Annotated in this window: 36 protein-coding genes and 2 pseudogenes; 32 read left to right on the top strand and 6 right to left on the bottom strand. The window is 64.2% G+C overall.

Annotated elements, in window-relative coordinates; translation table 11 throughout:
• Window positions 1-18: 18 nt before the first annotated feature.
• The 4 genes from J7367_RS17235 to J7367_RS17220 are packed head-to-tail and all read right to left on the bottom strand — an operon-like array spanning window position 19 to window position 5093.
• Window positions 19-1047 (bottom strand): ATP-binding protein, encoded by a 1029-nt coding sequence (locus J7367_RS17235; RefSeq protein WP_057663537.1) that lies wholly within the window; start codon window positions 1045-1047, stop codon window positions 19-21.
• Between the two features lie 34 nt (window positions 1048-1081).
• Window positions 1082-2101 (bottom strand): hypothetical protein, encoded by a 1020-nt coding sequence (locus tag J7367_RS17230; RefSeq protein WP_057663532.1) that lies wholly within the window; start codon window positions 2099-2101, stop codon window positions 1082-1084.
• Window positions 2101-4863, bottom strand: coding sequence for a DUF499 domain-containing protein (locus tag J7367_RS17225; protein ID WP_057663529.1), 2763 nt, complete (start codon window positions 4861-4863; stop codon window positions 2101-2103). Before J7367_RS17225 ends, J7367_RS17230 begins: the two co-directional genes overlap by 1 nt.
• Window positions 4863-5093, bottom strand: a complete 231-nt coding sequence (locus J7367_RS17220; protein ID WP_057663544.1) for a helix-turn-helix domain-containing protein — start codon at window positions 5091-5093, stop codon at window positions 4863-4865. Before J7367_RS17220 ends, J7367_RS17225 begins: the two co-directional genes overlap by 1 nt.
• Before the next feature lie 591 nt (window positions 5094-5684).
• On the opposite strand from J7367_RS17220, the gene J7367_RS17215 reads away from it, so the two are divergent.
• The 4 genes and pseudogenes from J7367_RS17215 to J7367_RS17200 all read left to right on the top strand — a co-directional run bounded on the left by J7367_RS17215 (window position 5685) and on the right by J7367_RS17200 (window position 10009).
• A complete protein-coding gene (locus tag J7367_RS17215; RefSeq protein ID WP_057663528.1) occupies window positions 5685-6512 on the top strand; it encodes a DUF932 domain-containing protein in 828 nt (275 codons plus the stop codon).
• A gap of 81 nt (window positions 6513-6593) precedes the next feature.
• Entirely contained in the window at window positions 6594-8678 is a 2085-nt protein-coding gene (locus J7367_RS17210; RefSeq protein ID WP_057663525.1) for a ParB/RepB/Spo0J family partition protein, read from the top strand.
• Between the two features lie 60 nt (window positions 8679-8738).
• A pseudogene (locus J7367_RS17205) lies at window positions 8739-8923 on the top strand (hypothetical protein).
• 771 nt (window positions 8924-9694) lie between these two features.
• Window positions 9695-10009, top strand: a complete 315-nt coding sequence (locus J7367_RS17200; protein ID WP_057663522.1) for a DUF736 domain-containing protein — start codon at window positions 9695-9697, stop codon at window positions 10007-10009.
• A 397-nt stretch (window positions 10010-10406) separates the two neighbouring features.
• Here the strand turns inward: J7367_RS17200 and J7367_RS17195 are convergent, their stop codons facing one another.
• On the bottom strand, window positions 10407-11258 hold the full coding sequence (locus J7367_RS17195) for a DUF2971 domain-containing protein (RefSeq protein WP_176214962.1): 852 nt from the start codon (window positions 11256-11258) through the stop codon (window positions 10407-10409).
• Window positions 11259-11537: 279 nt separating this feature from the next.
• On the opposite strand from J7367_RS17195, the pseudogene J7367_RS17190 reads away from it, so the two are divergent.
• The 8 genes and pseudogenes from J7367_RS17190 to J7367_RS17155 all read left to right on the top strand — a co-directional run bounded on the left by J7367_RS17190 (window position 11538) and on the right by J7367_RS17155 (window position 18344).
• Window positions 11538-12292: pseudogene (locus J7367_RS17190) on the top strand (DUF2285 domain-containing protein).
• Between the two features lie 75 nt (window positions 12293-12367).
• On the top strand, window positions 12368-12649 hold the full coding sequence (locus J7367_RS17185) for a helix-turn-helix domain-containing protein (protein ID WP_014995090.1): 282 nt from the start codon (window positions 12368-12370) through the stop codon (window positions 12647-12649).
• Window positions 12650-12675: 26 nt separating this feature from the next.
• Window positions 12676-13524 (top strand): replication initiator protein A, encoded by an 849-nt coding sequence (locus J7367_RS17180; protein ID WP_057663541.1) that lies wholly within the window; start codon window positions 12676-12678, stop codon window positions 13522-13524.
• A 289-nt stretch (window positions 13525-13813) separates the two neighbouring features.
• A complete protein-coding gene (parA, locus tag J7367_RS17175) occupies window positions 13814-14452 on the top strand; it encodes a ParA family partition ATPase (protein WP_057663516.1) in 639 nt (212 codons plus the stop codon).
• On the top strand, window positions 14449-14736 hold the full coding sequence (locus J7367_RS17170) for a hypothetical protein (protein WP_057663513.1): 288 nt from the start codon (window positions 14449-14451) through the stop codon (window positions 14734-14736). The genes parA and J7367_RS17170 overlap by 4 nt, the downstream gene beginning before the upstream one ends.
• A complete protein-coding gene (locus tag J7367_RS17165; protein WP_057663510.1) occupies window positions 14733-15278 on the top strand; it encodes a DUF2840 domain-containing protein in 546 nt (181 codons plus the stop codon). Before J7367_RS17170 ends, J7367_RS17165 begins: the two co-directional genes overlap by 4 nt.
• Complete coding sequence (locus J7367_RS17160; protein WP_057663507.1) at window positions 15275-15874, top strand: S26 family signal peptidase; 600 nt, start codon at window positions 15275-15277, stop codon at window positions 15872-15874. Before J7367_RS17165 ends, J7367_RS17160 begins: the two co-directional genes overlap by 4 nt.
• A gap of 460 nt (window positions 15875-16334) precedes the next feature.
• Window positions 16335-18344, top strand: a complete 2010-nt coding sequence (locus tag J7367_RS17155) for a relaxase/mobilization nuclease and DUF3363 domain-containing protein (RefSeq protein ID WP_057663505.1) — start codon at window positions 16335-16337, stop codon at window positions 18342-18344.
• A 2-nt stretch (window positions 18345-18346) separates the two neighbouring features.
• On the opposite strand, the gene J7367_RS17150 is transcribed toward J7367_RS17155, so the two are convergent.
• A complete protein-coding gene (locus J7367_RS17150; protein WP_057663504.1) occupies window positions 18347-18964 on the bottom strand; it encodes a TetR/AcrR family transcriptional regulator in 618 nt (205 codons plus the stop codon).
• 101 nt (window positions 18965-19065) lie between these two features.
• Here J7367_RS17150 and J7367_RS17145 point away from each other — a divergent pair, with 101 nt between their 5' ends.
• The 20 genes from J7367_RS17145 to J7367_RS17050 all read left to right on the top strand — a co-directional run bounded on the left by J7367_RS17145 (window position 19066) and on the right by J7367_RS17050 (window position 45591).
• Window positions 19066-20538, top strand: a complete 1473-nt coding sequence (locus J7367_RS17145; protein ID WP_209028957.1) for an MFS transporter — start codon at window positions 19066-19068, stop codon at window positions 20536-20538.
• A 10-nt stretch (window positions 20539-20548) separates the two neighbouring features.
• Window positions 20549-21493: a LysR substrate-binding domain-containing protein gene (locus tag J7367_RS17140; RefSeq protein ID WP_057663497.1), complete on the top strand. Its 945-nt coding sequence runs from the start codon at window positions 20549-20551 to the stop codon at window positions 21491-21493.
• Entirely contained in the window at window positions 21490-21753 is a 264-nt protein-coding gene (locus J7367_RS17135; protein ID WP_057663494.1) for an EexN family lipoprotein, read from the top strand. Before J7367_RS17140 ends, J7367_RS17135 begins: the two co-directional genes overlap by 4 nt.
• Window positions 21754-21983: 230 nt before the next feature.
• Window positions 21984-23996, top strand: a complete 2013-nt coding sequence (locus tag J7367_RS17130; protein WP_057663491.1) for a conjugal transfer protein TraG — start codon at window positions 21984-21986, stop codon at window positions 23994-23996.
• Window positions 23993-24469, top strand: a complete 477-nt coding sequence (locus J7367_RS17125; RefSeq protein WP_057663488.1) for a ribbon-helix-helix protein, CopG family — start codon at window positions 23993-23995, stop codon at window positions 24467-24469. Before J7367_RS17130 ends, J7367_RS17125 begins: the two co-directional genes overlap by 4 nt.
• The gene (gene trbB, locus J7367_RS17120; protein ID WP_057663485.1) at window positions 24466-25533 is read left to right on the top strand and encodes a P-type conjugative transfer ATPase TrbB; all 1068 of its coding nucleotides are present in this window, start codon (window positions 24466-24468) and stop codon (window positions 25531-25533) included. The genes J7367_RS17125 and trbB overlap by 4 nt, the downstream gene beginning before the upstream one ends.
• Window positions 25530-25922: a TrbC/VirB2 family protein gene (locus J7367_RS17115; protein ID WP_057663482.1), complete on the top strand. Its 393-nt coding sequence runs from the start codon at window positions 25530-25532 to the stop codon at window positions 25920-25922. Before trbB ends, J7367_RS17115 begins: the two co-directional genes overlap by 4 nt.
• A complete protein-coding gene (locus J7367_RS17110; protein WP_057663478.1) occupies window positions 25919-26191 on the top strand; it encodes a VirB3 family type IV secretion system protein in 273 nt (90 codons plus the stop codon). Before J7367_RS17115 ends, J7367_RS17110 begins: the two co-directional genes overlap by 4 nt.
• 10 nt (window positions 26192-26201) lie before the next feature.
• Window positions 26202-28694, top strand: a complete 2493-nt coding sequence (gene trbE, locus J7367_RS17105) for a conjugal transfer protein TrbE (RefSeq protein WP_057663474.1) — start codon at window positions 26202-26204, stop codon at window positions 28692-28694.
• Window positions 28691-29428 (top strand): P-type conjugative transfer protein TrbJ, encoded by a 738-nt coding sequence (trbJ, locus tag J7367_RS17100; RefSeq protein WP_057663470.1) that lies wholly within the window; start codon window positions 28691-28693, stop codon window positions 29426-29428. Before trbE ends, trbJ begins: the two co-directional genes overlap by 4 nt.
• Window positions 29429-29440: 12 nt before the next feature.
• Window positions 29441-29746, top strand: a complete 306-nt coding sequence (locus tag J7367_RS17095) for a hypothetical protein (RefSeq protein WP_057663466.1) — start codon at window positions 29441-29443, stop codon at window positions 29744-29746.
• On the top strand, window positions 29743-31107 hold the full coding sequence (gene trbL, locus J7367_RS17090; protein ID WP_057663464.1) for a P-type conjugative transfer protein TrbL: 1365 nt from the start codon (window positions 29743-29745) through the stop codon (window positions 31105-31107). The genes J7367_RS17095 and trbL overlap by 4 nt, the downstream gene beginning before the upstream one ends.
• A gap of 30 nt (window positions 31108-31137) precedes the next feature.
• The gene (gene trbF, locus J7367_RS17085; protein WP_057663461.1) at window positions 31138-31842 is read left to right on the top strand and encodes a conjugal transfer protein TrbF; all 705 of its coding nucleotides are present in this window, start codon (window positions 31138-31140) and stop codon (window positions 31840-31842) included.
• Complete coding sequence (gene trbG, locus J7367_RS17080) at window positions 31839-32831, top strand: P-type conjugative transfer protein TrbG (protein ID WP_057663456.1); 993 nt, start codon at window positions 31839-31841, stop codon at window positions 32829-32831. The genes trbF and trbG overlap by 4 nt, the downstream gene beginning before the upstream one ends.
• 2 nt (window positions 32832-32833) lie before the next feature.
• Entirely contained in the window at window positions 32834-34102 is a 1269-nt protein-coding gene (locus tag J7367_RS17075; protein WP_057663453.1) for a TrbI/VirB10 family protein, read from the top strand.
• On the top strand, window positions 34099-34344 hold the full coding sequence (locus J7367_RS17070) for a DUF2274 domain-containing protein (RefSeq protein WP_057663450.1): 246 nt from the start codon (window positions 34099-34101) through the stop codon (window positions 34342-34344). The genes J7367_RS17075 and J7367_RS17070 overlap by 4 nt, the downstream gene beginning before the upstream one ends.
• 313 nt (window positions 34345-34657) lie before the next feature.
• A complete protein-coding gene (locus J7367_RS17065) occupies window positions 34658-35656 on the top strand; it encodes a nucleoside hydrolase (protein ID WP_042676284.1) in 999 nt (332 codons plus the stop codon).
• Window positions 35657-36380: 724 nt separating this feature from the next.
• Complete coding sequence (locus J7367_RS17060; protein ID WP_057663540.1) at window positions 36381-41282, top strand: alpha-2-macroglobulin; 4902 nt, start codon at window positions 36381-36383, stop codon at window positions 41280-41282.
• A 226-nt stretch (window positions 41283-41508) separates the two neighbouring features.
• Window positions 41509-44496, top strand: coding sequence for a TonB-dependent receptor (locus J7367_RS17055; protein WP_057663447.1), 2988 nt, complete (start codon window positions 41509-41511; stop codon window positions 44494-44496).
• 147 nt (window positions 44497-44643) lie between these two features.
• A complete protein-coding gene (locus tag J7367_RS17050) occupies window positions 44644-45591 on the top strand; it encodes a glycerophosphodiester phosphodiesterase family protein (RefSeq protein ID WP_007962234.1) in 948 nt (315 codons plus the stop codon).
• The last annotated feature ends 190 nt before the right edge of the window (window positions 45592-45781 follow it).

The raw sequence follows: 45781 nt of genomic DNA, 5'->3' as shown, positions 1-45781 counted from the left end.
GCATTGATCAGACCATCCTTAGCGGTTCGTCCCCTCTTCAGTCACATCGCCAGCGGCTTTTGGATGTTTTTTTGCGGCTGGCTTCAGGCGGCCTTTCCATTGCTCCAGCTTCAGCTTGGTAATTTGTTGGGCGTTATCCGTTTTCATGTCGAGCACGGCACGGCGAACGACGCCCAAGCAAAATTCTTCAGTCTCTGCAAAATTCAGCCCCAGTAGATGCTTTGCCAATGTTTCAGGTTCGTAGCCGAATTTCACACTGCATCGCTCGCCAATGGAGGCGATGTATTGCGCCAGTTGCTCACGGGTCGGGGTTGCCAACTCAATGCGCAACTGGAAGCGCCGCCAGACGGCCCTGTCCAAAAGCTCTGGATGATTGCTGGCTGCAACGACCACTACGTAGTCAGGCATTTCATCCAGTTGCATCAGCAAGGTGCTGACGACGCGCTTTATTTCTCCCGTTTCATGGGTATCGCCGCGCTCCTTGCCAAGCGTTTCAAATTCGTCGAAGAACAGAACGCAACGCTGCGTTCTGGCGTAGTCCATCACGCTCTTCAACCGGCTGGAGGTTTCACCCAGATAGCTGCCAACCAAGGTTTCGTAGCGAATGACGATGAGCGGGTACATCAGCTCGAATGCCAGCGCTTCCGCCAAGGTGGTTTTTCCGTTGCCTGGCGGGCCAGCGAGTAGGACGCGGTTTCTGGCGCGCAGATTGTGGGCGTGCAGCAACTCTGCCCGATGCTGTTCCTCCACCAACTCTTGTATCTGCGCCCTGATCTTTTCTGGCAATACCAAGCTTTGTAGGTTGCGCTCAGGCGTGATCTCGTAGAACAGGTCTTTGTGAGGACTGTTGCCCGCGGCCTTGCCAGCCGGCGGGCGTGCGCCCTGAATGGCACTGGGCTGCAATGCCTTGGCAAGCCGCTCTGCAAGTAGCCGGTGCCCTTTCTGCTTCTCCTCTTGGATCAGCCCTTCAGCCGCTTTGCGAAAGGCAAGCTGATCCCCGCTGGTCGCAGTTTTGACCAGAGCAACTAATAAATCAGCTTGCGCCATTAGCCCATGCTCCGAAAAATGTGCTCAAACCTGCTCATTTGCTTATCTCAATCCAAGGCGACAGCACCTCCAGCAGCGAGAGACCACCATGCGTTAACGTCGGATAGCCACCTTGACTGCGCCATTTCCTGCGGCCCAAGGCCAACAGATGCGCACCATGCGGGCTATCGATTTGCAAGGCGACCGGCGGAACGAAGGGGCCTGCGTCGCCATTGCCTGCCTTGCTGCGTCCACTGGAAAAAGTCTGCTTGAGATGCGAGGCCACCTCACCATCGGCATCGGGGAAGTAACCGGTGGCGGCGTAGCCATGATCCGATGTAATGACCAAGCGCCGCCCCGTGGCGAGGCGCTCGACAAAGGCCCAGAAGTCGTCACTGGAGAGTTTCTGCGCGGCATCCTTGGTCAGCAGTTCCAAACCTTGGCCCGCGCCGTAGTCGTGCAGCTTGGCGTCTGGCCAGTGATGCCAGAACACCCAGTTCTTCGCACCCGAGGCGTTGCCCACCAAGCCCTCGCAGTCCTTCCACGGCAGATCGATGGTTTCGGTCTGCGCCGGTTGCAGCTTGTAGGCCAAACCGCCGCCGTTAGCTTGTAGCTGGCTGCGGCTGGTCAGCCCCAATGCGCGGGCGAACGGGTTGGTCTCACTGGGCAGCTCGGATGCCGTAGCGGCTACTGTGTTCAGGGTGAATCCACGATCTTTGGCTCCTTGCAGCAGCCAAGGCAGCTCGCGCAGCGAGAGGGCATCCAGAATCAGTACGGCGCGCGCGGCGCTATGGCCATAGCCGGGCTCGATCCACCATTGCGCAAGCCGGTCTGAGGTGCGTTCCACACCACTGATTTCGGGTTGACCAAAGGCCCGCCACAGATCCCAGCCGCAGGAGGCCAGGAACAAATCGAGCTCGCCAATCTCGCGATCTCGCTTGACCACCTCGCTGGGGGCATTGCTTTCGGCCAGCGGTTTGGAGGCAATCTCTAGCGCCCGTTCGGTAATGATGCGCCACGCCTCTTTCGGGCTGTCCTGAGTCAGGCGCTGCAATGTTTGCGCATCCAACGCCATCAGTTGCCCTCCTTCTCAAGACTCAACTCGAACGTCATGCCATCAGGCAGCTTTTTGAGCAGTTCCTTGAGCTGAGCGCCCGTAATCTGCGTGTTCTGGCCAGCAGACACCTTGATCGAGACTTCCGCCACAGGCGTGGCCGGGCCAATGCCCCAGCCTTCGAGCTTGCCGATCAGGTTGAGCGGCGAGGTTGGCGGGTTAGAGAGCGGGACGCGTGGTTTGGTGGTGCTATTTGTGCCGCCGAAAATTCCGCCCGGCGTAGAAGCTGGTGTGGATGGCGTGCCAGGCTGCGGCTCTTGTACAGCGGGAGCCGAAGTGGCGCCACCACCAAAAATTCCGCCACCCAATCCACCATCGCCGCCAGCTGGAGGCTGCGGCGCGGGTGGCGTGATACCACCGGTCGCCGGCACCGCCGAAGGTTCCATCAGGAACACTTCATCAAGCTGACGCCCGGTGTAGGAGAGCTTGGGGCGCAAGCGCCGCCACGCGGTTTCCTCGTCTTCGCCCGCGTGGGTTTGAAGGTGTTCCAGATTGCGCAGGTTGATGGCGATTTTGCCGCGCGCGCATAAGCGCAGGATGCGTTCCTTCATCACGGTTTCACCCAGCCAGGGGATGCAATGCTGACCCGCAGGGCGAGGCTCTTGCAGTTCACGCAGCAGCTTGCCGACGGGGGCGTTCTCCGAAGCGGCTTCAAGAACGAGGTCTTCGAAATCTTCGGGAACAAAAAGGTCGTTGGTCAGTGTTTCTTCGATGCCCTCGGGGATTTGAGCACCTTGCTTTTTCAGGTGCTCGACACTGAACAGGGATTGCTGCGGGTTCTGGTGATCGTAGCGGTGCAGGACGGCAAACCGATCAAAACGCTTCTTCAGGTTTTCGCGCAGCGTGCCTTCAAATTCCTTGTGAAGCTTTTTGTATTCGGGGCTCTGCCCACTCCATTCCTGCGCCTTCATTTCGGCGCGGGCAAGGATGAGGAGGTCTCGATCCTGAAAGGCGTTGGTGGAACCTGCGCGGGGCAACAAGAAGCGAATTGTGTTGCGGCGCTTTTGCAGGTGGTCCTTGAGCCAGCGGCTCAGTGTTTGGTCTAGTTTTTCCGGCTCTTCAGGCAGCACCAGAATGGGCAGCCGGTCATCCCAGCGCTCCGGCTGCTCGGCTTCGTCGAGGGATGTCCAAGGGTCGGTCTGCCACGATTTGGGCAGAGCAATCACGCGGAATGTTTTGGCGACTTCATCGCTGCCGCCAATGACGTAGCGTACCTGCTTGGCAAGCTGCACATGATCGGAAGCATCGGTGAACAGCTTGTCGTTGCGCGCGCAGGCCATCAGCTTGGCGCGAGGGTTTTCTTCCTCGCGGAAGACCAAGCGTGGGCCATCCTGGTGGATGTTGAAGCTGTTTTCGACAATGGTCGCTAGTTCGACCTGAAAGGCATTGCCATCCACTGGCTTGTTGCGGGTGATGTCCACCTGCAGGGTGGCAGGCTCTGCCCCGGCAAGGTTACCGACGGCGATGGAACGCAGCCACAGCGCGCTCAAGATTTCTTGCAGGTGTGGGGCAAGGTTGGCGTGGTCGTACACCGCCTCCGTCACCGAAATGATGTTGTGCTGCGCTTTTTCGCGCAGGGTGCGGTGGTGTTCGTTGGACACTGAATCCAGCAGCGCTCCAATGCCCGAAGCATCGTCATCCAGCCGGAAATCAGCGGCAGTGAGCACAGGCACCGCTTCGCCCCGGCTCTTGTACAGGTTGGCCAGGATGCGAATCATGTCACGCGTTTCTTGTGCATCCGTGGCGATCAGCACCTGTTCCTCAAGCAGGCGCAGCAAGTGCGGCGCGTAAGGCCAGGACTCAGTGAATTCACGGCGCTTGCGATCCTGCTCGGCGGGCGGCACATCCAGCAGGCGGAAGTATTCGGAGACGTGTTGTGCAACCAGCGATTCGATGGTGCCGTCTGCAATCTGCAGACGGTTGTCGAACAGGCGATGCAGCAGCATCCGCCGCCGATCCTGCTGGATACGCTCGGCATTGCCTCCCGCCTTGAAGTCGATGGCCACCGGGTTGACGCGGTGCACCTGCTGGTAAGCATCGCTTCCGCCATTGCGCACGGAGATCACCAACACAAGTAGGTCGGGGCGCTCTTTGGCGATCTCCGAGAGGATCTGGATGAAGTTGAACGCCCATTGCTTCCAGGGGTATTGCTTGGTATTGGTCAGGCCGTCGTACCAAGTCTGGAACTCGTCGAGGAGGAGCATCGCGGGACGATGCTCAAGCAACTCGATGATGAGCTTGTCCGAGGGGATGTCGGTCTTGGCCGCCCCCATTCCTTCCCACTTGCCCTTGATGAATTCGCCGCGCGGATGTCGCTCGAACAGTAGGTCCCACAGGAATTTATAGCGTTGCCGGTGCAGGCTCTCGCCAATGACCAGCATGCCATCGCGCAGTGCGATCTTGCCAATGCCGGAGTCACCCAACGTGCTTGACCAGGAATTGAGCCATGCGCCCGTCGATGCGGCATCGTTGACTGCGTGGTAGAGCGCTGCCATCAAGTGCGACTTACCCAGGCCGCGCTCACCGATCACGACCACCGGCCGGCCTTGGTTAGGACCAACGGCTTCAATGCCCTTCAGCAGATCGTGGGTGGGATAGGTAATCTCCAAGAATGCCTGTGCTGCAATCTGGGTGGCGCCAGTGTTGGAGTCGTTGGAAAGCTCAATGGCCGTCCCTTTGAGGCGTTTGCCTCGAAACTCATCCCGTAGAGTCAATCCAAGCATTAGTTTTCTTCCTTTTTACGCGATTTTTCTTGGATACCGTCCTTGGACTGACCTGCTGACTGTTGCTTGATCCAGAGCTCAATGTCCCCACGCAGGAATCTCCAAGTCCCACCAACTTTGAACGCTGGAATTTTTCCTTCTGCCGCCAAGCGATATACCGTGCGCTTGCCCGCCTTTAAGTAGACAGCCATTTCTTCAATGGTAAAAATTTCGTCGCTATCGGTCGGCATGGTGCTGGAGCTCAACAAAACAGTTCATAGTTTGGCAAATTTTAGTCTAATTTGGTAGAAATCGGCAAACTTGGCAAGCTCTAAGCGCTGCGTATCGGTTTGAGTTTTTTGCGTGCGTCTCCGCTTCGCGGACCACGCTGCTCCAGGTTCGCTATTCGCTCATCCCTAACGGGACTGGCATTCGCCAGCCTTCCACATCCCTGACGCCTACGGCCCGGCTTCCCGCTTCGGGCCTGCGCGCTTCGCTTGCGTGCGGTTTGCACATCGCGGCGGCCGTTGCCATGTCCAGCCGTCTCTCCTGACTCCATCACCTTGCTCGCGACTGTAGCCCGTGGCCGCGTGCCATCAAGGCGCGTCAGGCCGTGTCCTCGGCTGCGCCTGCGGGCCGCACCACCCTGACGCTTTTCTCCTTGACGGCCCACGTCCGTGGGCTCCTGACCGTCGCGGGCGATGAACTCAGGAAAGACGGTGGCAACAGGGCCAACCGGGTTCCTCGTGCCAACCGCACCGAACAGCCGAAAGGCTGGGCTCCGAATCTAGGAATCCGGTGTGCGGTTTGAACAGCAAACCCTTTTCGTCAGGAGAAAGACCATGCTTGCATCCCGTTTCGCTTCCCGTTCCCCGGTACTGCGCAGCGATTCCCCGCTGTCCGATGACCAGATTCACCGCGTGGCCCCGTCCATCTTTGCGGAAGCGCCACACGAAAGCCGTTCCCAGCGTTACGCCTATATCCCCACCGCCACGGTGCTGACCGAACTGCGCAAGGAAGGGTTTCAGCCCTTCATGGTGACGCAGACCCGCACCCGCCACGAAGACCGGCGCGACTACACCAAGCACATGATCCGGCTGCGCCACGCCAGCCAGATCAACGCCCGAGGCGAAGCCAACGAAATCATCCTGCTGAACTCGCACGATGGCACCAGCAGTTACCAGATGCTGGCCGGCATGTTCCGCTTCGTGTGCAGCAATGGGCTGGTGTGCGGCGACACCGTGGCCGATGTGCGCGTGCCGCATAAGGGTGACGTGGCCAGACAAGTGATCGAAGGTGCCTATCAGGTGCTGCACGGTTTTGACCGTGCGCTGGAATCCCGCGAATCCATGCAGGTCATCACGCTGGACGAAGGCGAGGCCGAAGTATTTGCTCGCGCCGCGTTATCGCTCAAGTACGACGACCCGGACAAGCCAGCCCCCATCACCGAATCGCAAATCCTGATGCCGCGCCGGTTCGACGACCGCCGCCCGGACTTGTGGAGCGTGTTCAACCGCACCCAAGAAAACCTGACCAAAGGCGGATTGCATGGGCGCAGCGCCAACGGTCGCCGCCAGCAGACCCGCCCGGTGCAGGGCATTGATTCCGATATTCGCCTCAATCGCGCCCTATGGCTGCTGGCCGATGGCCTGCGCCAATTGAAAGCCTGATTTCCCTGCGCGGCAGGGGCAGGCAGCAACCCTTGCCGCGTTATTCGCTGCTGCATTCCATCATCGCAAGGAGTTTTCACCATGAACGCCATCAACCAAACCGAAGCCCAAGCCATCCACGCCACGGCCAGCGCCGTGCCTGCCGTGCTGCTGGAGGCCGCCGACCCGAGCAAGAATCTGATTCTTGTACCGCTGTCGCGGCTGGTATCGCGCCCCACGGGCCGCAACGTGCGTAAGACCCCGCGCATGTCGATTCCCGAACTCGCCGCCAGCATCCAGCGTGTCGGCTTGCTGCAAAATCTGATCGTGACCGCGACCGCTGACGGCGAGCGTTACGAAGTCGTGGCCGGAGGCCGTCGCCTTGCCGCCCTCAAGCTGCTGGCGAAAAAGCACCGTATCAGCAGGGAATGGGACGTGCCTTGCCTACTGGTGGCCGATGGCACCGCCCGCACCGCCAGCCTGACCGAGAACGTGCAGCGTGAAGCCATGCACCCCGCCGACCAGTTCGAGGCATTCGCCGCGCTGGTGGCCGAAGGCCGACCCATCGAGGACATTGCCGCAGATTTCAGCGTCACGCCGCTGGTGGTGCAGCGCCGCCTGAAACTTGCCAACGTGTCGCCGCGCCTGCTGGCCGACTACCGGGCCGAGGCAGTGAGCCTTGACCAGTTGATGGCCCTTGCCATCACCGACGACCACACCGCGCAGGAAGCCGCGTTCTACGATGCACCCACATGGCAGCGCAGCCCGCACAACCTGCGAGACCGCCTGACGGAGCGCGAGATTGACGCCCACCGGCACCCGCTGGTGCGCTTCGTCGGGCTGGATGCTTACGAGGCCGCAGGCGGTGCCAGCCGCCGCGATCTGTTCGCGGAAGCCGATAGCGGTGTGTATCTGACCGATGCCACGCTGCTGGAACGACTGGCGCAGGACAAGCTGGCCAGCCTTGCCGCCGAGGTGAAGGCCGAAGGCTGGGCATGGGTGGATGCCACCCCCGGCGCGACCCATGCCGACCTACAAGCCTTCCAGCACGCTCCGAGGCAGCGCCGCAGCCCGAACAAGCGTGAAGCCCAACGCATCGAGAAGCTGCAAACCAAGATGCAGGCGCTGGCCGAGGCCGTGGATGCCGCACTGGACACCGATGATGAAGAAAAGGCCGACGCCTTGCAGGAAGAAGGCGAACACCTGGGCGAACAGTTGCAGGCGCTGGAAGATGGCTTGCAGGACTACGGGGAAGCTGTCAAAGCTGCCGCCGGTGCCATCGTCACCATCGACCGCAACGGTGAGGCCGTGATTCATCGTGGCCTGCTGCGCGAAGCCGAGGCCAAGGCACTGCGCACGCTTGAACGGCTGCGGCAAGGTTTTGGCAGCGAGGGCGAAGCCGGGAACGACGACACAGGCGAGGAAGCCGACGACGCCCCCAAGCCCGCTGCCATGTCCGACCGACTGGCACAACGGTTGAGTGCCCATCGTACCGCCGCGCTGCAAATCGAAGTCGCACGGCATCCGCAGGTGGCGCTGGCCGCACTGGTGCATGGCATGGCGCAGACCGTTTTGCAAGACAGCCACCACCGCCACGACTTGCCGCTCGGCGTGAGCCTGAAAGTGCAAGACCGGCTGGAAAGCCTTGCCCCGGACTGGCCGGAATCGCCTGCCGCCGTGGCATTGCGCACCTTGCAGGAAGTCGCGGGTGAAGCGTTGCCAGAGGACAGCGCACAACTGTTCGCCGCACTGCTGGCGAAATCGCAGGATGAACTGGTGTGGCTGCTGGCCCTGTGCGTGGCATCCACGGTAGATGTGGTGACGCCCCGCGCTACGCAGCACCAGCCAGGTGCTGAACTGGCGCAGGCGGTGGGGCTGGACATGGCGGCATGGTGGAAGCCGACCGCAGACAGCTACTTCCAGCATGTGCCGAAGGCCGCGATTCTGGAAGCCGTGGGCGAATTCGCGCCGGAAAGCGTCAACCGGCTGGCGAAGCTCAAGAAGGCCGACATTGCCAGCGAAGCCGAACGGCTGGCCGATGGCACCGGCTGGATGCCTGCCATCTTCGCCGCCGAAGCCACGCAGCAGGCCGCGCAGGAGGTGGTGACGGACGAGGCAGCCGAAGTGCAGGAGGAAGCCGCAGCAGCAGCGGATGAGCAGCCGCAGGCCGAGGCACTGGCCGCGTGACCTTGCACCACAGATAGCGCCCCGGTTCCGGCCGGGGCGCTTCATGCCGAGGGTTCCCCCATGAGCCACAACACCACGAACCGCCCACGCATGGCCGCGACGTGCGTGGCTACCGCCCGCCTCGCGGCTGGATAGCCCGCGCCGACCTGACCGACCTACACCCCATCACGGGCCGCGCCTTGCCGCGTGCCGTGTGGTGGATCATCGAAACTGCCGTGCGGTGGATCATCGAAACTAAAGAATAGGGAGCAGCCCTGCGCCCAAGCCGTTCCGTCTTGGGCGCGGGAATACCAAAAATCCGGGCGCCGCGGTGGCCGCGCCCGGTTTCAAGGCTCAAAGCCAAAACGCCCCTTTGCCGCCTTCGGTCAGGCGGCAAAGGGGCCGCGCACAAGTCGCCTTGTGCGTAAAAGCCATTGAAGCCATGCAAGTGCAGCGGCGCACGCGCCGCCGACATTCCGACAGCACCTCGCCGCAAGGGGCGGCGCTTGTAGGGCTACGCCCCGGCTTGCTGCGGCAGGTTGCACGAAAGCGTGACGTGCTCGACGCTGGCGGTTCGTTGCCTGTACGTCACGAAGGACGGTTCACCGACACACCTGCCTCGATGGGGAGCTTCCACGCCACGCATCAAGCATGTGGCCGCAAGTTATGGCAGGAGCGCTCGTACCTTGTTGCTGGGGCATTGACCTGGCCGCCTCAGGGAACAAGCCGGTGAAGTTGCCATGCGAGGATGCCGAGTCGGTCATGTCTCCATTCGGGAGAGGCGGCCCGTGCGTCCTTGGCTTGTCGTGAATCCTGGCGGTGGCGCGGCTGCGCCTTGGGCTTTATGACCGCAACCTTGCGACGAAAACAATTTCCCCTGCGCTGCGCGCATTCCTCGCGGGACAAATTCTTTTCGCCTCCAGGTTCTCCACGTTGTTGCGACCGCTCCGCGGTGCGGCCAGCCCATCCCCCCGCCGGGCGGATCACAACAAGGACGCACTGGCGCGACCTTGTTCAACCCGAAAGGAGAAATCATCATGGCTAACATCGGCACCTTCACCGCAGAGAAAGACGGCTTCACCGGCACGCTTCGCACCCTGACGCTCAACGTCAAGGTCAAGCTGGTTCCCAACGACAAGGGCGACAACGAGAGCGCACCCGACTACCGCCTGCAAGCGGCTGGCCACGACATCGGCGCAGCGTGGAAGAAGACCAGCGAGGCCGGACGCCCCTACGTGTCCGTGACCCTGGACGATCCTGCGTTCCCGGCAACGGTCTACGCCCGTCTGATCGAAGGCGAGGACGGCACGCACGACTTGATCTGGTCGCGCAGCAAGCCAAAGGCGGCCTGACGGCGCCACGAAGCCCCTTCCACTGCGGCGGGGCTTTCCTGCGATGGAATGTCCGGCGGGTTGGGTTCACCTTAGGCAGCCTCAATTGTCATGGACACTGAGATTTGAGGCACACCTCCCGGTGGTTATTGCTTGAGCGCCGATGTCAGTCAGAATCGCTAAGGATGTTGAGATGGTGCAATAGCTCTTTTAATTTTTCACCTTCGAATGGTGAAAATATAGGATTTTCACCTGCACATGAAACCCTGGATGCTTTAATAATCTCAATATTTCCGCTATCACTCAAAACAGTGTTTAGCGAAAAGAATGGTTCCTGTCCTCTATGAAGGCGATTGTCATGAAGGACGAACTCGACTTCCTTCTGATACTCCGCTTTAACTCTGGGGCCAAATATCACTCAAGCTATAAGTCTGGCGTCATGATATAGAATTCGCTTGCGATCTGTCGTTTTTAGCTTTTTTGCCTGATGGGAAGCCATCGCCATCATATGGGTGTTTAAGCTTTGAAATGTGAAAGACCTTAATTCAGACTCGTATTCCCAGAAAGAATTTTTCTGTAGAAAGGTTGATACAGCCTTATCTTTTCCAGATATCACGCACTCCAAAATAGAGATTTTTTTGCCGGAATCAACATAGTCAACAGGCGCCAGCTTGTACACGGCAAAATTTTTAGAAAAAGGATTGTGAGACAATGGAAATCCATAATCTTTCGAAGCGTATATAACTACGCACCCTTTGAAGCCTTCTGCGTAATGGGCCCACATCATTGAATTAAGTGCGTCTCTCGAAAACGAAACACTATAGAACTCGTGATTGATGGCTCTACTCAGAAGCTCGGTCATTATGAGCTTGCATAGATCCGCCCTGACTGCTGGGCTATTTGATTCATTCTCCTTTTGAAGCAACGCTCTTTCAAATGCGGCAATAATCTGTCCGCTACAGAGATCAAGCACCGCTTTAAGAGAGTCAAAGCTATCAATGGAGTTTATTTCCTTGCCTTTAAAAATATCATTGAGACTATCAGCAAGAAGTTGGCACTCCGTATTTATTATTTCTGATAATTTCCAATGACTGCTAGTTTCTGGGATATTTAAAAGGCGCCCCCAAAGCTCTGGGTTGTCTTCAAAGTAATATATAGCCTTCAGATCATTTGGGTCATTTAGCTCGTGATTGGCCGCAAAATAAAGCTCGTTATATCTTATAGCCTTATCGAAGTACAGATTGGGTCTGTAATATTTAAATACGTGCATCTGACTATTCCAATTTACTTTTCTCGACTGAAACATCTGGCTCGGGCATAAATATGCTTAGAAGCATGGCATGCGAGCGAAGACCTTCAATTTTCAGATGAAGCGGCGGCATGCCGCAATGTGTTGATATGCCCAGCGGGGGTTTTAACAGCCAGCTAGGCCGCGATCATGAGTTCTCTATTTTCGATGCTGCAACGATTTCGTTCAGTTCCCGCTGGACTTGAGCAAGAAGCTGATCGGCGTTGAGCGGGTCGCGTCCTACCGGCCTATCTCTACGTTCTGCATCTGGATAGCCCGGCGCTGGCCTGGGAGTACCTGCGCCGTCATCCAGACTATCGGCACGACTGGCTGCGCCGTCGTCGCCAATCGGATGCCGCCCGGCATTGGGGGCTGCGCCTACTGGAAGATCCCACGCTGGATGCGCGGGACGCGCACCCGGCCTGGTTCCCCGACCACGATGCCGTGGTGCAGCTCTACCCGGATGCCGATCCGCCGCCCGATGCCCTGTGCTTTGAGTTCTGGAAGCTGCCGGGCCACAAACACCTGATCCATGACGGCAAGCGCCTGGTGCTGGTGGCGCGCTGGCCCGGGTGTTGCCTGCGTTTCGTGCTCGCGCCAGGCTTGGCCGATGGCATGGCTTACGCCTATGCCATCCGAGCCTGCGCCGCGCCTTGCGAGCGCTATGCGGCTCTGGCGAGCGAATTGAACAAGATCGCCGTAGCCGCTGCTGGTGACGCACCTGCGGCGATCGTCAGGCCACGTCCGCCGCTGTCCGCATTGCTGGAATTGCACACGCTTCAGGCGCTGGACGCGACCCTAGCGGGTGCGTCCTTGCGGGAGGTGGCCGAAGGGCTGTTTGGTGTGGATGCCGTTGCCGCCGACTGGCACGCCGACAGCGCTTTGCGTGCCCGCGTGCGGCGGCTGGTGCGCCGGGCCAATGGGCTGATGCGCGGCGGCTATCGCCGTCTGGCGCAACTTCCCCCCCTTCCGCCGCATGAGGGGGACGTTTCGCATCCCCTGCAGAACGTCCCTGAGCAAGAACCCCAAGTTTCTTGAGACTGCCTCCATCCGGTCGCGCTGTGTGGCCGGGCTTGATGGAGGTACATCCCATGCGACCCGCTCCCTTGCGGCCTGCCGCCGCTCCCGTTGCCACACCCGCACAACCCCAGCGCTATCTCACCAACGATGAGGCTGCCGACTACCTGCGCCTGTCACCGCGCACGCTGGAGAAACAGCGCGTCATCGGTGGTGGCCCGAAGTTTCGCAAGTTCGGTCGCCGTGTGATGTACGCTGTGGCCGACCTCGATGCCTGGGCGGAAACGCGCAGCTTCGAGACCACTTCCGACCCCGAATATGCCGAGCACCACTCGGCTGACAGCCGTGCGCGCTGATCGGCGCATCGCCGGTGGCCATCGCCATGTCTCGCCCACCAGGGCACGCCTTGCAGCAGCGCGAACAGCTCGACCTGTTCCGCGCACTGCCGGGCGAGGACATGGCACCGCGCGATGCCCAAGACTTGATGGCCTATCCGTTTTTCTCGCTGGCGAAGTCGCGGCGCACCGCGCCGATCGACTTCCACAGCGGGAACATCACCATCCGCGTGGAAGGCACGCAGGAGCATGGTATTGCCACCATCTGGGATGCCGACATCCTGATCTGGGCGGCCAGCCAGATCGTCGAAGCCCAGGACGCGGGCATCCAGCCGTCCCGGCGGATGCAGGCCACGCCCTACGAGATCCTGCGCTTTATCGGGCGCGGCAAGTCGCTGCGCGACTATCAGCGCCTCAAAGCCGCGCTCGACCGGCTGCAATCGACCACGGTGGCCACGTCCATCCGCGAAACCACCGGAAGGCGCTTGCACCGCTTTTCGTGGATCAACGAGTGGAAAGAGCTGGCCGATGCCAACGGCACACCGCTGGGCATCGAGCTGATCCTGCCGGACTGGTTCTATGCGGGCGTGCTGGACGCCGCCCTGGTGCTGACCATCGACCCGACGTACTTCCGACTCACGGGAGGCATCGAGCGCTGGCTGTATCGCCTGGTGCGCAAGCATGGCGGGCGGCAGGAATATGGCTGGCAGTTCGACTTCCGGCATCTGTACCGCAAGTCGGGCAGCAGCACGCGGTTTTCGGATTTCGCCTACGACCTGCGGGCGCTGGTCGCCCGGCAATCGCTGCCGGGGTACGAGCTGGGCATCGTGCGGATTCCCGAGGACGACATGGAATTGCTGACCTTCCGGCCCGTGCCGCAGACGGCACGGGGATAACAGCGGGGCAAGCTGTGGACGGGGTCGTGCTATCAGGAGTAAGAGGTATCGTGCTATCGAGAGTACGCCTATCGTGCTATCAGGAGTACGAAAACGCCGGAAAGCCAGTAACGGCGCGGGGTTGCGATCCCTCTAACATTACTAACTTAAATTCTCTAACTATTGGTAGAGAAGCAGCATCGCGGTGGACAACTACCGCAGGCCGAAAAACCAGCCAGCAAAAACAGCAAAAACCATCCCGTTCGGCACGGCAAAAGCAGTCCGGTCTTCCAAGCTGGAGGGCCACGCCATGATCGTCGCCTTGCTCAACCAGAAAGGTGGCGTCGGCAAGACCACGCTCGCCACGCATATCGCTGGGGAAATGGCCTTGCGCGGCCTGCACGTTGTCCTGCTGGATGCCGACCCGCAGGGTTCCTCACTGGACTGGACACAGCGCAGAAGCCAGCAGGGCTTGCCCCGGCTGTTCAGCGCCGTGGGCCTAGCACGCGAAACACTGCACCAGGAAGCCCCAGAACTCGCCAGGCGGGCCGATCACGTCATCATCGACGGACCACCCCGGATCGCCGCTTTGGCGCGCTCTGCGCTGCTGGCGGCCGAACGGGTGCTGATCCCGGTACAGCCCAGCCCCTACGACCTGTGGGCCAGTGCCGAGATGGTGGCGCTGATTCGTGAGGCCCAGGTGTTCCGGCCTGCGCTACGCGCGGCCTTCGTCATCAACCGGCGCGTCAGCACCACGGTGATCGGGCGGGAAGCTCGGCAAGCCTTGTCCGAACAGCCGTTGCCAGCGCTGCGCAGCGAGGTGCGTCAGCGCATCGTCTTTGCCGACAGCGTGGCAGCAGGTCGATTGGCGCGGGAGACAGCCCCCGATAGCGCAGCGGCGCAGGAAATCACCGCGCTGGTCGATGAGCTGCTGCGGTGGCCGTCATGAGCACCGGCGGCAATCCACCCAACGGCAAACGCCCGGCCAAGCGGGTCGGCATCGGTGCGCGTCCGCCTGCTAATCCACACGCCGAGGCGTGGATTCGCCAGGGCGATGCCGATGCGCTCAACAAGGGCGACCTCTACACCGCTCGCCTGACCCTCGACATCACGCCCGCCATGCGGACGCGCATCAAGGTGTTGGCCTTCACGCAAGGCGTGACCGTGGCCGACCTGCTGCGCGCCCTGCTGGAGCGGGAGTTTCCCGAGCATCACAGGGAGAACACGCTATGACCACATCCGCTTCGCCTGCCGCTGGCGCGGCCACGGCTGCGCTGCCGCCGCATCCCGCAGCACTCGCCGGGCAGGCCGGCAACGTGTCGCTGACGCGCGTTTCGCTGGTCTACATCGAGGCCCGTTTCAAACTCTACCTGCGCTTCGGCGAACCTGCGCGCACGCTGCGCCTGGACGGCTGGCGGCGCTGCGCGGTGTTCCTGCCGGGTGCAATCCTCTGCCGCGTTCGTTGGCAAGCCAACGACTACGGCACGATCCGCTGGCAGCTCATGGTGATGCAGGCTGCTACACCGCTTGATGCCTTGCAGCGCATACCCGGCGTGCAGCCAGGCGCGTGCCTGCTGCTGCATGCCGAAGGTGATGCCAATGTGCGCGCCGTGCTGGAACGCATCGACGACATCGAGGCGCTGGGGATCGCTGCCATCGACGTGTCGCCCGCGTACTGGCGCACGCTCGCCAACCGGCTCGCCGCGCATTCGCCGCTGCCCGAATACACCGCCGAGCGGCACGCTGCCTGGCTGGCCGGGAGGGCGCTGCCATGACAGCCCATCCCACCGCCGCACGCACGCCCGAAGCCGCGTCGCTTCCTCGCTCGCGCCTGCGCGCTCGCCTCGTGCTGGCGGGCATCGCCGCCGTCGGCCTCGCTGCGCTGGCTTGGGCTGCTTTCGTGTCGCCGCTGCCGCGTCTGACCTACAACCCGTCCGACAGCGTGGCGGTCGGCTGGTATCGCATCGAACCGTTCGCCCCGCGCACTGCCTCGCTGCCACGCCCGCTGTCCGTGGACAGCATCGTGCTGGTGCCACTGCATGACAGGGCCGCCATGCTGGCTGCGCAGCGCGGCTACCTGCCGACCCGCGTTCCGCTGCTCAAACGTGTGGGTGCGATTGCGCCGCAACACGTTTGCATCGTCGCCGGGCAGGTACGCATCGACGGCGTGCCTGCGGCCGCCGCGCTGCCTACCGACCGGCTGGGCCGGCCGCTGCCATCCTTGCAGCTTTGCCGCCGCCTCGAACCGGGCGAGCTGTTCCTGTTGAGCGTGACCAATCCGGCGTCGTTCGACAGCCGCTATTTCGGCCCGGTCAGCGCATCCGCCGTGATCGGCGTCGCGCATCCGGTTTGGCTGGAGGCTCGCCCATGATGGCCGCCGATTCGCTGCACGTTGCCGTGCCTCTTATCGTGCCTTCGGGCATGTCGTTCCGGCTGTTGCCGCCGTGTCGTTGCGCATGCAGTGCGTGTGCATTCGCACCGCACTTCGCGCAACATCCGGCGCAGCCTTACAATGTGCAGGCGTCTTGCCTCGAACGCGCCCGGCCTGCGGCCTTCATGACGTCAGTTCGCGCGTTCGCCGGCGCGCTGGCTGCGGGTGCAGCAGCGCCTCCGGGCTGCCGATGCCCGGAGCGGGAGCGAAGGGCAAAGGCGGAAGGCAAGACAAAAGGACGCGGCACCGGGCCGCGTCGAAAGCCAGCCTGCACGTGGGGTTGGCGCGGCACGCTGCGGCTTCGCCGCCGTGCCGCGTGGGGCGCAAAGCCCGCGCCAATGCAGGCATGTCCGCGTGCTTCGCACGACAGGACACGCCAGAACTTGCAGGGAGCGCAGCCATGAGCGACCGCTGCGACGACGATTTCCGTGTGCACCCCAGCGCCCCGAAGAACCGGGGCAAGGGCAAGGGGCAGAGCTTCGTTTCCAAGGTGCTCAAGCAGGCGGGCAAGGCCAGCGGCGGCAAGTCCACGGTGCGCCGTCCTGGCGCGGCGGGCGGCATCGGCAAGGGAACTGGCCAACGCCCCGGCTCGCGCCTCGGGCGCGGCCACACGGCGGCGCGCTTCGTGGGCGCGAAGCTGACGCCCATGTCGCGGCGCGTGACCATCAAGACCTTGCTGGTGAACCACCAGCGGGCCAGCCCGCAGTCGCTCGCCAAGCACCTGCGCTACATCGAGCGCGATGGTGTGGGACGCGACGGCGAGCCGGGCCAAGCCTACGGGCCGCAGACCGACGCCGCCGACCTCGACGCCTTCAAGGAACGCTGCGCCGACGACCGGCACCATTTCCGCTTTATCCTCTCGCCCGAGGATGGCGCGGAACTGGAAGACCTACGCACCTACACGCGGCACCTCATGGGGCGCATGGAGGCCGACCTTGGGACGGGCCTTGATTGGGTGGCCGTGAACCACTGGAACACTGACAACCCGCACACGCACATCGTCGTGCGCGGGCGCGACGACACCGGCAAAGACCTCATCATCGCGGGCGACTACATCGCCGATGGCTTCCGCCACCGCGCCGCCGAACTGGCGACCGAATGGCTGGGGCCGCGCACCGAACTGGAGATCCAGCAGACCTTAGGGCACGAGGTGGAACAGGAGCGGTGGACGAGCCTGGATCGCACCTTGCAGCGCGAGGCCGGCGACGATGGCTTTGTGCATGTGGAACACCTCAACGAACCCCGGCTGCAACGCCAGCGCCTGCTGCTGATCGGCCGCCTGCAACGCTTGCAGCGCCTGGGTCTGACCGACGAAACACAGCCCGGCACCTGGGCCATCCATACCGATGCCGAGAAGACCTTGCGCGCCTTGGGCGAGCGCGGCGACATCATCCGAACGATGCAGCGGGCCATGAGTGGCCAGCCACGCGAGCTGGTGGTGTTCGAGCCGGGCCAGAATGACGATGGAAGTGGCCGCAGCATCCTCGGCCGCGTGGCTGCGAAGGGGCTGGCCGACGAGCTGCACGACCGGGGTTATCTGGTCATCGACGGCGTGGACGGCAAGGCCCACTATGTCGCGCTCAATGCCCGCGACGAGCTGGCGAACTACCCCACGGGCGCGGTGGTGGAAGTGAAGGGTTCGGCCGACGTGCGCGCCGCCGATAAGAACATCGCCGCGCTGGCGAGCGATGGCCTGTACTGTGCAGATCATCACCTGGCCATCGAGCAGGGCCGGGCCAAGCCCGGACGCGACCCGCAGGAGGTTATCGCGGCGCATGTTCGCCGGCTGGAAGCCCTGCGCCGGGCCGGCATCGTGGAACGTGTGGCCGAAGGGCTATGGAAGGTGCCGGGCGACCTGCCCGAGCAGGGCCGCCGCTACGACGCGCAGCGCCTGGGCGGCGTAGCCGTGGAGCTGAAATCGCACCTGCCCATCGAGCGGCAGGCGTGCGTGATCGGCGCCACCTGGCTTGACCAGCAATTGATCGGCGGTGGCCGTGGGCTGGGCAACCTGGGCTTTGGCGGCGATGCCAAACAGGCCATGCAGCAGCGCGCCGACTTCCTCGAAGAACAAGGGCTGGCCGAGCGGCGCGGGCAGCGCGTGATCCTTGCGCGCAACCTGCTGGGCACGCTGCGCAACCGGGAACTGGCGCAGGCCGCGAAGGACATTGCCGGCGAAACCGGCCTGGAGCATCGCCCGGTGGCCGACGGGCAGCGCGTGGCCGGCATTTACCGGCGCTCGGTCATGCTCGCCAGCGGGCGTTACGCGATGCTCGATGACGGCCTGGGGTTCAGCCTGGTGCCGTGGAAGCCGGTGATCGAACAGCGGCTGGGGCAGCAGATCGCAGCGACGGTGCGCGGTGGCGGGGTGTCATGGGAGATTGGACGTCAACGCGGGCCGTCTGTGGGATAGGCTTACTTGCTGCGCCTGATCATCGCCAGGATGGTTTCCTGCAATTCATCCCGCGCCTGTTCTTCGCTGATGTCTCCGGCCACCGCAGCCTGCGACAGCGCATCGGCCGCGCCGAGCATCGCCCACAGGCTCGCCAGCGGCACGCCCTGCGGGCCTGCAAAGGGCGCGAGGATGGTTTGGCACTTCTCTATGAAGGCTTGCTGGTACTGCCGCTTGACCGCTGCCAGTTCCGGCGAGCCGCCAAGAGCGGCGAGAACGCCTGGAATCTCGCGCCCCTGGGTCAACACGCATTCGACGTAGCTGGCAGCGATGACACGGGCCTTGTCCTGCAACGAGGGCTTGCTAGCGGCGATGGCGGCGTCGATCACCGCCGTCTGGCGCACATCGAAATCCTGATACAGCGCCGCCAGCAGCCCGTTGCGCGTGCCGAAGTGGTCATAGACCACCGGCTTGGTGACGCCTGCCGCATCGGCGAGCCGGCCCAGGGTCAGCGCGTCCGTGCCTTCGATACGGATCAGTTGCCATGACACGTCCAGCAACTGGCGCAGGCGCTCGTCGCGCGAAAGGCGGCGGCGCGGCGAATCCGCAACGGCATCAGGGGTTTTCGGTTGACTTGACATTGTTATATACCAATAGTAACTTACTGATGATAAGTTACTTTCAGTATATTGGATCGCGACTCGGTAGGCAATCGGGTGGCGTCCACACCCGGGCTATGACCATGACCACCGATCCGCTTTCAATTCCACAACCTGCCAGCCGCAAGGCGTGGCTGGGGCTTCTGACCGTTCTTGCTCTTGTTCTACTCGTGGCGATGGACGGCTCCGTCCTATACCTCGCCATGCCGCGCGTCACGTCTTCGATCCTGCCGACGGCCGATCAGGCGCTATGGATTCTCGACATCTACGGCTTCGTCGTGGGTTCGCTGCTGATCACCTTCGGCAACATCGGTGACCGCTATGGGCGATTGAAGCTGATCATGGCCGGAGCCATCATCTTCGGCCTGGGGTCGCTGGGCGTGGCGTACTCGACCACACCCGAGGCCATGATCGCGTTCCGCGCGCTGATGGGCCTGGGCGGCGCCACGCTGCTGCCTTCGGGGCTGGCCATCGTCAGCGCCCTGTTTCCTGATCCGCGCCAGCGCGCCCAAGCCATTGGCATCTTCGCGGCGACGTTCGCGGCGGGCTTCGCCATCGGGCCGGTAATCGGCGGGCTGCTGTTGCAACGCTTCGACTGGGGTGTGGTGTTCCTGATCAACGTGCCGGTGGTGCTGGTCTTCCTGCTGGCTGCACCAATTCTGCTGCGCGAAGTGCGTGCGACCCGCTATGGCCGCATCGACTTTCCGAGCCTGCTGCTGTCCTTCGCCGGCATCCTGCTGTTCACCTGGTCGATCAAGAGTGCGGCAGCGGTGGGATTCACGGCGTCGCAGACCGTGGTGGGCATCGTCGGCATCGCCGCGCTGGCACTGTTCATCCGCCGCCAGACGAAGATCGCGTTCCCGCTGCTGGATCTGAGCCTGTTCAAGGATCGCATCTTCTCGATCGCCATCCTGACCGGCCTGCTGTCGCTGGTGGTCTGGTCGGCGGCAGGGTACTTGTCGGGCATCTATCTGCAATCGGTGCTGGGCTTCGAGGTGTTCACGGCGGCGCTGCTGACCCTGCCGGGCGCCGTGGTGCTCACCGCCACCTGCATCGGCACCAGCCGCATAGTGGAGCGCATTGGCCGCAAAGCCGCGCTGGTCGCCACGCATTTGCTGATCAGCGCGGGCGTGTTCCTGCTGCTGTTCACGACGACCGAGGCCGGCGCTATCGCATTCGTGGCCTCGACGGTGATTGCAGGCGTCGGATACGGCCTGTCTTTCAGTCTCGTGGCCGAGATCGCGGTGTCGGCCGTGCCGCCCGAGCGCGCGGGCGCGGCCGGTTCCATTGCGGAAACCAGCAACGAGATCGGCAATGCCCTGGGCATCACCTTGTTGGGGGCGCTGGCGGCGCTGGTCTTCCGGCTGTCCGGGCCGGGCGTGGCCGGCACCTTGAACGAAACCCTCGACCATGCGGGCGTCGCGGCAGACGCCGTGATGCAGGCCAAGGAGGCTTTCCTGTCGGGGCTGCACCTGGCCGTGGGTGTTGGGGGGCTGCTCACGCTGTTGGTTGGCATCGTGGCTTGGCTCTGGTTGCCGCGAAAGCTGCCGGAATAGGAGATTAGCGATGGAACTTCGACACCTGCGCTGCTTCCTGGCCGTGGCCGAAGAACTCCATTTCGCCCGCGCTGCCGAACGACTGCACATCGAACAGTCGCCGCTCTCGCGCACCATCAAGGAACTGGAAGAAGACCTGGGCGAAAAGTTGTTCGTCCGCACTAGCCGCAGCACGCGCCTGACGCGGGCGGGCAAGCTGTTCCTTGAACATGTGCCGCGCGTATTCTCCTCCTTGCAGCAGGCGCGCGACAGCGTGAAGGCGGCGGCCAATGGTTTCCACCGCCAGTTGCGCATCGCACTGTCCGATGGCATCACGCCGTCACGGTTGCCGGCCTTGTTGGCGATGTGTCGGCAGGAGGAACCCGAGGTCGATATTCGGTTGTTCCAAGTACCGCTGGCACAGCAGATCAAAGGGCTGCAAGACGACCTGTACGACGTGGGCTTTGCGCAGTCGGATGAGGTTGGCGAAGGCATCGCAGCCGAAGCGGTGTGGAATGACCCGCTTATGGTGGCCGTGCCGGCGCGACATCATTTGCTCAAGCACAAGCGGATTCCACTGGAGGAAGTGCTGCAATTTCCACTGGTTCTATGCGACCTGCTGGCGTGCGAGGGCCATGCACGCCAAGTTGACCGGTTGCTGCGCCGTGCTGACCGGGAACCTCTGATCGCCGAGCGCGTCGCCTCGTTCGAACTGATGATGGTCGTGGTGTCGGCAGGCTTCGCCTTGGGACTAGCCGGTGCGCCACACATCGCGGCAAGCCAGGAATCTGGTGTGGTGGCCCGCCCCCTGGCTGGACGCTCTCCCATGCTGACGACTTACCTGCTGCGCCCGGAAGGCGCGCCTTCGGAAACGCTCGCCCACTTCATCGAACGAGTACAGGCCATCGACCTGCCCGAAGGCGTAAGGCCCGCACCGCCACCTGAATCTGATCCCCAGGAGGACGTCCCAACATGAAACGCATTGCCCCATTGCTATTGGTCGCTGCGCTGACGGCCTGCGGTCAATCGGAAACGCCCAAGCCGGCCAATGTGCCAACCGTGAACGAACTGGCCGCCGATCCGGCACGGTTGAAGGAACTACGCCAGCAATGCAAGACCGACCGCACGACGCTTGGCGACGTGTTGTGCAACCGCGTCGCCGAGGCCACGCGAAAGCGGTTCTATGGCGATGGAAGGACGCCCTACACGCCATCGGAAACACTACCGAAGTTCTGATCGCCAGCCCTTCGCAAGAAACTCGGTTCCTCTTTGCCAACACGCCGCAGTGCGCTCACACCTGCGGCGTTTTTATTGGGTTCTTTGCAGCCTGAAACGATGTTTTTTTCATCATCGAGCTTTCGATAACAGTCTTTGACCGGCACTGACCCGACACCGATTCTCACGCTATGCGGCACGTTCTTGTGCCGAGTTTGAACGAGGAATAGCGCAGGAATCGGAGGCCCATCATGCAAGGTCAGGGCGTGTTGTTCGGGCAGATCGCCGTGGTGTTCAGCATCGTGATCGCCGGTGTGTGGAGTGCAACGCAATGGACCGCCGCCGCCCTGGGCTACCAACTACGCCTTGGCTCGCCCTGGTTCGACCTCTTTGGAACACCGGTCTATCACCCCTGGCGGCTGTTCGAGTGGTGGTTCTTCTTCGATGCCTACGCGCCGCATGTCTTCGACATGGGCGGAGCCATCGCAGGCGGCAGCGGTCTGGTGGCCGTGGTGGTCGCTATCGCCATGTCGGTATGGCGCTCGCGGCAATCGCGCATGGTCACTACCTACGGTTCGGCTCGCTGGGCCGAAGCGGATGACATTCGCAAGGCCGGGCTGAAGCATCCGGCCGGCGTCTTCCTCGGCAAGTATCGCAACGAGTACCTGCGCCATGAAGGCCCGGAACACGTCCTGACCTTCGCGCCCACGCGCTCAGGCAAAGGCGTCGGCCTGGTAGTGCCGACGCTGCTGTCCTGGTCCGCGTCCGCCGTTATCCACGACATCAAGGGCGAGAACTGGCAGATCACCGCCGGCTGGCGCTCGCGCTTCTCCCATTGCCTGCTGCTCAACCCCACGGATGCGAAGTCGGCGGCCTATAACCCGCTGCTGGAGGTTCGGCGTGGCGCGCATGAGGTGCGCGACGTGCAGAACATCGCCGACATCCTGGTCGATCCCGAAGGCGCGCTGGAGAAGCGCAACCACTGGGAGAAGACTTCGCACGCGCTGCTGGTCGGAGCCATCCTGCATGTGTTGTACGCGGGCGAGGACAAGACGCTGCGCGGCGTCGCCAACTTCCTGTCCGACCCGGCCAGCCCATTCGAGCTGACCTTGCACCGGATGATGACGACGAAGCACCTGGGCGACGCACCGCACCCGGTTGTCGCGTCCGCTGCGCGCGAAGTGCTGAACAAGTCGGACAACGAGCGTTCGGGCGTGCTGTCCACGGCCATGTCGTTCCTCGGTCTGTACCGCGACCCCACGGTGGCCGAAGTCACGTCGCGCTGCGACTGGCGCATCGCCGACCTGATCGCTTCCGAGCATCCCGTCTCGCTGTACCTGGTGGTGCCGCCCTCGGACATTTCACGGACGAAGCCGCTCATTCGCCTGATCCTCAACCAGATCGGCCGACGGCTCACCGAATCGCTCGACGGCAGCGACGGCATCGAGCGCCGCCACAAGCTGCTGCTGATGCTCGACGAGTTCCCCGCGCTGGGCCGGCTCGACTTCTTCGAGACGGCGCTGGCCTTCATGGCCGGCTACGGCATCCGCAGCTTCCTCATCGCGCAGTCGCTCAACCAGATCGACAAGGCGTATGGGCAGAACCATTCCATCCTCGACAACTGCCACGTCCGCGTGACGTTCGCCACCAACGACGAACGCACGGCCAAGCGCATTTCCGAGACGCTGGGCACCGCGACCGAACTGCGCGCGCAGCGCAACTACGCGGGCCACCGGCTTGCGCCGTGGCTGGGGCATCTCATGGTGTCGCGCCAGGAGACGGCCCGCCCGCTGCTGACGCCGGGCGAAGTCATGCAGCTTCCGCCCGACGAGGCCGTGGTGATGGTGTCCAGCGTGGCACCGATCAAGGCCAAGAAGCTGCGCTACTACGCCGACGCGAACTTCAAGAATCGCGTATTGCCGCCACCCGCACTCACGGTCGGGCAGTACGCCGATGCGCCGCCTGCGCGCCCTGACGACTGGAGCGGCCTGGCGATCCCCGTTGTACCCGCCGCACCGGCCAGCACAGCCACCGATGGCCTGGGCGGCACCGACGACGGCGGCCCGCGCCGGCAGCCGGAACTGTCCGAAGTCGCCGAATACAGCCCCGAACCGCAACCCGCAGGCAACGACCTGGCGCTGCTCGATGACGACGACGACCTGCCGCTGCCTGGCTTTGCATCTCGCCCCGGCCAGCTCGACCCGGCCATGCAGCGCACGGCCCGGCTGGCTTCCCTCGACCCCAACGACGGAATCGACCTATGAGCCACTACCGCCTCAATCTGTTCATCCAGCCCGAGCACGCCAAGCGTCTCGAAGAACTGGCCGCCAAGAAAGGCGTCTCCAAGTCGTCCATCGTCGCGGCGGCGCTCGCATCGTGGCTGTCGCCCGATTCCGGCGACCAGCGCGAGGCCGCCATTGCCAAGCGGCTCGATCGCCTCTCGCGCCAGGCCGACCGCCTGGAGCGCGACCAGAACATCCAGATCGAAACGCTGGCGCTGTTCGTCCGCTATTTCCTCACGGTCAGCACGCCGATTCCCGAAGCCCATCAGGATGCGGCCCGCGCCCAGGGCAAGGCGCGTTTCGAGCAGTTCGTCGAACAGCTTGGCCGGCACCTGCTGCGTGGCCGCAGCTTGGTGCGCGACGTGGTGGAAGAACTGCATCCCGACCCGGTGCGGATGGATGACGCGGCTGCGCTTGCCGAAGCCCACGAACGAACTGCGGAGCGTGCCTCATGAGCGCCGTTCCGCAAACCCCGCCCGAACGCTCATCCACCGCGGCTTCGCTGGATCGTCGAATCCAGATGCTGCGCACGGCGATGGGGCCGGTGATCGCCACCGCGGTGGCCGACCCGGACGTGGTGGAAATCATGCTCAATCCCGACCGCACCCTATGGGTGGATCGGTTGTCGTCGGGCCGCACGCCGCTGGGCGTGGAACTGCCCGAAGAAGATGGCGAACGCATCATCCGCCTGGTGGCCGCGCACGTCGGTGCGGAAGTGCATCGCGGCCAGCCGCTGCTGACCGCCGAGCTGCCCGAAACCGGCGAGCGGTTCGAGGGCATTCTGCCACCGGCCGCGCCCGGCCCGGCCTTCGCGCTGCGCAAGCGGGCCGTGAGCATCATCGGCCTGGATCGCTATGTGGCCGACGGCATTCTGACCACAGGCCAGGCGGACTTCCTGCGCCGCGCCGTGCGCGAGCGCCAGAACATCCTGATCGCCGGGGCAACGAGCAGCGGCAAGACCACGCTGGCGAACGCGCTGCTGGCCGAGATCGCCGCCACCGGCGACCGCGTGCTGGTGCTTGAAGACACCATCGAGCTGCAATGCGCAGCCCGCGACCACGTTCCGCTGCGCACCCGCGCGGGCGTCGTGTCCATGACCGAGCTGGTGCGCGCCACGATGCGCCTGCGCCCCGACCGCGTGATCGTCGGCGAGGTGCGCGGCGGCGAAGCCCTAGACTTGGTGAAGGTGTGGGGCACCGGCCACCCTGGCGGCATCGCCACCATCCACGCTGGTTCCGCGCTGGGCGCGCTGCTGCGCCTAGAACAGTTGATTCTCGAAGTGGCGGTGAACCCGCCGCGTGCGCTGATCGCCGAGGCGGTCAATGTCGTCATCCACATCGACGGGCGCGGCCGCAAGCGCCGCGTCAAAAGCATCGCCCGCGTCGTCGGCTTCGACGGTGTGGGCTACCGCCTGGCGGACGCGCTGGAAACACCGCTTCCCGAGCTGATGCCGGTTCCTCTCGCAGCCGATGCCGCTGCGTCTTCCCCGTCCCTTGACCAACCTGGAGAACTGCCATGACGCAGATGCACGCTCACGCTTTCCACTTTTCCGTAAATCCGCTTTCCCAGCCGTCAAGCCTCGCACGGCTGCGCAGCCTGGCCCGCCCGGCGGGGCAAGGGCTGCTGCTGGCCGCGTTGCTGCTGTTCCTGGCCGGAACGGCGCAGGCCGCCGGTTCTTCGATGCCGTGGGAAGGCCCACTGCAATCCATTCTGGAGTCGATCCAGGGGCCGGTGGCGCGCATCGTCGCGGTCATCATCATTATTTCGACGGGCCTGGCGCTGGCCTTCGGCGACACGTCGGGGGGCTTTCGCAAGCTGATCCAGATCGTCTTCGGCCTGTCCATCGCCTTTGCGGCGTCGAGCTTCTTCCTGTCGTTCTTCAGCTTCTCCGGCGGGGCGGTTGTATGAGCGGGACGGACAGCTTCGCGGCCGGCTTCGAGGTGCCGCTACATCGCTCGCTGACCGAACCGCTTTTGATGGGCGGCGCACCTCGCACCGTGGCGATTGCCAACGGCACGCTGGCCGCCGCCGTCGGGCTGGGCCTGCAACTCTGGATTCCCGGTGTCGTGCTCTGGATCGTCGGCCACTCGCTGGCCGTGTGGGGCGCGCGTGTCGATCCGCAGTTCATGCAGGTCTTCGCCCGGCACATCAAGCACAAGCCGCTGCTGGACGTGTGAGGGGGATGCCATGCTGAACCTTGCCGAATACCGCCAGCGGCCCGTGCTGCTGGCCGACTGGCTGCCCTGGGCCGGGCTGGTCGCGCCGGGTGTCGTCTTGAACAAGGACGGCAGCTTTCAGCGCACGGCGCACTTTCGCGGGCCGGATCTGGACAGCGCCACGCAGGGCGAGCTGATCGCCACCACGGCGCGGCTGAACAACGCGCTGCGCCGGCTGGGATCGGGCTGGGCGCTGTTCGTGGAAGCCGAGCGCCAACCGGCGGCGGACTATCCGCATTCCGACTTCCCCGAACCGCTGTCGTGGCTGGTGGACGAGGAGCGCCGCGCCGCCTTCGAGGGTGAGGCCGAGGACGAAACGCTCCGGGGGAGCGTTTCGCGGCCGAACGGCCACCACTTCGAGAGCGCCTATCACCTGACGCTGGCCTATCTGCCGCCCGAGGAATCCCGCGCCCGTGCGGCCAAGCTGCTCTACGAGCACGCACCGGGCGATGGCGTGGACTGGCGCGGCCGGCTCGATGCCTTCGTGGCGGAAACCGATCGCGTGTTCGACCTGCTTGATGGCGTGATGCCGGAAATCGGGTGGCTCGATGACGCGCAGACGCTGACCTACCTGCACGCCACGGTGTCCACGCGGCGCTACCGGCTGGCGGTGCCCGAGGTGCCTTTCCACCTTGACGCGCTGTTGGCCGATTCCGCGCTGGTCGGCGGCCTCGCGCCCATGCTGGGCGACCAGCATCTGCGCGTGGTGTCGGTACGAGGCTTTCCGACTTCGACCTGGCCGGGGATTCTGGACGACCTCAACCGGCTGGGCATTGCCTATCGCTGGTCAACCCGGTTCCTCTGCCTCGACAAAGCCGAGGCGGAAAAGGAGCTGGGCCGCCTGCGCCGCCAATGGTTCGCCAAACGGAAGAACGTCATCGCGCTGCTGCGCGAAACGATCTTCCAGCAAGAATCGCCGCTGGTGGACACGGATGCCAGCAGCAAGGCAGCCGACGCGGACGCGGCCTTGCAAGAGTTGGGCAGCGATCAAGTCGCCTTCGGCTACCTGACGGCCACCGTCACCGTGATGGACACGGATGCCGCTGCGGCCGACGAAAAGCTGCGCAGGGTGGAGCGCGTCATTCAGGGCCGGGGCTTCGTCACCATCCCCGAAACGCTCAACGCAGTCGATGCGTGGCTGTCGTCCATTCCCGGCAACGCCTACGCCAACGTGCGCCAGCCCATCGTCTCGACGCTGAACCTGGCGCACATGATGCCGGTGTCCGCCGTGTGGGCCGGGCCGGAGAAGAACGCCCACCTCGACGGCCCACCGTTGATCGTCACGCGCACCGATGGCGCGACGCCGTTCCGGCTGGTGACGCATATCGGCGACGTGGGGCACACGCTGGTCGCCGGGCCGACCGGCATGGGCAAATCCGTTTTGCTGGCGATGCTGGCCTTGCAGTTCCGTCGCTACTTCGGTTCGCGCATCTTCGCCTTCGACATGGGGCGATCCATGCGAGCGACGGTGCTGGGCCTGGGGGGCGAACACTACGACCTCGGGGCCGATGGCAGTATCGCTTTTCAGCCGCTCGCCCGCATCGACGGCGAGGCCTACCGCACCTGGGCGGCCGAATGGATCGAAGGCCGCCTGCTGCATGAAGGCGTAACCGTCGGCCCCGACGAGAAAGCCGCCATCTGGTCGGCGCTGGGAAGTCTTGCCGGTGCGCCAATGGAACAGCGCACGATGACCGGGCTTTCGGTGCTGCTGCAATCGAACGCGCTACGCCAAGCCCTGTCGCCCTATGTGCTCGGCGGCGCGCACGGCAAGCTGCTGGACGCCGACCGTGACCGGCTCGGCAGCGGCGACGTGCAGGGCTTCGAGATGGAAGAACTGATGCACAGCCCCGCCGCCGTGCAAGCGGTGCTGCGCTACCTGTTCGCCCGCTTCGATGCGCGTTTCGACGGTGCACCCACGCTGCTGATTCTCGATGAGGAGTGGCTGTTCCTGGATGAGCCGTCTTTCGCGGCCCGCATCCGGCAATGGCTCAAGACGCTGCGCAAGAAAAACGTGTCGGTCATCTTCGCCACGCAGTCGCTGGCCGACATCAAGGATTCGACCATCGCGCCAGCCATCATCGAAAGCTGCGCCAGCCGGATTTTCTTGCCCAACCCGCAGGCCACCGAGCCGCAGATTCGCACGATCTACGAGGGCTTCGGCCTCAACAGCCGGCAAATCGAAATCGTCGCCACCGCGCAGCCCAAGCGCGACTACTACTACCAATCGTGCCTGGGCAATCGCCTGTTCGACCTCGACCTGGGGCCGGCCGCACTCGCGTTCGCGGGCGCATCCACACCGCAAGACCAACGCGACATCGACCGCGTGCTGATGCAGGCCGGCGCTCCCGGCTTCGCCGGTGCGTGGCTGCGCCATCGCGGCCTTGATTGGGCCGCCGACCTGCTGCCGTCCTCGCCGGCGGCGGCTTCCTTCCTTTCCCAACCACGACAGGAGAACCTGACATGAAGACCCGTGTGCTTTCCGTAACGCTGGCCGCCGCGCTATCGGTGTCGCTGCTGGCCGTGCAGCCCGCATCGGCGCTGACGGTGTTCGACCCGTCCAACTTCGTGCAGAACACGCTGACCGCCGTGCGCACGCTGGAGCAGATCAATAACCAAATTCGGCAACTCCAGAACGAAGCGCAGATGCTGATGAACCAGGCGCGCAACCTGACGAAGCTGGATTTCAACATCGTCAACCGGCTGCGCTCGACGCTCGCCACCACCGAACGCCTGATCGCCGAGGCGCAAGGGCTGGCCTACGACGTGCAGAACATGGATCGGGAGTTCGCACGTCTGTATCCCGAACAGTACGCCGCCACCGTCAGCGGCGACCGCATGGCGCAGGACGCCCGCGAACGCTGGAAGAACATCCTGAACGGCCTGCACACCGCGATGCGGATGCAGGCGCAGGTGTCGCAGAACCTGGCGCAGGACGAAAGCGCGCTGGCCGACCTTGTGAGCCAGAGCCAGTCGGCCACAGGTGCCTTGCAGGCCATGCAGGCGACGAACCAGCTTCTCGCCTTGCAGGCCAAACAGTTCATCCAGGCCCAGCAGCTCCAGATCACCCAAGACCGGGCGGCCTCGCTGGAACTGGCGCGGCAGGCGGCAGCGACCGAGCGCGCCCGCGAAGTGCGGCGGCGCTTCCTCGGCACCGGCACGCCGTACACGCCGCAGTCCGTCAATTTCTACAACAACTGACAGGAGGCGGCCATGCGATGCGTTCCCGTTCTGGTGGTTTCGCTGCTGGCCGAAGACCGGGCCGCGACCTTGGCCGCCGATCCCGTGCGGCTCAAGGCGCTGCGCACCCGATGCGCAGCCGACCGGCAAGCCGCAGGCGAAGACACCTGCCGCGCCGCCGCCGATGCCTTCCGGCAGCGCTTCTTCGCTGGCCAGGCCGGGCCGGACGAGTACGGCTCGCTGGCCGAACTGCCGCCGATCCCGGCGAGCTTCGACACACCCGACGACGACGCGCCGGAAGGCGATGCGTCGCTCGCCGCTACGGAGGACACGCCATGAATGACGTGACCATCATCGACAAATTCCTCGATACCTTTTCGCGCTACATCGACTCGGGTTTCGGGCTGCTGCATGGCGAAGTGGCGTTTCTCACTGCCACGCTCATCGTCATCGACATGACCATCGCCGGCCTGTATTGGGCCATGAGCCATGCCACCGGCCAAGGCGAGGACGTGATCGCCAAGCTGCTGCGCAAGGTGCTCTACGTCGGTGCCTTCGCCTACATCATCAACAACTTCAACTGGCTGGCCGGCATCGTCTTCCGGTCGTTCGCCGGCCTCGGTCTGATGGCCGGCGGTTCGACCCTGACGATGGAAACCTTCCTGAAGCCGGGCCGCCTGGCGAAGACCGGCATCGACGCGGCCGCGCCGATCCTCGACCAGATCGGCGACATGGCCGGCTTCCCCGAAGTGTTCGTGAACCTCGACCCCATCGTGGTGCTGTTCATCGCCTGGCTGGTGGTGATCCTCTGCTTCTTCGTGCTCGCGGTACAGCTCTTCATCACGCTGATCGAGTTCAAGCTGACCACGCTCGCCGGCTTCGTCTTGATTCCGTTCGCGCTGTGGAACAAGACTTCGTTCCTCGCCGAGAAGGTGCTGGGCAACGTGGTGTCGTCGGGCATCAAAGTCCTGGTGCTGGCCGTCATCGTCGGCATCGGCTCGGGCCTGTTCGCGGAGTTCCAGGTGCATCCCGACGAGCCTTCCATCGACCACGCGCTGGTCGTGATGCTGGCCTCGCTCGCCTTGCTTGCACTCGGCATCTACGGGCCGGGCATCGCCACTGGCCTGGTGTCCGGTGCGCCGCAGCTTGGGGCGGGCGCGATGGCGGGTGCTGCCGTCGGCGCAGTTGGTACGGGCGTTGCCATCGGTGCCGCCGCAACCGGCGTGGGCGGTGCGGTCATGGCGGGCGCACGCATGGCCCCGGCCGCCGCCAAGCTGGCCGGCAGCGGCGCACGCGCCGCCACATCAGCAGCCAGCAGCGCCAAGTCCGCATTTCAGGCCGGTTCCGCCGCTGCGGGCGGCGGGGCCAAGGGCGCGGCTGCGGGCCTCGGCAATGTCGCCAAGACCGGCGCGCAGGCGGCAGGCCGCCGCGCCGCATCGGGCGCTTCCGCTGCCGGGCAGAAGGTGGCCGGTTCCTTCCGTGCTGGCTGGAACGGAGGCGCAGCCGGTTCCGGCCCGGCCGCCACAGGCGAAGGCGCAGACAGCGCCGCCAGCGCACCGAAGCAGGAGCAGCCCGCCTGGGCCAAGCGGATGCACCGCCGCCAACAGATCACACATGCCGCGACCACCGCCGCCCACACGCTACGCGGTGGCGACGGTGGCGGCTCGGGGCAAGGCCCGAGCCTGCGCCCCGATGAATGACGCGAACCCTGACCACCAAGGAGAACCCCTATGCAATTCAAGCGACCGCAGGTGCGCTATGCCGATACGCCGCAGCCTGCCACCCCGTATCAATCCGCCGCCCAGGTCTGGGACGAGCGCATCGGCTCGGCCCGCGTCCAGGCGAAGAACTGGCGATTCATGGCCTTCGGCTGCCTCACGCTCGCGCTGCTGATGGCCGGCGGCCTGGTGTGGCGCTCCGCGCAGTCCATCGTGACGCCCTACGTCATCGAGGTGGACAAGAGCGGCCAGGTGCGCGCGGTCGGCGAAGCTGCCACGCCATACAAGCCGGCAGACGCGCAGATTGCCTACCACTTGGCGCATTTCATCACGCTGGTGCGCTCGCTGTCCGTCGATCCCATCGTGGTGCGGCAGAACTGGCTGGATGCCTACGACTACACCACCGACAAGGGCGCAGCGGTGCTCAACGACTACGCCAGCAAGAACGATCCCTTCGCCCGCATCGGCCGCGAGTCGGTGACGGTGCAGATCACCAGCGTTGTCCGCGCCAGCGACACGTCGTTCAACGTGCGCTGGACGGAACAGCGATTCGTCAACGGCGCACCCGCTGGCACCGAACGCTGGAACGCCGTGCTTTCCACTGTCCTGCAAACCCCGCGCACCGAACAGCGCCTGCGCAAGAACCCGCTGGGGATCTACGTCAACGGCCTGTCGTGGAGCCGCGAACTGGATGCTTCCGAAGGAGCCAAGCCATGAACCTGCCTTTCCGCTTTTACGCTTTGCCGTTGATCCTGCTGACCCTCGCCGGCTGCGCCTCGCAGGGCAAGCCGCCGCCGTCCATTTCGCTCGATGAGCCGGTGCAGGCACAGCCACTGCCGGAGCCGCCGAAACCGGTGGAAGTCATTACCGTTTCCGAACCGCTGGCGCTGCCGGATCAGTTGAAACCGCTGCCGGGGACCGCCGGCGCCAAGCCCGTGCCGGAGTCGGCCGACGAAACCGTGCGCGTGTCGAAAGCGAACGCCGAGGCGCGCATCGCGCCGACCCGCGAGGGCTACGTCAATGCGATTCAGGTGTGGCCCTTCACCGACGGCGCGCTCTATCAGGTCTATGCGGCCGTGGGCCGCGTGACCGTGATCGCGCTCCAGCCGGGCGAGGAACTGGTGACGGTCGCCGCTGGCGATACCGTGCGCTGGATCGTCGGCGATACGTCCAGTGGCAGCGGCGAGGCGCTGCGCGTCAATGTGCTGGTCAAGCCCATCCGCTCGGGCCTCAAAACCAATCTGGTCATTACCACCAGCCGCCGGACGTACCTGCTGGAGCTGACCTCGACCGAGAAGGCGTGGATGGCGTCGGTGTCCTGGGACTATCCGAAAGACCGGATGCTGGCCTTGCAGCGCCAGGCGCAGGCGGCCAGCGCTGCCGCGCCGGTCGATACCGGCCTGTCGCTGGAGAAGATCCGTTTCCGCTACGCGGTGTCGGGCAGCAATCCACCGTGGAAGCCGCTGCGCGCCTTCGATGATGGCGAGAAGGTCTATATCCAGTTCCCGCCGGGTATCGCCCAAGGCGAGTTGCCGCCCTTGTTCGTCATCGGCGCGCAAGGCGATAGGCAACTGGTGAACCACCGTTTCCGCTCGCCGTACTACATCGTGGATCGGCTGTTCGGCGCGGCCGAACTGCGCCTGGGTGGCGATGGTGGTGACGTGGTACGCATCGAGCGCACCGATGGCGTGGCGCGGAGGAACTGACCATGAGCCAGGACGATACTCCCGACCTTGCCGCGCCGCAGGCGGGCAAGGTAGCACCCGAAGCGGTGGCGCTGCGCGCGCAGCCGCGCCCGGTCACGCGCTTGAACCGGCGCACGCTGGCCATGCTCGCCGGCACCCTGTCGGTCGCCGTGCTCGGCGCGCTGATGTGGTCGCTGCAACCGCAGCGGCGCGGTGCCACGGAGCAGACCGAGCTTTACAACGTCGATCGCGTCTCCAAGTCGGAAGGGCTCGACGCGCTGCCGGCGGACTACTCCAAGCTGCCGCCGAAGGTGCCGGAGCTGGGGCCGCCGCTGCCTGGCGATCTTGGCCCGGCCATCGTGAAGTCGCAGCAGCCGGTGACGGCCGCCTATGCGGCCCCCGGCCATGATCCCAACGACGCGCTGCGCAAGGAAGCCGAAGCGGCAGCGGCCTCGACGGTGTTTTTCCGCTCGGGTTCGCAGAAGGCCGCGCCGGTGGCGCAGACGCAGGTAGCCGCCGCGCCGGGCTTCGCCGCCAATGCAGCGTTCGACCCGCTGGCGGCTGGCCCGGCCTCAACGGCCGCCCAGCCTGCCGATCCGACCGTGGCACAGAACCAGCAAAGCCAGAAAGAGGTGTTTCAGAAAGCCGGAACCACGGAAACCCGTAATTCCGGCAACCTGACGCTGCCGGCTTCGCCGTATCAGGTCATGGCCGAAACAGTGGTCGCAGGTGCCTTGGTGACGGGCATCAAGTCCGATCTGCCGGGCGACGTGATCGCCACGGTGACGGAGCCGGTCTATGACACGGCTACTGGGCGCTTCCTACTGATCCCGCAGGGTTCGCGCATCCTGGGCAAATACAACAGCCAGGTCAGCTACGGGCAGAGCCGCGTGCAGGTGGTGTGGAACCGGATCATCCTGCCCGACACGTCTTCGCTCACACTCGACAATCTGGCCGGCACCGATCCGGCCGGCTACGCCGGGCTGGAAGACGACGTGGACTACCACTGGGGCCGCATCGTCGCCGGCGCAGCATTGACGACACTGCTAGGCGTGGGTGCGGAACTGGCCGCACCGGAGAACCGACAGGACGGTGATCGCATCATCATCGCCGGGCGCGACAGCGCGCAGGACAGCGTGAATCAGGTCGGGCAGGAGATCACCCGACGCAATATGAACATCCAGCCGACGCTGACCGAACGGCCGGGCCTGCCGGTTCGCATCATCGTCAACCGCGACCTGGTGTTGCGGCCCTACCAGCCACTCTTTTTCACCAGAGGCACGTCCCGATGAGCAGGCCCAAGAAACTACGGCTTGGCCCTTTGCCGCGCCATGACATGACGAAACTGACCTTTGCCTGCCCGGCCAGCCTGAAAGCCGATCTCGACCGCTACGCAGCGTTGCACGCGCAGACCTACGGCGAAGCGGTCGATGCCACAGTGCTAATTCCGCACATGCTGGAAGCCTTCATGGCCGGGGATCGGGGATTCAGGAAGGGAGGCGTGGGCAAGGCCGCGCCTCCGAAGCCAAGCTGATGATGCCGGTTTCCGCTGGTGGTCATCCCTCGAACGCGCAGCCAAGGCTGCACGTTCTTCGTTCTGGAGGGCTGCGGCGTTGTGGGCTATGATGATGAAACGCGGCCGCCGTCTGCTGGCAAACGTCCCCGATGCAGCACGCTCCGGCTTTCTACCGCGACGCTCTTATGTGGCTCCTAGCCCACAACGCCGCAGCCCCGCAAAGCGGCCCGAAGTAGAGCTAAACCCGCACCCCATATAGACTTCCGGCCATCAGGCTGTTTTCACAAATGACTTGACGCCGCCAATTTTTTATGGCAGCAGGAGTGGGCAGATGCAGCGGACCTGGCAACGCGCGTGGGGATTGGTGGCGATGTGGTGCGTGTCGACAGCCGCGTGGGCGCAGCAGTCCGCCGCAGCTGTGCAATCCACACCGGCATCTGTGCAGAGCGAGAAAGTGGTGGTCTCCACCGACATCGGCGACGATATCGACGATGCGTTCGCGTTGGGGTTGCTGCTGCGTCGCCCGCAGTTGCGGGTACTGGGCATCGCATCGGCATGGGGCGACACGACGTTGCGTGTGCAGTTACTGCAGCGGTTGTTGCAGCAGGCCGGGCGCAGCGAGATCCCGCTGGCGGTGGGCGCACGTACCACCAGCAGCATTGCGTTTAGCCAGGCACGCTGGGCGGCCAAGGGACAGGTGCCGGCGGCACTGCCTGATGCGGCCGCGATGATCCTGCAGCAGGCGCGCCAGCATCCGGGCGAGGTCACCTTGCTGGTGCTGGGGCCGATGACCGATGCGGCGCTGGCGCAACAACGCGACCCGGCCGGCTTTGCCAAGCTCAAGCGTGTGGTGGCGATGGGCGGATCGGTGCGGGTGGGCTATGGCAAGTCTGCGTATCGTCCGGCCAGTGCGCCGGCGCCGGAGTACAACATCCTGGCCGACGTGCCGGCAGCGCAGCGCGTGTTCTCATCTGGTGTGCCAATCGTGTTGTTGCCGCTGGATGCCACGCAGGTCACGCTGGAAGAGCCCGAGCGCGTGGCCCTGTTCGCGCACGGTGACGGACTGACCGATGCGCTGACGCAGCTGTACTACCAGTGGCGCAACACCGACCAGCCCTGGGCCAGTGCCACGCCCACGTTGTTTGATGTAGTACCGGTGGCCTGGCTGCTACGCCCGGCGCTATGCCCGACCACGCCGCTGCATCTGGACGTGGATGCGCAAGGCTATACCCGCGAAGGTGCTGGTGCGCCCAATGTGCAGGCCTGTCTGCGCGTGGACAAGCCGGCGCTGATCGAACTGTACATGCGTTCGTTGCTGGAGTTGCCCTGATAGCGGGGAACAAATGTCGTCAATGCCCGTGCCCCGCGGCGAGTGCTTTTTTGCAGCTCTTTGTGAGCTAGTCAAGAGCCTGGTTGGTCGACAGCGCAGTGCCCTCACCGCTCGCGGGACACGCCGTGAATCCATCCTTGGAGGCTCGATGGCGGCATCCATGCCGCCAACGGTCCCGCAAGCGGCGAGGGCGGCGCGCCCAGACAGTTGGCTGGCGACCAACTGAAAGCGGCTCATTTCGACTCGGTTGGCGTGCTGTCGCGGATCGATTGTTTGGCATTCGATGGACGCGACGACAGAACGAGCGAGGGGCGATCAAAAAGGCGCTTTGAGCACTGCTCTCAGAGACACCGGCCAATCGTAATTGGTCCTTGCCCGCTCGCCGTCGCGGGACCCTGGGCGGCCTGGATGCCGCCACGGAGCTTACAGGGAGGTACTCGCTGCATGTCCTGCGATGGCGGGCGGGCAAGGGCCCTGCAGCCAAGTCATAGCCCAGCTGCCTGCGCTAGGCGGCATGACGTGGTCCGGCACTCGCTCCAGGCGCGGTTACCAAACCATGCGCTCACCGCCAGTTTGCCATCGCAACGCTCGCCAGCAGCGCACGCTTGCCGCCCATCGGCAAGCAGCCACGTCGTCGCTTTGGCGCCAGCAGCCAGATGCGCGCCGTCGCTATACTTGCGTTCTCACATCGCGAGTAGCACGAATGGACAGCCAGGGATCACTGATGATGCGGTCGGGCACACCGCGGATGTTGCTGTGGGCGGTGTTGCTGGCCGTGGCGATCGGCGCGGTGGCGTGCAAGCGCAACGAAAGCGGTCAGCTGCCCGCGGCAAGCGGCGAGGCGATCAAGGCCGACAAGCAGGCCATCACCGGTTTCGCGCTGGCGCGTGCCTATCCCGACCAGACCAGCGACGGCCTGTCGCTGGCACTGGAATTCTCGCGGCCGCTGGTCGGCACGCAGGATTTCGATGCGCTGGTGCGCTTCGAAGAAAAGGTCGGCACGGGCGACAGCAGCTGGACGCTGTCCGAGGACGGCAAGACGCTGCGCTACCCGTACGTCGAAGCGGCCAAGGACTACACCGTGCTGGTCGACGCCAACCTGCTGGCCGCCGACGGCAGCCGCCTGGGCAAGCCGCTCAAGCAAAAGGTCTACACCGGCGAACTCAAGCCGGTGGCCGGGTTCGCTTCGCAGGGCAGCGTGCTGCCGGCGCGTGAGAGCCGTGGTCTGCCGGTGGTGTCGGTGAACGTGCCGGAGGTGGATGTCGAGTTCCTGCGCGTGCGCGAAAAATCGCTGCCGGCATTCTTCCAGCAGTTCCAGCGTGGCGGGCGCCGTGGCAGTTGGGATCTGGAGAGCGAATACAGCGGTAACCAGCCGTTGTCCCAACTGGCCGACCCGGTGTACGTCAATCGCTTCATTCTTGGCGGCAAGCAGAACGAACGCGTGCTGACCTACCTGCCGACGCAGGACATCAAGGAGCTGCAGGAACCGGGTCTGTATTTCGCGGTGATGAAGCGCGCCGGCAGTTTCGAAAACGAATTCGACACAGCGTTCTTTACCGTCAGCGACATTGGCCTGCATACGCGCGCCTACAAGGACAAGTTGTTCGTCCACACCGCCTCGTTGCAGAGCGGCGAGCCGATCAAGAACGTGGAGCTACGCATCCTCGACGCCAAGGGCGAGTTGTTCCTGAGAGGTGCAACCGATGGCAACGGCAATGCGCTGCTCAACTACACGCTCGACGCCGGCCATGTGCTGACCGCACGCAGCAAGACCGACATTTCGCTGCTGCCGTTCAACCAGCCGGCATTGGATCTGAGCGAGTTCGCCGTGGCCGGCCGCCAGGGCGCGTGGTTCGATGTGTTCGCCTGGGCCGGTCGCGATCTGTACCGCCCCGGCGAAACCATGCGGGTCTCGGCGATCCTGCGCGACAACGACGGCAAGCCCACCAAGCCGCAGCCGGTGTTTTTGCGCCTGAAGCAGCCGGACGGCAAGACCTTCCGCGAGACCAAGCTGTTGCCGGGCGAGCAGGGCTATTTCGAATTTGCCCAGCAGATTCCGGCCGATGCGCCGACCGGCCGCTGGCAGGTGGAATTCCGCACCGATCCGGCCAGCAAGGACGCCGTGCAGGGCATGACCGTGCGCGTGGAAGAGTTCCTGCCCGAGCGCATGAAGCTGGACCTGGACAGCACGCAACAGATCTTGAGCGCCGGCCAGCCGTTCAAGCTGGTGGCCAATGCCGCGTATCTGTACGGCGCGCCGGCCGCTGGCAACCGTTTCACCGCCAAGCTGGCAGTCAGCGTCGAGCAGCATCCGCTCGAAGCGCTGCCCGGCTGGTTCTTCGGCGACCCCACGCTGGAGCTGCCGCGCGAAGCCAAGGACGTGATCGACACCGAGTTCGGTGACGACGGCATCCTGCGCGAAGACATCGCATTGCCGGACGAGGCCAAGCCGATCAGCACGATTGCCGCGGTCGTCTCCGGCAGCGTGTACGAAACTGGCGGGCGCACGGTCACCCGCACCCTCAAGCGCGTGCTGTGGCCGGCCAAGGCCCTGGTCGGCGTGCGGCCATTGTTCGACGACGAAGACGGCGCCGATGCCAATGGGACGGCGCGCTTCGAAGTGACCCGCGTGGATGCCGATGGCAAGCCGCAGCCGGCCAAGGGCCTGAAGGTCACGTTGGTGCGCGAGCTGCGCGACTACCACTGGAACTACACCGACAACCACTGGGATTACGACTTCACCCGTCGCTTCGAAAACAAGGACACGCGCACGCTCGATGTGGGCAGCGTCAATGCCAAGATCGATTTTCCGGTGGAATGGGGCGAGTACCGCCTGGACGTCTTCGACCCGGCGAGCGGGCTGACCACGCGTTACCCGTTCCGCGCCGGCTGGAGCTGGAACGATGAAAACCGTGGCCTGGATGCGCGCCCGGACAAGGTCAAGCTGGCGCTGGACAAGACCGGCTACCGCGCCGGCGATACGCTCAAGGTCACGCTGACCCCGCCGCATGCCGGCAAGGGGGTGCTGCTGGTGGAAAGCGACAAGCTGCTGTACGTGCAGGACATCGACGTCAAGCCGGGCAGCAGCTTCGAGATTCCGGTGACCGAGGCGTGGGAGCGCCACGATGTGTATGTCACCGCACTGGTCTTCCGCGGCGGCAGTGCGCCCAGCAAGATCACTCCGGCACGTGCGGTGGGCGTGGCCTATGTGCCGATGGACCGCAAGGCGCGGCGGGTGGCGGTGGGCTTGTCCGCACCCAAGCAGATGCGCCCCGAGCAGCCCCTGCCGGTGACGGTGAGCGTGCCCGAGTTGGCAGGCAAGGCCGCGCACGTGACCATTTCGGCAGTGGATGTGGGCATCCTCAACATCACCCGTTTCCCGGTGCCCGATGCCAACGCGCAGTTCTTCGCGCAGCGTCGTCTGGGGACCGATGCGTACGACATCTATGGGCGGGTGATCGAGAGTTTCGAAGGCGCCAGCGGCAAGCTCAAGTTCGGTGGCGACATGGCGCTGGAAGCCCTGCCGCAGGCCAAGCGCCCGACCGCGCGCGTGCAGACCGTTGACCTGTTTTCCGGCTCGGTGAAACTCGACGCCCGCGGCAACGCGCGCGTGCAACTGCCGGTGCCGGATTTCAACGGCACCTTGCGGGTGTCGGCGCTGGTGTACTCGGACACGCGTTACGGCAATCGCGACATGGAAACCGTCGTGCGTGCGCCGATCCTGGCCGAAGCCAGCATGCCACGCGTGATGGCCCCGGGCGACCGCAGTACGGTGACGCTGGACGTGCAGAATTTCACCGGCAAGCCGGGCGAGTTCAACGTGCGTGTGGAGGGCATTGGCCCGCTCGCCCTCGGCGAAGCGTCGCGCAGCGTCAAGCTCGGCGTGGACGCCAAGCAGACGCTGAGCTTCCCGCTGAGCGCCACCGAAGGCTATAGCGTGGCCAAGGTGCGCGTGCGCGTGGACGGCAACGGATTCAAGGCCGACCGCAGCTACGAGTTGCCGGTGCGCGCCGGCTGGCCGCAGGTGTTGCGTGCGCAGACCCGCGTGCTCGATCCGCTGGCGCCGATCACCCTGGACAGCGGATTTGCCGATGGCCTGATGGCCGGCTCGGTGACCGCACGCATGGTGGTCAGCGCGTTGCCGCCCATTCCGTTCGCCAGCGCATTGCAGGGCGCGTTGGAGTATCCGTATGGTTGCGCCGAGCAGACCACCAGCAAGGGTTATGCAGCGCTGCTGCTCGACGATGCCACCGCCAGGGCGCTCGGCACCAAGGGGCTGGAGCCGGCCAAGCGCCGCGAGCGCATGGAAGGTGCGTTCGGGCGTCTGGCGTCGATGCAGATCGCCAGCGGGCATTTTTCGATGTGGGGCGACGATGGCTACGTCAACCCAGGGCTCACGCCTTATATCGCCGAGTTCCTGCTCGATGCCAAGGACGCCGGTTTTGCGGTGCCCGACAACGTGTTGCAAAAGGCGCTCAACCGCCTGAGCGAAGATCTGTTGTCCGGTGGCAACGAGTTCTACGGGCAGGACCGTCGCGACAACCTGAAGTTCGCCAATCAGGCCTGGTCCGGGTACATACTGGCACGCGTCAACCGTGCGCCGCTGGGCACGCTGCGCGCGCTGTACGACAATCAGCGCGACAAGGCACTGACGGGCCTGTCGTTGGTCCATCTGGGCATCGCCTTGTCGCTGCAGGGCGATACCAAGCGTGGCGAAGCGGCGATCAAGGCCGGGTTTGCCAAGGACAGCAGCGAGCGTCCGCCGTACTTCGGCGATTACGGCAGCGCGATCCGGGACGATGCCTTGATGATGGCGTTGCTGCACGAACGCGGTTTGTCCAAGCCCGAGTACGACACCCGCGCGGTGGCCCTGGGCCGCGCCCTGGATGCGCGTCGCGCTACCGGCTGGCTATGGCTGAGCACGCAGGAGCAAGTGGCGCTTGCGCGGTTGGGCAAGGCCTTGATGGTCGGGCAGGGCAAGCAGGTGTCCGGTACCTTGACGGTGGGCGACCAGGTGCAGCAGATCGCACCCGCACGTGTGTTCGGGCGTAGCTTCGACAGTGCCGCCCTGGCGCGCGGTGTGCAGTTCGCACCACAAGGCGAGGCGCCGATGTACGCCAGCCTGGAAGTGGCCGGCATTCCGCGCAGCGCACCGGAACCGGACACGCGCAATCTCAGCGTGGAGCGCAGCTGGTACACCACCGACGGCAAGCCGTGGACCCCGCGCCCACTCAAGGAAGGCGAAGCGTTGATCGTGCGCGTCAGCATCACTGCCAACAGCAGCATGCCCGACGCCTTGCTCACCGACCTGTTGCCGGCCGGCCTGGAGATCGAGAATTTCAATCTCGGCGATGCCAAGCAATGGGCCGATGTAGTGGTGGACGGCATCGGCATCAGCGAGCGGTCCAGCGCCGCCGACGTCAAGCACGAAGAGTTCCGCGACGACCGCTATGTGGCCGCGCTGGCGCTGTCGTCTGGCAGCAAGGCGCAGGTGTATTACCTGGTGCGTGCCGTCACCCCGGGGACCTACACGGTGCCGCCATCCCTGGTGGAAGACATGTACCGCCCCGAGCTGCGCGGAGTGGGCCGCAGCACGCCAGCCACGATGACGGTGGTGCAGCCTTAGGAGATCAATGCAGGAGCGCGCGCGCTTGCGCGCGATGAGGCGTTACGGGAGGAGTCCCGTCGCGCGCAAGCGCGCTCCTGCGCCGTCCCAGCTTCGTATGCCGCGCCATCGCTGCGCATTGTCTTTTCGCTGCGACGCAGGCGACACGCGAAGGTCATTTTTACGCTCTACGGTGGCGTGCTTTCTCATCGGCGCGGCGTCAGTGCTGCGCAACTCACGGGATTCCATGCAGCGCTTCGATCCGTACCGTATGCACCTGTCCGTTCTTGCCGTGGCCATTGCCGCATGCTCGCCTGCAGTGCAGGCGCAAACCGTCGGCGTGTCATCCGACGCCGTGGGTCTTGCGTCACCAATACGCCCGGACACGGCGTCATCCAATGAGGGGCAGCGTCCCACAGAGACGGCGTCGGTGGCAGAGCATCCCTCGGACACCGCCTCCACAACCTCGCGCAACGATGCAGCCGGCCGCGAGGCGCCCGCCGCGGCCGGGCCTGAAAGCGGCGTCAAGACCCTTGATGCCATGCAGGTCACCGGCGTGCGCCGCGCCAACGCGGCTGCGGTGGAAAGCAAGCGTGCGGCGACCAATATCACCGATGTGATCAGCGCCACCGACGTGCGTGCCTTGCCCGACAGCACCATCGTCGAGGCATTGCGGCGCGTGCCTGGCTTGTCCGTCTTGCCTGCCACCGATAACGAGCATCCGCGCGATGAAGCAGCCACGCCGGTATTGCGTGGCCTGGGGCCCTCGTACAACAACGTCACCATCGACGGGCTCACCATCGCCTCGCCCGGCACACCGAACGGCACGCTCGGTTCGATCACGCGCGGCGTGCGCCTGGACCTGTTGCCGGCCTCGATGGTCAGCGAATTGCAGGTGGTCAAGACCTTCACCCCCGACCTGGATCCCAACGCCACCGGCGGTGCGATCAACCTGAAAACCCGCAGCGCGTTCGAAAATGGCGGTAAACCGTTCTTCAGCGCCGAAGCCGCACTCGGCCACGCCAACGATGTCGGCAAGCCGCGCGATCAGGACGATCCGGGCTATCGCGTCAACGCCACCGGTAGCCGCACCTTCGGTAGCGAGCAGCAGTACGGTGTCACCGTGTCTGCCAACTATCAAACGCTGAGCAGCTACACCGAAACCCATATGACCACCGACACGGTGCACTACGGGTTCTACGACAACAGCGGTGTCTTGCAGACCGGCGACAGTCTCGGCAATGGCTGGGCGGTACCGCAGCAGGATAAATACTGGTACGTGCAGGATCAGCGCGACCGTTATGGCCTCACCGGCAAGTTCGAGATGCGGCCCAGCGCGGCGCTCGAAGCCTACGCGATGGCCGGCTACTACTATTTCAAGGACGACATGGAGCGCAACGAGGTCATCATCGATCCGCGCAACCGTGGTCGGGTCTTCAATCAGACCGCAACGTCCGGCAGTTATCCCGGCGGCGACATCGAGGTGGGCTATTCAAACCAGATCGTCACCACGCGTACCAAGGTTGCGCAGCTGGGAACGATCTGGCGGCCCACCGATCGCCAACAGTTTTCCGCGCGCGGTGCGTGGTCGGATGCGACCTACGACGAGCCGATTCGCATGATCAAGTACGCCACCGGCATCACGCGCCCGGCACCGGTGCCGGTGGGCCAGACCGGCAGTGGCGTGACCGTCAATGCCACGCCCAACTATGCGTTCAATTACGACACCTCCGGCTTCGATCAACGGTTCGGCGTGTCGCCGCAGGCATACAACAATCTCGACAATTATAGCCTGTCGTACTGGCGCCCAGACTATAAGCGCACCGCGTCCGATCGCATCCTGACCGGTCGGCTCGATTACGGTTTCAACCAAGGCGAAAGCGATCAGGGCATCGGTTTTGCGGCAGGCGTGTCGTATACCACCGACAAGCCGTCCTACGAGATCTATCGCGTCGAGTATCAGCCCAATACGACGGCGCCGGCGTTCGGCCTGGCCGACGTGGTGGGCACCGGTAGGGCGCCGATGCGCTATGCCGGTTTGAACCTGCTGAGCATCGATCCGGACAAGGCCAATCGCGTGCTGGCGGCCACGCCATTGAGCGCGTTCAACAGCACCGACCAGCAAGCCTTCAGCAATCAGGATAATTTCACGCATACCGAAAAGACCTTCGGCAGCTATGGCTTGATCAGCTATCGCAGCGATCGTTTGAATGTGCAGGCCGGTGTGCATTTCGACAGCACCAAGCTCGACACGGTGGGCCGCCAGCGGCAGCTGGATGCGGCAACCAATCATTACGTGTACGTCGATAACCCGACCAGTGCGGACTACGACTATCTGCTGCCGTCGGCGGTGATGACCTATCACCTGACCGATGCGCTGGATCTGCGTGCCGGTGCAAGCCGCACGTTGGGCCGCCCGCCGTACGATGCCTATGCGGCGCGTACCTCCATCGGCTTCGTCAATACGACAGACGCCGGCAACCCGAACGCGCAGGGCGTCACCGTCACCATCGGCAACCCCGACATCAAGCCGCGTGTGTCCAACAACCTGGATCTATCGCTGGAATGGCGCCTTCCCGGCGATTTCGATGCGTTTGCGTCGGCTGCCGTCTTCGACAAACATATCCAGGACGAGATTTTTACGCTCTCGCGCACCGACAGCTTCACCTTCGACGGCACCACGTATGCGAATGCGTTAATCAGCACACCGGCCAATGCCGCCAAGGCGCGTATCCGCGGCGTGGAGTTCAACGGCATCGTCAACACATTGGGGCCGATCGCGCCGTGGTTGAGTGGCGTCGGTTTCAGCGCAAACCTCGCATTGCTGGATGGCAGTCTGGACGTGCCTTACAGCGTCGGCAGCGGCAGCAGCCTGACCCAGCGCGAGCGCAAGCTCGACAATCTGGTGGGTCAGCCCGATTACACCGCCAACGCAACGCTGTTCTACAACGCCGGCGGGCTGGAACTGCGTGCGGCCTACAACCGGCAAGGCAAGGCGCTGCGTTCCATCGTCAGCAACATCGATTGGCAGGACCTGTATTGGTCGCCGCGTTCGCAACTGGATTTCACCGCCACCTATGCGGTGAGCAAGCAGTTGAGCGTGATCGGCCAGGTCAGCAATATCACCCATAGCCGCATCACCAGCGTGACCGGCCCCGGGCAGAATCTGCTCAAGGACAGTTATTCGGCGCCCACCACCTATTGGGTGGGTCTGCGGTTCACGCCGACGCTGTGAGCGCGGCCCGGGCAACGGGTGGGCAATGCGTACCAGCCTGAGATCGATGCCTGCCGTTTACCCGCTTGATTTCACCAGCGCGTGTGAAGCGCGGCAACGCCCGTCTGCCGCGCTACCGTATTGCACACATCTGATTGGAGCCGTTCGATGACATCACGCCCTATTGCCGTCCTCGCCGTCGTGCTGTGCGCGGTTGTGGCCACTGCGGCGAGCGCCGCACCGACAGGCGTGGCCGCGATCCAGGCGCGCCTGACCAATCCGCAGGGCGGCATCGTGGTGGTGGCGCACCGCGGGTGTCATGCTGCCGCGCCACAGCACGGCTTCATCGAGACCGCGCCGGAAAACTCGCTGGCGGCGTTGGAGCGCTGCATCGCCATCGGCGCCGATGTGATGGAAACCGATGTGCGGCGTGCCGCCGATGGCAGTCTGGTGATGCTGCATGACGCCACCGTGGACCGCACCACCGATGGCACCGGCAAGCTGTCCGAGTTGACCCTGGCCGATCTGCAGACACTGCGCCTGCGCAGCGACGAAGGCGGTGCACAGGCACCGCTGACCGACCAGCGCGTGGTCACGCTCGAGCAGATGCTGGCCAAGGCCAAGGGGCACATCCTGCTCAACCTGGATGTCAAGGACGCGATCTACGTGCAGGTGATCGACGCAGTCGCACGCGCCGGCATGCAGCATCAGGTGATCGTCAAGGCCGAAGCCGGCATCTTCACCGCACCACTGGCTGCGATGCCGCCGTTCGATACGGTGTACTTCTTCCCGATCCTGATCAACGCGCATGGCAAGGCCGATCTTGCCGCCATTGCAACGGCACAGACGCGCAATGCACGCCCGATGGCATTCGAGTTGCCGAAGATGACCGCCGCGCAATTGCCGGCACTGGCAGCGGTGAGCAAGGCGCATAACGTGCGGCTGATGGTCAATTCGTTGTGGGACGGCTTCATTGCCGGCTATGGCGGCGATGCGGACGCCGAGCGCGATCCCGACAAGGTCTGGGGCCGGATGTACCGCGACGGTGTGTCGATCATCCAGACCGATGCGCCGGAAGCCTTGCTGCGCTATCGCGCCACGTTGGAAAAGCGCTGAGCGGAAGCGACCAGGCCGCCGTCCCAAGCGGTGGCAACGAGGTCTAGCACGGCGCGCCGTGCACCAAACAACTTAACGGACGAGGTGTCACGTCTAAGGAAGGTCTGAACAACGAGACCTGACAGGGCGGAAGGTGGCGTCGTTCCGAAGAGTGGCTTTTGGAACTTCGGAATTTCGCCATTTCTGGCGC

Source organism: Xanthomonas sp. D-36-1 (genome assembly GCF_017746155.1).
GTDB classification, from domain to species: Bacteria; Pseudomonadota; Gammaproteobacteria; order Xanthomonadales; family Xanthomonadaceae; genus Xanthomonas; species Xanthomonas cissicola.
This window is presented reverse-complemented; position numbering and strand designations above follow the sequence as displayed.

Bases quoted from the DNA above. Each gene is read 5' to 3' on its own strand.
- J7367_RS17235 (WP_057663537.1), bottom strand. From the start codon at position 1,047: ATGGCGCAAGCTGATTTATTAGTTGCTCTGGTCAAAACTGCGACCAGC.
- J7367_RS17230 (WP_057663532.1), bottom strand. From the start codon at position 2,101: ATGGCGTTGGATGCGCAAACATTGCAGCGCCTGACTCAGGACAGCCCG.
- J7367_RS17225 (WP_057663529.1), bottom strand. From the start codon at position 4,863: ATGCTTGGATTGACTCTACGGGATGAGTTTCGAGGCAAACGCCTCAAA.
- J7367_RS17220 (WP_057663544.1), bottom strand. From the start codon at position 5,093: ATGCCGACCGATAGCGACGAAATTTTTACCATTGAAGAAATGGCTGTC.
- J7367_RS17215 (WP_057663528.1), top strand. From the start codon at position 5,685: ATGCTTGCATCCCGTTTCGCTTCCCGTTCCCCGGTACTGCGCAGCGAT.
- J7367_RS17210 (WP_057663525.1), top strand. From the start codon at position 6,594: ATGAACGCCATCAACCAAACCGAAGCCCAAGCCATCCACGCCACGGCC.
- J7367_RS17200 (WP_057663522.1), top strand. From the start codon at position 9,695: ATGGCTAACATCGGCACCTTCACCGCAGAGAAAGACGGCTTCACCGGC.
- J7367_RS17195 (WP_176214962.1), bottom strand. From the start codon at position 11,258: ATGCACGTATTTAAATATTACAGACCCAATCTGTACTTCGATAAGGCT.
- J7367_RS17185 (WP_014995090.1), top strand. From the start codon at position 12,368: ATGCGACCCGCTCCCTTGCGGCCTGCCGCCGCTCCCGTTGCCACACCC.
- J7367_RS17180 (WP_057663541.1), top strand. From the start codon at position 12,676: ATGTCTCGCCCACCAGGGCACGCCTTGCAGCAGCGCGAACAGCTCGAC.
- parA (WP_057663516.1), top strand. From the start codon at position 13,814: ATGATCGTCGCCTTGCTCAACCAGAAAGGTGGCGTCGGCAAGACCACG.
- J7367_RS17170 (WP_057663513.1), top strand. From the start codon at position 14,449: ATGAGCACCGGCGGCAATCCACCCAACGGCAAACGCCCGGCCAAGCGG.
- J7367_RS17165 (WP_057663510.1), top strand. From the start codon at position 14,733: ATGACCACATCCGCTTCGCCTGCCGCTGGCGCGGCCACGGCTGCGCTG.
- J7367_RS17160 (WP_057663507.1), top strand. From the start codon at position 15,275: ATGACAGCCCATCCCACCGCCGCACGCACGCCCGAAGCCGCGTCGCTT.
- J7367_RS17155 (WP_057663505.1), top strand. From the start codon at position 16,335: ATGAGCGACCGCTGCGACGACGATTTCCGTGTGCACCCCAGCGCCCCG.
- J7367_RS17150 (WP_057663504.1), bottom strand. From the start codon at position 18,964: ATGTCAAGTCAACCGAAAACCCCTGATGCCGTTGCGGATTCGCCGCGC.
- J7367_RS17145 (WP_209028957.1), top strand. From the start codon at position 19,066: ATGACCACCGATCCGCTTTCAATTCCACAACCTGCCAGCCGCAAGGCG.
- J7367_RS17140 (WP_057663497.1), top strand. From the start codon at position 20,549: ATGGAACTTCGACACCTGCGCTGCTTCCTGGCCGTGGCCGAAGAACTC.
- J7367_RS17135 (WP_057663494.1), top strand. From the start codon at position 21,490: ATGAAACGCATTGCCCCATTGCTATTGGTCGCTGCGCTGACGGCCTGC.
- J7367_RS17130 (WP_057663491.1), top strand. From the start codon at position 21,984: ATGCAAGGTCAGGGCGTGTTGTTCGGGCAGATCGCCGTGGTGTTCAGC.
- J7367_RS17125 (WP_057663488.1), top strand. From the start codon at position 23,993: ATGAGCCACTACCGCCTCAATCTGTTCATCCAGCCCGAGCACGCCAAG.
- trbB (WP_057663485.1), top strand. From the start codon at position 24,466: ATGAGCGCCGTTCCGCAAACCCCGCCCGAACGCTCATCCACCGCGGCT.
- J7367_RS17115 (WP_057663482.1), top strand. From the start codon at position 25,530: ATGACGCAGATGCACGCTCACGCTTTCCACTTTTCCGTAAATCCGCTT.
- J7367_RS17110 (WP_057663478.1), top strand. From the start codon at position 25,919: ATGAGCGGGACGGACAGCTTCGCGGCCGGCTTCGAGGTGCCGCTACAT.
- trbE (WP_057663474.1), top strand. From the start codon at position 26,202: ATGCTGAACCTTGCCGAATACCGCCAGCGGCCCGTGCTGCTGGCCGAC.
- trbJ (WP_057663470.1), top strand. From the start codon at position 28,691: ATGAAGACCCGTGTGCTTTCCGTAACGCTGGCCGCCGCGCTATCGGTG.
- J7367_RS17095 (WP_057663466.1), top strand. From the start codon at position 29,441: ATGCGATGCGTTCCCGTTCTGGTGGTTTCGCTGCTGGCCGAAGACCGG.
- trbL (WP_057663464.1), top strand. From the start codon at position 29,743: ATGAATGACGTGACCATCATCGACAAATTCCTCGATACCTTTTCGCGC.
- trbF (WP_057663461.1), top strand. From the start codon at position 31,138: ATGCAATTCAAGCGACCGCAGGTGCGCTATGCCGATACGCCGCAGCCT.
- trbG (WP_057663456.1), top strand. From the start codon at position 31,839: ATGAACCTGCCTTTCCGCTTTTACGCTTTGCCGTTGATCCTGCTGACC.
- J7367_RS17075 (WP_057663453.1), top strand. From the start codon at position 32,834: ATGAGCCAGGACGATACTCCCGACCTTGCCGCGCCGCAGGCGGGCAAG.
- J7367_RS17070 (WP_057663450.1), top strand. From the start codon at position 34,099: ATGAGCAGGCCCAAGAAACTACGGCTTGGCCCTTTGCCGCGCCATGAC.
- J7367_RS17065 (WP_042676284.1), top strand. From the start codon at position 34,658: ATGCAGCGGACCTGGCAACGCGCGTGGGGATTGGTGGCGATGTGGTGC.
- J7367_RS17060 (WP_057663540.1), top strand. From the start codon at position 36,381: ATGATGCGGTCGGGCACACCGCGGATGTTGCTGTGGGCGGTGTTGCTG.
- J7367_RS17055 (WP_057663447.1), top strand. From the start codon at position 41,509: ATGCAGCGCTTCGATCCGTACCGTATGCACCTGTCCGTTCTTGCCGTG.
- J7367_RS17050 (WP_007962234.1), top strand. From the start codon at position 44,644: ATGACATCACGCCCTATTGCCGTCCTCGCCGTCGTGCTGTGCGCGGTT.